The organism is Streptomyces sp. NPDC059785, from assembly GCF_042732375.1.
Taxonomy (GTDB): Bacteria; Actinomycetota; Actinomycetes; order Streptomycetales; family Streptomycetaceae; genus Streptomyces.
Map to the genome: position 1 here is coordinate 55,486 of NZ_JBHWHV010000001.1, position 55,886 is coordinate 111,371.

Genomic DNA, 55,886 nt, shown 5'->3' on the forward strand with positions numbered 1-55,886 from the left:
CCCGACCCCAACCCCAACCCCAAGCCCGACCCCAACTCCAACCTCAAGCCCCCCAAGCCCCCCGAGAACGACCTCCGCATCACCCACGCCCACGGCGACCACGTAACCATCACGGACCCGACCACGGGCGTGGACCTGTTCAGCTACGTGTACCGGCCGGAGGCGGCGTGGGAGGCGCCGAAGCCGTACCTGCACCCCGTCCGGACCCTGGCGAACGCGATCGTCACCGACTACCGGCCGAACGACCACCGCTGGCACAAGGGCCTCCAGATGACGGCGTCGCACCTCTCGGGCCAGAACCTGTGGGGCGGCAACACATACATCCACGGAAAGGGATATCTGGAACTACCGGAACGCGTGGGCTCAATGGCACACGTGGCCTTCGACGAGATCACCACGGAGGGCACCGGCACCCGCGCGGTGCTGGCCGAACGCCTCACCTGGCACCCGTACACGGGCGAACTGTGGGCCGAGGAGGAGCGCCGCATAGAGGTGCACGACGTGGACCCGGAGGCCGGCTCCTGGGCGCTGACCTGGACGAGCGCCGTCACCAACAGGCGGGACGAGCCGCTCCGCTTCGGCAGCCCGACCACGGCGGGCCGCGGACTGGCGGGCTACACCGGCCTCTTCTGGCGGGGCCCGCGGGCCTTCAGGGAAGGCCGCGTCCTCGGGCCGGACCCCGACGCCGAGGGCCCGGGCCTGATGGGACAGCAGGCACCGTGGCTGGCGTACAGCGGAGAGCACGACGGAGCCGACGGCCACGCGACCCTGGTCTTCGAGCACGCCCCCGAGAACGACCACACGGGCAGCCGCGGGAATCACCCCGCCCACTGGTTCGTACGCAACGAGCCCTTCGCGGCGGTAGCCCCGTCCCTGGCGTTCTTCGACGAACTGGAACTGCTCCCCGGGGACACGCTCACCCGCCGCTACCGGGTGGTCGTGGCCGACGGCGCGTGGGAACGCGAGGAGATCGCCAAGTACCTGGAGGAGCACCCTTGGTGAGCTCCGCCGGTTTCACCGGCCTCCCGGGCGCCGTGGCCGTCTCGCACCTGTCCGTCTACGACTGGCCGGCCGCGGACGGCGTGTGCGGCGGCACGCCCCACATGCATCTGACCTGCTCGGAGGCGTACGTGGTCACCGTGGGCCGCGGCGCGGTGCAGACACTGACGACATCCGGGTACGAGGTCACCCCGCTGGCGCCCGGGACGGTCGCGTGGTTCACGCCGGGCACGATCCACCGGCTGGTCAACGAGGACGACCTGCGCATCACGGTCCTCATGCAGAACAACGGCCTGCCGGAGGCGGGGGACGCCGTACTGACCCTGCCACCGGAACACCTCACGGACCCGGAGACGTACGCCGCCGCGACAGCGATCCCCGCCGACGCACCGAGGGAGGAGCAGGAACGGATCGCCCGGGCCCGGCGCGACCTGGCCCTGGAGGGCTACCGGGCGCTGCGCGCGGCGGACGGCCCGGAGCCCCTGGCCGCGTTCCACCGGGCCGCCGCGGAACTGGTGCGCCCGAGGCTCGCCGAGTGGCGCGAGCGCTGGCACCGCGGCGCGCAGGCCGCGGCGGCGGCCACCGCCGACCAGCTGGAGCGTCTGGAACGGGCCGACACGTCGCACCTCGCCGAGGCCGTCGTACGAGCCGAACAGCCCTCCGCGCGCGGGAAGTTCGGCATGTGCGGCCGGCTGGACGTCTACCAGGACACTCTTTTCTGATCCCCGGGGCCGCACTCGGCCCGCCGGACCCCAGGGCGTTCCCGGGATGTCCGATGTCCCCAGTGCGTAGCAGGGCGTTTCACGCCCCCGCAGGCCCCGTGACCGTCCACCCCGGGGCCTGCGGGTGGGACGTCAGGTCGTCGTGCCTGACCTCGTCGCCGCACTCGCGGCACACCACCTGCGGAACCAGTTCGTGGCCGCAGGCGTGCTCCAGGACCATGGGCCGGTACCCGCCCTTCTGGAGGTGGCGGTCGCCCCACGCCATGAGCGTGAGCAGTACGGACTCCAGCTCGAGACCGGCCTCGGTGGGCCGGTACTCGTAGCGCTTGGGCCGGTCGCTGTACTCGGTCCTCTCCAGCAGCCCCGCGTCCACGAGCCGTCTGAGACGGGTGGTCAGGACATCGCGAGGGGCCCCGATGTTGCGCACCATCTGGTCGAAGCGCCGGGCGCCCAGGGACACCTCGCGCAGGACGAGCAGGGAGTACTTCTCGCCGACGAGGGCGAGGGTGTCGGCGATGGAACAGGGTCGGGCGTCCTTCATGAAGCCAGTCTAGAGGGTGGGTTGGCTATTCCAACCCACTCGGCTACCGTGGAGTCACTTAGCGAGTTTGAAAAACGAACTGAGGGATGCTTCATGCGTGACGCCGTGATCGTCGAAGCCGTACGCACCCCGATAGGCAAGGGCAAGCCGAACGGCGCCCTGGCCCACGTCCACCCAGTGGAACTCCTCGCGCACACCCTGCGCACCCTCGTCGAGCGCTCCGGCGTCGACCCGGAGCTGATCGACGACGTCATCGGCGGCACCGTCGGCCAGATCGGCGAGCAGGCCATGAACACCACCCGCTACGCCGCGCTGTCGGCGGGCCTGCCCGAGACGGTGCCCGCGACCACGGTGGACCGTCAGTGCGGCTCCTCGCAGCAGGCCGTCCACTTCGCCGCCCAGGGTGTGCTCTCCGGCGCGTACGACCTGGTCGTGGCCTGTGGCGTGGAGTCGATGAGCCGGGTCCCGATGGGGTCCAACGTCCCGCCGGGCACCGACCCCTTCGGACCCGGGATCGCCGCACGCTACCCCGAGGGCCTGGTCCCGCAGGGCATCAGCGCCGAGCTGATCGCCGCCAAGTGGTCGCTCTCGCGCGCGCGGATGGACGAATTCGCCGTGACCTCCCACCAGAAGGCGGCCACGGCCTGGGATCAGGGCCTGTTCGACGCCGAGACCGCGCCCCTGGAGGACCTGCGCCGCGACGAGAGCGTACGGCCGGGCAGCACGACCGGAACACTGGCGGGACTCAAGCCCGCTTACTACGACCCGGCCTTCGCCGAGCGCTTCCCGCAGATCGAGTGGAACGTCACCGCGGGCAACGCGAGCCCGATCAACGACGGCGCGTCAGCGGTGCTCATCACGTCGAGCGGGACGGCGGCCCGCCTGGGCCTCAGGCCGCTCGCGCGGCTGCACAGCTTCGCCGTCACCGGCTCCGATCCGCTGCTGATGCTCACCGGCGTCGTCCCCGCCACCGAGAAGGTGCTCCGCAGGGCGGGCCTCGGCATCGGCGACATCGACCTCTTCGAGGTCAACGAGGCGTTCGCGAGCGTCGTCCTGGCCTGGCTCCAGGAGACGGGCGCCGACCCGGACCGGCTCAACGTGCACGGGGGTGCGCTCGCCATCGGCCACCCGCTCGGCGCGAGCGGCACCCGGCTGACGACCACCCTCGTGCACGCCATGCGGGCACGGGGAGCGCGCTGGGCGCTCCAGACGATGTGCGAGGCGGGCGGCCTGGCGAACGCGATGGTGCTGGAGACGGTCTGAGGGAGTTGCCGGGCATGCTCCCGGACGAAGGCTCCCGGCCGTCACCCCCGTCGTCGCCTCGCCGTCACCCCCGCCGAAGATGATGCCGCTTGCGCCAGGCGACGACCGCCGCGACCAGCCCCGGTACGGCGATGAAGCCCATCGCGATCAGGAACGCGGGGGACGTCGGCGTCGACGCGCGGGCGCCCGCGACGACGTACGCGGCGGTGTTCGGGACGGAGCCCAGGGCCGTCGCGAGGAGGAAGGGCAGCCAGCCCATCCGGGACACGGCGGCGCAGTAGTTGGCGGCCCAGAACGGCACCCCCGGGAAGAGCCTGGCCACCATCATCGACCGGAACCCGTGGCGGCTGAGCTGCCCGTCCGCCGCCTTGAGCCAGCGGCCGCGCAGCAGCGGGCGCAGCGCGTCCTGCCCGAGCACCCGGCCGAGCCCGAAGGCCACGCCCGCGCCGAGCACGGTGCCGGCGATCGCCGCTCCGGTCCCGAGCTGGGAGCCGAAGAGAGCACCGGCCGCGAGATTGAGCAGCGGCCGGGGCACGAACGCGACGGTGCACAGCCCGTACGCCACCGCGAAGACGACGGCAGCGGCGGCGCCGCCGAGCTGCGGCGGCCAGCCGCCGGCCAGCAGCCGCTGCGGTTCGAAGAGCAGCACGCAGCACGCGGCGGCGGCGAGCAGCGCGAGCAGCAGGGACAGGCGTGACCAGGGGGAGAGCAGCACTCTCGTGAAGCGGGCGGTCAGACCTCTCGGTGCGGTCCGGGCGAGCGGAGCGGGGACGTGCTCCGTCGTGCCGGAGGGGTGTTCCTTGCCGAAGAGGTCCGCGGTGGGGACGAGTCCCGTGGCGGTGGCCGGGGGAGAGGCCGTGGCGGTGCCCCCAGAGCGGGTGGTGGCATCGAGCATCCGGTGACACTAACCGACAAATGTGTGTGATCGCCGTATGGTGCGTCTCACGGGCGTCACAGCTTGCGGAACGTCAGGTGCCGGAACCGCCGTGCCGGCGTGGCGGGACACCGTCGACCTGCCCCTCCGTCCGTCCTGCCGTGCACAAGGTCCCGAACACCTTCTCCTGACGCCCACCGCACCCCATTTCCACCTCACCGCCCCCGCCCGCAACTCCCGTTTCCCTTCCGCTCCCTTCCGCGGAAAACCATTCGACGTGCGCAGACGCGTCGGCGATGATCGCCTCATGTTCCGGCACGCCTTCGTCCTCGCAGCATCCGCAGTCGCGGATGCGCCGAAGGCTGCCGTCCCGGTCTTCCTGGCAGCCGTCGACGGCGCCCGAAGCTGACCCTTCCCGGATTGTCCGGCGGACCCCGCAGGGGGAGGGTCGGCGAAACCTCGGGGTCCCCGTCCCGGCCGCACCTCACAACCGCCGGGGCCATCACTCAGTCCCACTGACACTGAAGAGGCTTCGAGGTACAGCCATGCCCAAGACGGCTTACGTGCGCACCAAACCGCACCTCAACATCGGCACGATGGGTCATGTCGACCACGGCAAGACCACCCTGACCGCCGCCATCACCAAGGTCCTCGCCGAGCGCGGCGCCGGCACCTTCGTCCCGTTCGACCGCATCGACCGGGCGCCGGAGGAGGCCGCGCGCGGCATCACCATCAACATCGCGCACGTCGAGTACGAGACCGACACCCGGCACTACGCGCACGTGGACATGCCGGGCCACGCCGACTACGTCAAGAACATGGTCACCGGCGCCGCGCAGCTCGACGGGGCGATCCTCGTCGTCTCCGCGCTCGACGGGATCATGCCGCAGACCGCCGAACACGTGCTGCTCGCCCGGCAGGTGGGCGTCGACCACATCGTCGTCGCCCTGAACAAGGCCGACGCCGGTGACGAGGAGCTGACCGACCTGGTCGAACTGGAGGTCCGTGAACTGCTCACCGCGCACGGCTACGGCGGCGAGTCCGTACCGGTCGTACGGGTCTCCGGGCTCAGGGCGCTGGAGGGCGACCCCCGCTGGACCGCGGCGATCGACGCGCTGCTGGACGCCGTGGACACGTACGTGCCGATGCCCGAGCGCTATCTCGACGCGCCGTTCCTGCTACCGGTCGAGAACGTGCTCACCATCACCGGGCGCGGCACCGTCGTCACCGGTGCCGTCGAGCGCGGCACCATCAAGACGGGTGACCGTGTCGAAGTGCTCGGCGCCTCCGTGGACACCGTGGTCACCGGCCTGGAGACCTTCGGCAAGCCCATGGACGAGGCGCAGGCCGGGGACAACGTGGCGCTGCTGCTGCGCGGGGTGCCGCGCGACGCGGTGCGCCGCGGCCACATCGTCGCGGCGCCCGGCAGCGTCGTGCCGAGCCGGCGTTTCTCGGCGCGGGTGTACGTCCTGTCGGCCCGCGAGGGCGGCCGGACCACCCCGGTCGCCACCGGTTACCGGCCGCAGTTCTACATCCGTACCGCGGACGTGGTCGGCGACATCGACCTCGGCGAGACGGCGGTGGCCAGGCCCGGCGACACGGTCACGATGACGGTCGAGCTCGGGCGCGAGGTCCCGCTGGAGCCCGGCCTCGGCTTTGCGATCCGCGAGGGCGGCCGGACGGTCGGCGCGGGCACGGTGACCGCGGTCGGCTGACCGACGAGGGGCGCCCGCCTCCGGGGGCGCCCGCCTCCGAGGGGCGGGCGCCCGCTCGCACCCGCACCGACCGGGGCGTGCCGGGGTGCCGGGGCGGCACAACAGGACCGCGGACGGGGCGTGTCGGGGTGCCGGGGCGGCACAACAGGACCGCGGACGGGGCGTACCGGGGTGCCAGGGCGGCACAATGGGACCGTGGACGAGCCGATACCCGTGACACGGGACGTGGATCACGGGACCGCCAAGCTGATGCCGGACGTGGACCGCGAGCGGGCCTGGCTGCTGACCGTCGACGGCGCGCCTCAGTCGTACGTCGACCTGGACGCGCCGACGCACCTGGAGTTCGAGTACGCGCGTCGGCTCGGGCACGTGCTGGACACGGTCGCGGCACCGGGCAGCGCCCTGGACGCGCTGCATCTCGGCGGCGGGGCGCTCACCCTGCCGCGCTACCTCGCCGCGACCAGGCCGGGTTCGCGCCAGGACGTGGTCGAGGCGGACCGCGCCCTGCTGTCCCTCGTCGTCGAGAAGCTGCCCGTGCCCGACGAGGCGGGAATCACGCTGCACGGCGCGGACGCCAGGGCCTGGCTGGAGGCGGCGCCCGCGGGCTCGGCGGACGTCCTGATAGCGGACGTCTTCGGCGGCTCGCGCGTCCCCGCGCACCTGACGTCCACGGCCTACGCGCGCGCCGCCGAGCGGGTTCTGCGCCCTGGCGGCGTCTACCTGGCGAACCTCGCGGACGCCTCGCCCTTCGACTTCCTCCGCTCCCAGCTCGCCACGTTCGCGACCGTCTTCGAGGAGCTGGCCCTCATCGCCGAACCGGCCGTGCTGCGCGGCCGGCGCTTCGGCAACACGGTGCTCGTGGCGTCGCACCGGCTGTTCGACACGGCGGTCCTGGCCCGCCGTACCGCCGCCGACGCCTTCCCCGCGCGCGTGATGGACGGTTCGGCGCTGCGGGAGTTCACCGGCGCCGCCGAACCCGTACAGGACGAGAACGCGGTCCCCTCACCCAAGCCGCCGGACGGAGCCTTCGGCATCGGCTGACCCGCCCGCGGCCGATCCGGTCGGGACCGCCCCGCCGACGACCGGATCGGGACCGACCGCCGTCCCGGGCGCCACCGCCGCCGATCCGACCGGCGTCGCCGACCGGACCGGCTCCTCGGCCGTCCCAGTCGCAGCCGCCTTGGCCGAGGCTGATCTGGTCGAGACGGCCCCGATCGCGGCTGACCAGGTAAAGACGACCCTGGTCGAGGCCGCCCCGGTCACGGCTGCCCGGGACCGACCGCCGTCCCCGGCGCCACCGCCGCCGACCGGACCGGCTCCTCGGCCGCCCCAGTCGCCGTCGCCCTGGTCGTGGCCGCCCTCGTTGAGGCTGCCCCGGTTACGGCCCGCCGGGACCGACCGCCGTCCCGGGCGCCACGGCCGCCGACCGGACCGGCGTCGCCGACCGGACCGGCTCCTCGGCCGTCCCAGTCGCAGTCGCCTTGGCCGAGGCTGATCTGGTCGAGACGGCCCCGATCGCGGCTGACCAGGTGAAGACGGCCCTGGTCGAGGCCGCCCCGGTCACGGCTGCCCGGGACCGACCGCCGTCCCCGGCGCCACCGGCGCGGACACGACCGGCGCAGCCGACCCGATTGGCGCCGCCGAGTCGACCGGTGCCGTCGAGCCGGCCGGTGCCGTCGAGCCGGCCGGTGTCTCCGGCCCCGTGCGTACCACCGAACCCGTCCGTCGTGTCAGGTTCCGTACGTCCGGTACGAGCAGGACCGCTGCCGTCACCACGACGACCAGGACCGCGCAGCCCCACAGGGCGGCCGTGCGTCCGACGGCCTGTTCCGCCGGGCCCGCGAGGGCCGTGGCGAGCGGGACCATGGCGATCGAGCCGAACCAGTCGTAGGCGGAGACCCGGGAGAGCTTCTCCTCCGGTATCTCCTGGTGCAGGGCGGTCATCCACGACACCCCGAACACCTCGATCGCGAGGCCGCTGAGGAACATCACCACGCACAGCCCGCCCACGGACAGCGGCACCGCGAGCGCGGCGGACGGGGCGGCCAGTGGGAACACGCACAGGGTGCCCGCGAGCAGCAGCCGGCGCGGCTTCCAGCGGACCATCAGCAGGGCGCCGCCGACGGTTCCGGCGCCGAACGCGCCGAGCGCGAGGCCCCAGGGCCCGGCCCCGCCGAGACTGTCGCGCGCGACCAGCGGACCGTAGACCGACTCGGCGGCGCCGACGACCGCGACCACCACGGAGAACTGCGCCACGATCGACCACAGCCAGGGCCGTCCGACGACCTCGCGCCAGCCCTCGCGCAGATCGGCGAGCAGCCCGCCGCTCGCCGTGCGCGACGGTATGTGGCTCACGTCGAGGAAGGCGCGCAGCGCCCCGGCGACCGCGAAGGCCAGCGCGTCCACGGCGAGCACCCAGCCGGGTCCGAACGCGGCCACCAGCGCGCCGCCGAGCGCCGCGCCGCCGAGCCCGGCCCCCTGCATCGCCATCCGGAAGACGGCGAAGGCACGGCTCGCCTGCTCCCCGGAGACGGACGACATCAGCATGCCCTCGGCGGCCGGACTGAAGAACGCCTGCCCCGTACCGCCGAGCGCGGCGAGCACCATCATGTGCCACAGCCGCGCCTGGTCCGCGAGGACCAGCGCCGCGAAGGCGCCCTGCGAGAGGAAGTTGAGGGCGTTGGCCGCGACCATCACGCGGTGGCGCGGCAGCCGGTCGGCGACGGCGCCGCCGATGAGCAGGAAGAGCACCAGCGGCAGGGTGCGTGCCGCCGCCACCAGGCCGACGTCGCCGCCGTCGCCGCCCGTGTCGAGCACCGCGAACGCCGCGGCGATCAGCGCGCCCTGGCTGCCCAGGTTGGTGACGACCGCGGCGGCGGTCAGCAGGGTGTAGTTCCGCCCGGCCCAGGTGGGGCGGCGCAGGCGTCTGGAGGGATCGGCGGCAGTGGTCACCGGCCGACTATCCCTCCCGGACGCCTTTCTCGACAAACCGATTAGCGGACACCGGTACGAGCCCGGCGCCCGGGCGCCGACGCGCCGGAGCCGGACGGGCCGCTGCCCGTCCGGCTCCGTACCCGCCGCTGCGGCCCGTGCGGCCTACGGCTCAGGAGTCCTCAGGATCACCGTGCAGCCGCACGGTTCCGGCGATCTTCTTGATCGTCTCGTCCGTGACCTCGTCGCTGACGCCCTTGGCCCCGTAGAAGCTGAAGGACACGAAGTCGTCGTTGGAGTTCTTGAAGGCGAACGTGGTCGCCTTGCCCTCTGTGTCGCACTTGCCGCTGCCGGCGGCGCCCTTCGTGTAGCTCGTGGAGATCTTGCCCTTGAGCCCCGAGGACGAGGTGAAGTCCTCGGCCTTGCCGATCTCGATCTTCTTCTGGTCGGCGTCGGTCTGTCCCGTGTAACCGGCCCAGGCCCACGTCGCCGAGTCACTGCGGGCGGCCTGCTCCAGGCTCTTGGCGCCGCTCTGCCCCTTGGTGCCCGCCACCGCCAGCGCGGACTCCTCCTTGGTGCCGTCCTTGTCGCTGTCCGTGGAGCACCAGGACTCCTTCAGGTACGCCGGCGAGGACATCGTGATGAGCGGGCTGCCGTCGCCCTTCTCCTTGTCCTCGAACGCGGTGTACGTACCGGGGGACTTGACGTCCCATTCGGCCGGCACGTCGAAGGCCGTGCCCCACTTGGGGTTGATGACGACCTTCCACCCCTCGATGGTGGCCTTCTCGCCCTCGCCGCCGCGCGGGTTGTCCTCGGACGCCGACGCGCTCGGCTCCTTCGAGGCGCTGGCCGAGGCCTTGGCGTCCTTGCCGCCGTCGGCCTTGTCGTCGTCGTTGCCACCGAGGACCAGGAATCCGGTGACGCCCGCGGCGACGACCACCGCGGTGGCCGCCACGATCGCGATGATCTTCGTACGGTTGCCGTCACCGCTCGGCGGCGGCTGCGGCGCGCCCATGGGGGCGGGCGTGTTCCACTGCGGCTGCCCGGCCCCCGGCTGCCCGGCCTGCGGCTGGTACGGGTTGGTCTGCGGATAGCCGCCCGTCTGCTGATATCCGGGCTGCTGATACGGATTCGGCTGCTGGTACCCCGACTGCGTGTAGGGGTTCTGACTCTGGTCCTGCGGGTTCTGCTCGCCCCCGGGCGGCTGCTGTCCTGGCCACATGGGCAGTAACCCTAGTGCCGCGAGTGACACGTTTGGGTCACTGCCCCTTGTCAGACGTGTACCGGCTCAGCCGTCCGACGCGTCCGACGGGTCCTGGTAGATCCGTACCGTGCTGAGGATCTTCCGCACGGTCGCGTCCGGTACCTCGTCGGACACGCCCTTGGCGCCGTGGAACGACCAGGAGACCAGATCGCCCGCGGAGTTCTTGAAGGCGAACGTGGTTGCCTTGCCGTCCGTGGCGCACTTTTTCGATTTCTCCACACCCTCGGACGAGGCGGTGCCCAGGCTGCCCTTGATGCCCGACTCGGTGGTGTAGGACTCCACCGTCCCCGACTCGACCTTCGCCTTGTCCGGCTGGGTGTACGCCCCGTAGACCCAGCTCTGCGGATCCGAGCCGGCGATGTCCTCGGTGCTCTTGGCCCCGTTGTTGCCCCTGCTGCCCGCGGCGGCCAGCGGTATGTAGTCCGTCGCGCCGTCACGGTCGTCGTCGGAGCCGCACCACTTCTCCTTCAGGAACGCGGGCGCCTTCATGGCGACCAGCGGGTTCTCCTCGGGATCGTCGTTCTCGACGACGTACGAGACATAGTCCTTGGAGGCGAGCGCCCACTCGGCCGGTACGTCGAAGGCGACGCCGATGTCGGGGTTGACCACGACCTTCCACCCCTTGACGGTCGGCTCGTCCGCGTCGGTGCCGCGCGGGTCGCTCGAACTCGGCTGTCCGGAGGCGGAGTTCGTCGGCCCGGGGTCGGTCCCGTCGTCCTTGCCGCCGCCGAGGAGCGCGAAGCCGGTGACGCCCGCCGCGACCACCACGGCCGCCGCGGCGGCGATCGCGATCACCCGCGTCCGGTTGCCGCCACCGGTCCCGCCGCCACCGGGACCCGCTCCACCGGGGCCGGTTCCACCGGGCTGCGGCGCCGCGGGCCCGGCCGTCACGGTCGGCACCTCCCACGGCTGCTGCGGTGACTGCCGGGGTTGCGGCAACTGCTGCGGCTGCTGCGACTGGTACGGGTTCGGCTGTTGATAGCCGGGCCGCTGATACGGATTGGGCCGCTGATGCGGATCGGGCTGCCCGCCCCCCGGCGGCTGCTCTGCTGGCGACATGCGGCGCAACGATACGGGAGCGCGCCGACGGCACCCGACAGGGCCTGGCCAAGCTTGGCTACTCATGGGTAACGTTCCGGCATGAGCGCAGACCAGATGTCGATCGGCGAGATGCTCGCCGCCACGGTGCCGATGGCCAGGACCCTCAACCTGGAGTTCTTGGAGACGACGCCGGAGAACGCCGTGGTGTCCCTGCCCGACCGGAGCGACTTCCACAACCACGTCGGCGGGCCGCACGCCGGCGCGATGTTCACGCTGGGCGAGTCGGCCAGCGGGGCGATCGTCCTCGCCGCGTTCGGGGAGCAGCTCTCGCGGGCCGTGCCGCTGGCCGTGCGCGCCGAGATCGCCTACAAGAAGCTCGCGATGGGGCCCGTCACCGCCACCGCGACGCTCGGCCGCCCCGCCGCCGAGGTCGTCGCCGAACTCGACGCGGGCCGGCGCCCGGAGTTCCCGGTCGCCGTCACCATCCGGCGCGGCGACGGCGCGGTCACCGGCGAGATGACGGTCGTCTGGACCCTGCGCCCGAACGGCTGAGCGTTCCGGCGACCTTCCCGGGTTTTCACTCCTGGCTCCGGGGCGCCTGACGGCGAGTCAAGTCCGCCCTGACGCATAGTGCCGTCAGGGCCGGACAGGTCGGTCGCGGCTGTCGCCGCCGTCGGCGCGTGTGCACGCGGCCCACGACGACGCGCCGACACCCGCGCCCGCACCCGAGGAGTGACCGCACGTGTCCCACGCCCCGTCCCACGGCTGCTCCCCGTCCCACGGCTGCTCCCCGTTCCATGGCTGCTCCCCGTCCCATGGCTGCTCCTCGTCCCACGGCTGCCCCCCGTCCCACGGCTGCCCCCCGTCCCACGGCTGTTCCCGCAGAACGGTTCTCAGGCTCGGCGGTGCCGGTGGTGCCGCCGCGGTCGCCGCGGCGGCCACCGGCGCCGGGCACCCCGCACCCGCACCCGCCCCCGTGATCGCGTCCGCGTCCGCGCCCGGCCGGCGCGTGGCGCGGCTGATCGCCCGGCTCACCCGTGACGAGAAGATCTCCCTGCTGCACGGCGCCACCGACCCCCACTCGCTCGGCCAGGCCGGTTACGTACCCGGAGTCCCGCGCCTGGGCATCCCGCCGCTCCGGCTCGCCGACGGCCCGGCCGGTGTCCGCGTCACCCGGCACGCCACCGCGCTGCCCGCGCCCGTCCTGCTCGCCGCCGCCTTCGACCCGGACCTGGCCCGCCGCTACGGCCGGGCCATCGGGCACGAGGGCCGCGCGCTCGGCCAGGACGTGCTGCTGTCGCCCATGGTCAACCTCATCCGCACCCCGTACGCGGGCCGCAACTTCGAGACGTTCGGCGAGGACCCGCTGCTCTCGGCCGACCTGGTGGCCGCCGAGATCCGCGGCATCCAGGACGAGGGACTGATCGCCACCGTGAAGCACTTCGCGCTGAACAACCAGGAACGGGACCGGATGTCCGTCGACGTACGGATCGACGAGCGGACCCTGCACGAGGTCGAGCTGCGCGGCTTCGAGGCCGCCGTCGCCGCCGGGACCGGTGCGGTCATGGGGGCGTACAACAAGGTCAACGGCGTCTTCGCCTGCGAGAACGCGACGCTGCTCACCGATGTCCTGCGCCGCCGCTGGGGCTTCGACGGCTGGGTGATGACCGACTGGTCCGCCGCCCACAGCACCGCCGCCGCGCTCGCCGCGGGGCTCGACATGGAGATGCCGGACGGGGCGCACTTCGGCCGGCCGCTGGCCGAGGCGGTGGCCGGCGGCAGCGTGAGCGAGCGGCAGCTCGACCGGGCCGTACGCCGCGTCCTGTCCGTACTCGACCGGTTCGGCCTGCTGGACGGGACCGCGCCGCCCCGGCCCGAGCGCGACGCCGCGGCGGGCGCGGCCCTGGCCCGCGAGGTGGCCGAGGCCGGCGCGACCCTGCTGCGCAACGAGCGGCGGACGCTGCCGCTGACCGGCGCCGCCGCGCGCGGCATCGCCGTCATCGGACCCACCGGCCTGCACCCGTTCGTCAGCGGCGGCGGCAGCGCGCACGTGAACCCGGACCGGGCCGAAAGTCCCCTCGACGCCATCCGGGCGCGCGCGGGCCGGGACGCCGAGGTGACCTACGCGCTCGGCGAGGACGTGTACGGCAAGCCCGTCCCGCGCGGCGCGCTCGACGGGGACATCGACACCGAGGGCCAGGCCGTCGCCCCCGGCGAGACCTGGACGTACCGGGGGACGCTGACCGTCGGCGAGGCCGACGAGTGGATTCTCCTCGTCCACTACAGCGGGGAGCGCCCGAAGGTCGTCCTCGACGGCGAGGAACTCTTCCCGGTCGCCGCCGGGTACGCGGAGTACTTCCAGGGCGGTCTGGTCACCGCGGCGCCCGACGGGCTGACGGTGCGCCGCAGGACGCTGCGGCTCGCCAGGGGCGCGCACCGCGTCGAGATCACCGCGCGGGGCGGGGCCGTCGGGCAGCGGTTCCGGCTGCGGCGGATCACCGGCGCCACCCGGGAGCGGGACGTCGCCGAGGCGGTGCGCGCCGCCCGCGCCGCGACCAGCGTGGTCCTCTTCGCGTACGAGGACGCCACCGAGGGCCGGGACCGCACCGCGCTCGGGCTCCCCGGGCACCAGGCGCGGCTGATCGAGGCGGTGACGGAGGCCAACCCGCGGACCACCGTCGTCCTCAACACCTCGTCCGCGACGGCGATGCCGTGGCTGCGCGGGACCGCCGCCGTGCTCCAGATGTACTACCCGGGCCAGGAGGGCGCCGCCGCCACCGCCGCGGTCCTCTTCGGCGACTGCGACCCCGGCGGCCGGCTCACCCAGTCCTTCCCCGTCGACGACGACCACCACCCGGTCGCCGGGGACCCGCTGCGCTACCCCGGCGAGCACGGCGTCGAGCGGTACTCGGAGGGCGTCCACGCCGGCCACCGCTGGTACGACGCCGAGGGCGTGCGCCCGCTGTTCCCGTTCGGGCACGGGCTGTCGTACACCTCCTTCGGCTACGAGGATCTGCGGGTGCGGGCGGCCGGGCGCGGGCTCGACGTGAGCTTCACCGTGCGCAACACCGGCCGGCGGGGCGGTGTCGAGGTGGCGCAGGTCTACGTCGGCCCCTCGCCGGACCTGCGGCTCGACCAGGCCGTCCGGGTGCTGGGCGGCTACCGGCGGCTGACGCTGCGGGCGGGGGAGCGGCGCCGGGTCACCGTACGGGTCGGCGAGCGCACCCTGTCCTGCTGGGACGCGCAGCGGCACGACTGGGCGCGCGGCACCGGCCGGCGCACCGTCTGGACCGGCGCCTCCTCGCGCGACCTGCGGCTGCGCGGCAGCGTGGAGGTACCCGCGTGACGGCGGTACCGGTGCGGTCGCCGGGACTCCGTCCCGTCGCGTCGAACAGGTAGGCTGCCCGGCATGCGCCCGAGGGGAGGCGCGCGGGTGATCACGCCTCACGCCTGACGCCCGCTCACGCACAGCGACAGCCCCGCTCACGCACGGCGATACGGGAGGAACCGGCGTTGCACGTCCAGGAATGGCTCGAGACGGTACCCGCGATCAGCATCTACGCGCTGGTGGCGGTGGTCATCGGGCTGGAGAGCCTGGGCATCCCGCTGCCCGGCGAGATCATCCTGGTCTCCGCCGCACTGCTCTCCTCGCAGCACGCCGGCATCAACCCGGTGGTCCTCGGCATCTGCGCCAGCGCGGGCGCGGTCATCGGCGACTCGATCGGCTACGCCATCGGACGCAAGGGCGGGCGCCCTCTGCTGGCCTGGCTCGGCGGCAAGTTCCCCAAGCACTTCAGCGAGGGACACATCGCCACCGCCGAGCGCTCCTTCGAGAAGTGGGGCATGTGGGCGGTCTTCTTCGGCCGCTTCGTCGCCCTGCTGCGCATCTTCGCCGGGCCGCTCGCGGGTGTGCTGCGGATGCCGTACTGGAAGTTCCTGATCGCCAACGTGCTCGGCGGGATCCTCTGGGCGGGCGGCACCACCGCCGTCATCTACTACGTCGGTGTGGTCGCCGAGTCCTGGCTGAAGCGGTTCTCCTGGCTGGGCCTGGTGGCGGCCGTCCTCATCGGGGTCACCTCGCTGCTGATCGTCCGCCGCAAGGCGAAGAGCGTGGAGGCCGGGCAGGTCGAGGCCGGGCAGCCGGAGAAGGCCACGGTGACCGCCGAGCGGGAGGCGCTTCCGGCTCCCGCCGCCGACTGACCGCCGGAGCCGCCGCGGCGGCTCCGGGGCCTTCACTCGCCCTCGTGCGCCGCGCGGTGGGTCTTGGCCAGTTCGGCGTACATCGTGCCGTTCAGCGAGATCATCTCGCGCTCCTCGTCGGTCAGCGGCCGCTTGACCTTCGCGGGCACCCCCGCGACCAGCGAACCCGGCGGCACCCGCATGCCCTGCGGGACCAGCGCCTGGGCGGCCACCAGCGAACCCGTACCGATCACCGCGCCGTTGAGCACCGTCGCGCCCATCCCGATCAGGCAGTCGTCCTCGACGGTCGCGCCGTGCACCACGGCGTTGTGCCCGACCGACACCCGCTCGCCGACCGTGACCGGGAAGCCCGGGTCGACGTGGAGCGTGCAGTTGTCCTGGATGTTGCTGTCGGCGCCGATGACGATGGGGCCGCAGTCCGCGCGCAGCACCGCGCCGTACCAGACGCTGGCCCCCCGGTGCAGGGTCACCTCGCCGAGCACCACGGACGTCGGCGCCGCGAACGCCTCCGGGTCCAACTCGGGATCCTTGCCGCCCACGCCGGTGATCAGCGCCCGGTGCGTCATCGCACTCTCCTCGTTCCTCGACGGTCCGTCGGTCGGTACGGGCACCGTAAGCGATCGCCGGGGCAGGGGGACGGCCGGGTGGGGTGAAGATCACAGCGGTCCCGGACCGTGGCCGGCCGGCCCGCTGAGTACCGTGAGCGGGTGCCCAGGAGCAAGAACACGTTCTCATCATGGCGGCGCCGCCTCGCGCAGCGCGCCGTCCACGCGGGCTGGGCCTGGGTGCAGCGCACGGGCGCCGTCACGGCCGACCGGCCCGGCCGCTTCCGCTTCGGTTCGATGGGAACAGGTACCAGACTCGCCTTCCCCCTCGGCACCGTCTTCGGCGAGCCCTGGATCCGGCTCGGCGCGCACTGCATCATCGCCGAGCAGGTGACCCTGACCGCCGGTCTGATGCCCGACCTCGACCTCGGCCCCGACCCGATCCTGAGCATCGGCGACGGCGTCGTCCTCGGCCGGGGCAGCCACGTCATCGCCGACACCACGGTCACCATCGGCAGCGACTGCTACTTCGGCCCGTACGTCTACGTGACGTCCACGAACCACTCCTACGACGATCCCCACCAGCCCATCGGCAAGCAGTGGCCCCGGATGGACCCGGTGTCCATCGGCCCCGGCTGCTGGATAGGCACCGGCGCGGTGATCCTGCCGGGCGCGCGCATCGGCCGGAACGTGGTGGTCGCGGCGGGCGCCGTGGTCCGCGGCACGGTCCCCGACCACGCGGTGGTCGCGGGCGCCCCGGCCAAGGTCGTACGGCGCTGGGACGCCCGGCTCGGCTGGCAGCCCCCGCTGCGCACCCCGCCGCCGGTGCCGATCCCCGACGGCGTCACGCCGGAGCAGTTGCTCGCGCTGTCCGGCCTGGACGCCGAGGGCGCGGCCCGCCTCGCGGCGCTGCACGACCTGGACGCGCCGGACGCGGCGGGGGCCTGAGGGGCCGTCGGCGGTCCCGGGGCTGGTCAGCCGGTCGCCAGCAGGACGGTGCCCACCAGGGCGAGACCCGCGCCCGCCGCCTGGACGCCGCGCAGCCGCTCGCTGAGGAATCCGCGCGCGGCCGGGGCCGTGACGACGGGGTAGAGCGAGGCGAGGACCGCGGCGACGGCGAACCACAGCCGCGGCCCCGCCTCGCCGAGGTCCCCGGTCGCCAGGACGATCACGCCGAGGACGGCCGCCGCGATCGTCTGCGAGACGACGACCACGGTGAGCGCCGGGATGCGCCGGGTCAGCAGCCCGCCGCCGAAGTCGGCCAGGCCCCACAGGAGGCTGGTGGCCAGGGCGAAGAGTGCTGTCATGGGCGGCCTCGCAGTACAGTGCGGTGAACGATCCGGTGCACCACACCGTAGTTCAGTACACTGAACACTGTCATGCAAAATAACGCACTAGCCGAGAACGGCGAACGCTGAGGCGATGGCCGCCAAGACGATGGACGGAACGTGTCGGACCTCGATCTGCTGACCCAGTCCCTGGCCCGCAACGTCAAGCGCTGGCGCGCCGAGCGGGGCTTCACCCTGGAGACGCTCGCCGCCCGCGCCGGGGTCAGCCGCGGCATGCTCATCCAGATCGAGCAGGCCAGGACCAACCCCAGCATCGGCACGGTCGTCAAGATCGGCGACGCGCTCGGCGCCAGCATCACCACGCTGCTCGACTACGAGCAGGGCCCCGAGGTCCGGATCGTCCCAGCCGACCAGGCCGTCCGGCTCTGGCACACCGACGCGGGCAGCTACAACCGGCTGCTGGCCGGCGCCGAGGCGCCCGGCCCGCTGGAGATGTGGGACTGGCGGCTGATGCCCGGCGAGGGCAGCTCCTCGGACCCGCACCCCGCCGGCACCGTGGAGCTCATCCACGTCACGGCCGGCGAGCTGACGCTCACGGTCGACGGTGCCCGGCACCGCGTCCCCACGGGCGCGAGCGTCACCTTCGAGGCGGGCGTCCCGCACACGTACGGGAACGACGGCGGCGAACCGCTCGATATGGTCATGGCGGTGTCGGTGCCGCCGGTGCGCTGAGGAGCCGGGCTCCGCTACTCGTACCGAAGGGGCGATCCGGCCGTCGTCATGCGCCGAATCGCCCCTCGTCGCACGGCTGTTAGCGTGCCGTCATGCGCGCACCCATCGGAGACTTCGACACGGTCACCCCCGCCCCCGACTGCCTGGACGAGCTCGTGGCCCCGGTCGCCGAGGCTGTACGAGGCTGGAGCGGCGGTGTGCCGGCCGACCGGATCCTCCATGTGGACACGGAGCCCGAGTGGGCGGACACCGCCGTCTTCCTGGAGCACTACGGCAGGGAACTGCTCGACCGGTCCGCGAACTGCGTGGTCGTCGCGGGCAAGCGCGGCGGTGAGACCACGCTGGCCGCCTGTGTCGTCCTCTCCGCCACCCGCGTCGACGTGAACGGCGCGGTGCGGCGCCGGCTCGGCGCCCGCAAGGCCTCGTTCGCCCCGATGGACACGGCGACGGGCGAGACGGGCATGGAGTACGGCGGCATCACGCCCATCGGCCTGCCCGGACACTGGCCGGTGCTGGTGGACTCCGCGGTCGTCGACCTGCCGTACGTACTGCTCGGCAGCGGGCGCCGGCGGGGCAAGCTACTGGTGCCCGGCAAGGCGCTCGCCGAGTTGCCGAACGCGGAGGTCCTGGAGGGGCTGGGCCTGGCCTGAACGGCCAGGCGCCACGGGGTGGATCAGGCGGCGGCCGGGTCCGGCTGTGTGGTGAGCCGCTGGAGCACCTTGGCGAGGTCGGCGACGACCTCCGCGTCGTCGGCGGGGTGCGTCTCGGCGAAGCGGGTCACGGAGCCCGGGATGGACAGCTTGACCTCTTCGAGGACGGTGCCGCCGGCGATGCCGACCGCCTTGCGGGCGTCGTCCTGCGCCCACACGCCGCCGTACTGGCCGAAGGCGGTGCCGACCACGGCCACCGGCTTGCCGGTGAAGGCGCCGGCGCCGTACGGGCGGGACAGCCAGTCGATCGCGTTCTTCAGGACGGCCGGCATGGTGCCGTTGTACTCCGGCGAGAACAGCAGGAAGCCGTCGGCCTGCCCGGCGGCGGCGCGCAGCCTGGCGGCGGTCTCCGGCACGCTGCCCTCGACGTCGAGGTCCTCGTTGTAGAACGGCACGTCGGCCAGTCCCTCGAACAGCTCGATCTCGGCGCCCTCGGGGGCGTGCTTGACGGCCGCCTCGGCGAGCTGGCGGTTGTGCGAACCGGCGCGGAGGCTGCCGACGAGGGCGAGGATGCGTACAGACATGACGACTCCAGTAAAGAAGCGGGGGGTGCGTGCGGAGTGTGCGGCACGAGCGGTTCGCGGTGGCGCAAGGGGGTCCGCGGTGGCACGGGGTTAAGCGGACCGTGGTCCGCTCCAGTTGTACCACTCGACCGGACCGCGGTCCACTTTCAACCGGACTGTGGTCCGTTTCTTTACGCGCGCGCTACGCTACGGACATGACCTCCCCTTCGCCGCCCTCGCCCGCGGCGCCCGGCGCCCAGGACGGACGGCTGGATCTGACACTCACACCGGTCGGGGAACCGCCCCAGCTCCGGGCCGACGCCGCCCGCAACCGCTCCCGGCTGCTCGAGGTGGCGGCCTGCCTCGCGGCCGAGCGGGGCGCCGCGAAGCTGACCATGGAGGCCGTGGCCGCCGCCGCCCAGGTCGGCAAGGGCACCGTCTTCCGCCGGTTCGGCGACCGGACCGGCCTGCTCATCGCGCTGCTCGACCACCACGAGCAGCAGCTCCAGGCCGCGTTCCTGACCGGCCCGCCGCCCCTGGGCCCGGACGCTCCCGCCGCCGACCGGCTACGGGCCTTCGGCGTGGCCGTCATGCGCCACGAACACGCCCACCGCGACCTGTACCTGGCCGCGAACGCCGAGTCCGGCCGCCGCCACACGTCCCCCGTCTACCGGCTGCGGCTCACCCACGTCGCCCTGCTGCTGAGCGGCGTGCGGGCGGCCGGCGACCCCGAACTCGTCGCACACCACCTGCTCGCCTGCCTCGACCCGGTACTCGTCGACCACCTGCTCACCGCCCGCGCCCTGCCCATGGAACGCCTGGAAGCCAACTGGTACGACCTGGTGGCCCGGTACACGACAGGAGCCTGAACGGGACCAGAGCCTGAACCGCCGGGGACCGGACGCCCGGCGCACGCCGTCCCCGGGTCCCGTTCAGCCCAGCGACGGAATCTCGATGGCCGGGCAGCGGTCCATCACCATGTCGAGACCGGCGGCCCGGGTCCGTTCGTAAGCGGCCTCGTCGACGACGCCCAGCTGGAACCACACCGCCTTCGCGCCGATCGCCACGGCCTCGTCGGCGACGCCGCCGGCGAGCTCGCTGTTGACGAAGACGTCCACCACGTCCACCTCGAACGGGATGTCGGCGAGAGAGGCGTACCCCTGCTCCCCGTGCACCGTCTCCGCCTTGGGATGCACGGGCACGACACGCTTGCCGAACCGCTGGAGCACGGACGCGACCCCGTAGGCCGCGCGCCGCTGATTGGACGACAGCCCCACGACGGCCCAGGTGTCGCCGCGCTCGTTGAGGATCTGCCGGATGGTCTCTTCGTCGCCGTACATGCTGCGCCTCCGTCGGTTCGGTAACTCGGTTGGCCAGAACGTGCGAGGGGGCGGGCGTGATTCCCGCCGGGCGGGCCCTGTACGGCAGCAGCGTGAACCGGTACTCGGGCAAGGTGTGACGGGCGAGACGGGAACCGCAGACCCCAGATGCCCGACTAGGCCGGCGGTCGGCCGTCGTGGCCGCCGTGCGGAAGCGGGTAGCGATAGGCGGTGGCGACCAGCTCTTCCCGCCCTGGCGTCCAGTCGGTCCATGTCCGCCAACGGCCGCCACGACAACGCAGATCGTCGTCGAGCTCTGTCTGATCTATCACTATGAGGCAGGTCGGGACGCCTTCGGCGTGGCGTACCTCTCCCTCGGTCAGGTCGATCGCCTCGCGCGTGATGGTGCTGCCCTTCACTTCTAAGTGGAGCTCCGTTCCATTCTTGCGGGCAGTGATGTCCCACGGGGAGTGATCGCCCACGTCCTCGACGCCATAGCCCAGCGAGCGGTAATGGCTGAGTACGAGGTCCATGGCGTACCGCTCGACGGCCCGTCGCCGCTTGGCGTCACGCTGCCTGCCGTAGCCGGCGGGCCTCGTCGGGCTGTGCGGTGACGAGGGCGGCAGGCCGGGTGCCTCCGGCTCCGGTTCGTGGGGCTCCGAGACCGCGGTCTGGCGCAGCTCCGCCCATTCGGGAAGCTCCTCCACCAGGGCGCGCGGGAGTTTGGTCAGGTACCCCTGCGCTGCACGCAGGGGCCGGTGGTCCGAGAAGACGAAGGGGAAGTAGGGCGGCGTACCGGACGCCGCAACCGCTGGTACCCGCTGAGGGGTGCCTCCCATGCGGGTTCCGGTCCCGAAGCGGCGCGCTGGCGGCCGTAGGTGCCCCGGCTCTGCCAGGTGATCGTCGATTCGAAAGCCCGGTCTTGTACGTGGGAGTACGCCAGTACCGTTCGTTCGGATCGTCTTTCCACCAAGTGTTCAAGGTCATGGTCATCCCCCGTCTCGCAGGTCCTCGAGCTGTATGGATCATGGCAGGTTCGAACGCGTGTATGAGGTTGTCCCGGGTGACGATTCGTTCTCGCAGAAGCCGTGATGGCCTGTGGCGCGTCGGCTCCGGGGAAGGGGGACGACCCGAGCATGTCCTGAATGGCGCCCACCACCCTGCGCGCGGACCGGTGCCCGCATACGCTCCCACCGTGCTGCGTATCACCGACGACCGAACCGGCCGGACCATCGACGCCGCCGTTCCGCGAGGGCTGACGCGTGTTGTGGCGGATGTGTTGGGGGAGGGTGCGGACGTCCCGTCGGACCTGCGGGTACTGCTGGTGGCCGACGTGCTCGCGCGGGCCCTGGAGATGGGCGGGACGCCCGTCGTGACCGTCGCCGATCCGCCCGGGCCGTTGCGGAGCCGGGCCCTCGCCCTCGGCATCCGGCCGGGCGAGCCGTCCGCGGTGCCGGGCGGGCGCTCTGTGCATGTACGGGGGCGGTCCGCCTCCGCCGGGCAGCCCCGCGACGCGGCGGAGGGCGGCGGCCCGCAGGGCAGGGCGGAGGGATCGGGGGAGGGGCCGGGGCGAGACGTCCGCGTCGACGTCGCTCCGGTCCGCGCGGGCGGCGCCGGGCGCGTGCCGGGGGATGTCGATCGCGCCGACGGCGACACGGGTGACGGCGGCGATGTGAGCGGCGGCAGAGATGTGAGCGACGTCGGCGGCGATGTGAGCGGCGGTGGTGGCAGTGTTGGCGGCGGCGCCGTGTGGCGGCTGGCGCTTCTCGTCCGGCCGCGGTCGCAGGCCGTCGAGCTCGACGACGCCGCGCTCGCCTCCGCGCGGGAACTGCTCGGCCGGTGGCGCAAGGCCGTGGCGGTCTGGGCGACCAGTCCCTCCAAACCGGTCCCCGAGGAGGTGCGGCGGCAGCTCAGGAGCGCCTGGGAGGACGACCTCGACGTGCCCGCCGTGCTCGGCGTGCTGCACCGCGTGGAGAGCGACCCCGGCCTGCCGGACGGCGCGCGCTTCGAGACGTACGCCTACGCGGACCGGCTGCTCGGGCTCGAACTCACCCGTGACATCGGGACCGTGTGATGGTCGCGCACAAGGGCACCGGGCCGCTGCGCAGGCTCGTCGTGCTGCGGCACGCCAAGTCCGCCCGGCCCCCGGGCACCGACGACCACGAGCGGCCGCTCGCGGACCGCGGGCGCCGCGACGCGCCGGCCGCGGGACGCGCCCTCGCCGACGCCGACTGCCTGCCCGACCTCGCGCTCTGCTCCAGCGCCGTCCGCGCACGGCAGACCTGGGAGCTGGCGGCCGAACAGTGGGGCACCCCGCCACCCGTACGCCTCGACCCCCGGCTGTACGGGGCCGACGCCCCGGCGCTGCTCGACGCCGTCAGGGAGGTGCCGTCCGCCGTCCGCACGCTGCTGCTGATCGGGCACAACCCGGGGCTCGCAGAGCTGGTGCTCGCGCTGGCGGGCGACGGACTGGACAACGCGCTGGACGAGGTGCGGACGAAGTTTCCCACCTCGGCCGTCGCCGTCCTGGCCTGGCACGGCGGCAGCTGGCAGGAACTCGGCCCCGGCGCCGCGCTGTTGACGGACCTGATCGTGCCCAGGGGGAAGAAGGAGCACTGAGGGGAGAGGCCGGGGAGGGCAGGCGCGGGGCGTTTGGCGCGGGACACCGCATACGCTGGCCGGATGCAGGACGAGTACCGCACAGTGGCCCGCGCCGGCGTGCACGAGACCGAGATCAACCGCTCGCGCTTTCTGTGCGCGCTCGCGCCCGCGGCCACCGAGCAGGAGGCCCAGGACTTCGTCGCCGCCGTGCGCAAGGAGCACGCGGACGCCACCCACAACTGCTACGCCTACGTGATCGGCGCCGACGCCGCCGTGCAGAAGGCGAGCGACGACGGCGAACCGGGCGGCACGGCCGGCGTCCCCATGCTCCAGATGCTGCTGCGCCGCGACATGCGCTACGTCGTCGCCGTCGTCACCCGCTACTACGGCGGGGTCAAACTGGGCGCGGGCGGGCTCATCCGGGCCTACGGGGGAGCGGTGGGCGAGGCGCTGGACTCGGTCGGCACGCTCGTCCGTAAACGTTTCCGGCTGGCCACCGTGACCGTCGACCACCAGCGCGCGGGCAAGGTGCAGAACGATCTGCGGAGCACCGGACGCGAGGTGCGGTCGGTGGAGTACGGGGAGGCCGTCGCCATCGAGATCGCGCTGCCCGACGCCGACGTGGCCGCCTTCGAACGGTGGCTGGCCGACGCGACCGCGGGGACGGCGAGGTTCGAAACGGGCGGAGAGGTGTACGGGGATGCGTAATTGCCCAAATGTGCAGATAGGTGTCGGAGTCCGCGTAACGACCTAAGTGGACCCATGTGGTGATAACGGGCCGATACGGGAGTAGCCGCCCGTGCTGTCGGACCCTGCCGTTAGTCTCGGGGATCATGAGGCTGCTGCACACTTCCGACTGGCATCTCGGCCGGGCGTTCCACCGGGTGAACATGCTCGGTGCCCAGGCCGAGTTCATCGGCCGTCTCGTCACGACCGTGCGCGAGCGCGGCGTCGACGCGGTGGTCGTGTCGGGTGACGTGTACGACAGGGCGGTGCCGCCGCTGGCCGCCGTCGAGCTCTTCGACGACGCCCTGCACCGGCTCGCGGACCTCGGTGTGCCGACCGTGATGATCTCCGGGAACCACGACTCGGCGCGCCGCCTCGGCGTCGGCGCCGGACTCATCGGCCGCGCGGGCATTCATTTGCGGACCGAGGCCGCCGCGTGCGGGACGCCCGTGGTCCTTGCCGACGCCCACGGGGACGTCGCCTTCTACGGTCTGCCGTATCTCGAACCGGCCCTGGTCAAGGACGAGTTCGGGGTGGAGCGGGCCGGGCACGAGGCGGTGCTCGCCGCCGCCATGGACCGGGTCCGCGCCGATCTCGCCACGCGCGCGCGGGGCACCCGCTCCGTCGTCCTCGCCCACGCCTTCGTCACCGGCGGCGAGGCCAGCGACAGCGAGCGGGACATCACCGTCGGCGGGGTCGCCGCCGTGCCCGCGGGCGTCTTCGACGGCGTGGACTACGCGGCCCTGGGGCATCTGCACGGCAGCCAGACCATCACCGACCGCGTGCGCTACTCGGGCTCCCCGCTGGCGTACTCGTTCTCGGAGACCGACCACCGCAAGAGCATGTGGCTGGTGGAGCTGGGCCCCGGCGGGGAGCTGGACGCCGAGCGGATCGACTGCCCGGTGCCGCGCCCGCTCGCCCGGATCCGGGGCCGCCTGGAGGACCTGCTGTCCGACGCGGCGCTCGACCGGCACGAGGACGCCTGGGTCGAGGCCACGCTCACCGACCCGGTGCGCCCGGCCGACCCCATGGCGCGGCTGGCCGAGCGCTTCCCGCACACGCTCAGTCTGGTCTTCGACCCGGAGCGGGGCCCCGAGCAGCCGGACGTCTCCTACGCGCGGCGGCTCGCGGGCCGCGGCGACCAGGAGATCGCGGAGGACTTCGTGGCCCATGTGCGCGGCGCGGGCCCCGACGGGGCGGAGCGGGAGGTCCTGCGGGACGCCTTCGACGCGGTCCGCGCCGACGCGACGGTACGGGAGGTCGCACGGTGACCCTGCCCGAGCGCTCCGCCGCACGTCCGGTGCTCCGCCTCTCGTCCCCAGCCCCGTCGTCCACAGGCCCGTCGTCCACAGGCCCGTCGTCCACAGGCCCGTCGTCCACAGGTCGGTCGTCCACAGGTCGGTCGTCCACAGGTCGGTCGTCCGCGGGTTCGTCGGCCACGGGCCCGTCGTGGCCGGTCGCGCACCTCCCCGCGCCCCCGCGGGGCGCCGCCGCACCGCACCGTCCGGACCTCAGGAGGGCCCGATGAGGCTGCACCGGCTCGACATCACCGCCTTCGGACCCTTCGGCGGCGCCCAGCGGATCGACTTCGACGACCTGTCCGCCGCCGGCCTCTTCCTGCTGCACGGGCCGACCGGCGCGGGCAAGACCTCCGTCCTGGACGCGGTCTGCTACGCGCTGTACGGCAGCGTGCCCGGCGCCCGGCAGAGCGGCCAGGGCCTCACCCTGCGCAGCGACCACGCCGCCCCCGGCACGCGTACGGAGATCCGGCTCGACCTCACCGTCGCCGGGCGCCGTCTGGAGATCACCCGGCAGCCGCCCTGGGAGCGCCCCAAGAAGCGCGGCACGGGCACGACCACCGACAAGGCGCAGAGCTGGTTGCGCGAGTACGACCCGGCGGCGGGCGCCTGGAAGGACCTCAGCCGCTCGCACCAGGAGATCGGCGAGGAGATCACCCAGCTCCTAGGGATGAGCCGGGAGCAGTTCTGCCAGGTCGTCCTGTTGCCCCAGGGCGACTTCGCGCGCTTCCTGCGGGCCGACGCCGAGGCCAGGGGCAGACTGCTGGGCCGCCTCTTCGACACACAGCGCTTCGCCGAGGTGGAAAAACGCCTCGCCGAGCGGCGGCGGGCCGCCGAGGCACAGGTCCGCCAGGCGGACACGGAGCTGCTCGCCGACGCCCACCGCATGCACCAGGCGGCGGGCGACGCGGAGCCGCTGCCGGATCTCGCACCGGGCGAGGCAGGGCTCGCGGAGTCCGTGCTGAGCTGGGCCGCCGTCGCCCGCAGCACGGCCCGCGAACGGCTCGCCGTCGCCCGCTCGGCGTGCAAGGCCGCCGAATCCGCCGGGGCGGAGGCCGAGCGCCGGCTCGACGAGGAACGCGAACTGGCCCGGTTGCAGCGCCGGTTCGCCGAGGCGCGGGAGCGGGCGGCCCGGATGGCCGAGCGGACCGACGCCTACGAACAGGCCAGGGCGCGCATGGAGCGCTCGCGCAAGGCCGAGGCGGTGGCCCCCGCGCTGGAACTGCGCGAGGCCGCCGGGACCGAGCACCGGCGCGCGGCCGAGGCCGGCGCACGCGCGCGTGCCCTGCTCCCCGGCACGTTCACCGAGGCGGGCGCGTCCGGACTGGCCGCCGCGGCGCGCCGGGCGGCCGAGGAGCTGGGCGGCCTGGAGTCGGCGCGCCGCGCCGAACAGCGGCTGGCCGGGCTGGCCGGCGAACGGGCCGGTCTCGACCGGCAGGAGCGCGCCGACGACGACGTGCTCCTGGAGGCCGAGAGCTGGCTGTCCGGCTGGGCGGACACCCGTACGGGACTGCGGGCGGCGATCGAGACGGCGCAGGAGGCCGCCACCCGGGCCGAGCAGCTCGCCGTGCGGCGCGAGCCCGCCCGGGGACGGCTGGCCGCCGCCCGGCAGCGCGACCAGTTCGCCCGCGACACCGACGCGGCCCAGGCCGCACTGGTGCGCTCGCGCGAGCAGGCCGCGGACGCCCGAGCGCACTGGCTCGACCTGAAGGAACAGCGCCTGAGCGGCATCGCCGCCGAACTGGCCGCGCAGCTCGCCGACGGAGAGCCGTGCGCCGTCTGCGGCGCCACCGAACACCCCGCGCCCGCCGAGAGGATCGCCGGACACGTCGACCGGCGGGCCGAGGAGGCGGCGCTCGCCGAGTTCCAGCGCGCCGACGAGCGGCGCGCCGAGGACGAGCGGCGCCTCGGCGTCGTCCGTGAGGCGCTGGCCGCCGCCACCGCCGAGGCGGGCGACACCCCGACCGAGCGCCTGGCCGAGGAGACCGGCGAGCTGGAGCGGCTGCACGCCGAGGCACGCGCCGCCGCCTCCGGACTGCACCCCGCGCGCGAGGCGCTCACCCGGGCCGAGAGCGAGTACGAGCGGCGGACCGCCGACCGGCAGGCCGCGCAGCTGAGAGCCGCGTCCCGGGCCGCCCGCCGCGACACCCTGGACCGCGAACGCGACGCCCTGGAAGCGGAGTTGACGGCGGCCAGGGGCGACGCCGACAGCGTGGCCGCGCGCTGCGCGCAGGTGGAGCGGCTGGCCGCCCGGCTGACCGACGCGGCGGACACCGCACGCGCCGCCGAGGAGGCGGCCCAGCGGCTCAAGGCGGCCGACGCGCGGCTCGCCGACGCCGCGTTCCGCGCCGGGTTCGACACCCCGAAGGCCGCCGCCGCGGCGCTGCTCGACGACGACGCCCACCGCGACCTCCAGCGGCGGCTCGACGCCTGGCAGTCGGACGAGGCGGCCGTACGGGCGGTGCTCGCCGAGGCCGGCACGGCCGCCGCCGCCCAGCGGCCGCCCGCCGACCCGCACGCCGCCGAGCAGGCCGCCGAGGCCGCGGCCCGGCGCCTCCAGGACGCGGTCTCCGCCCGGGACGCCGCCGCCCGGCGCTGCGCGGAGCTGGACCGGCTTTCCGCGCACGCCGCCGAGGGCACCCGCCGTCTCGGCCCGCTGCGCGCGGAGTACGACCGGGTGGCCAGGCTGGCGGGGCTCGCGGCGGGCACCTCCGCGGACAACGAGCGCCGGATGCGCCTGGAGTCGTACGTGCTCGCCGCCCGCCTCGAACAGGTCGCCGCCGCGGCGACCGTGCGGCTGCGGCGGATGTCCTCGGGGCGGTACACGCTGGTGCACTCCGACGACCGCTCGGGCCGCGGCCGCTCCGGGCTCGGGCTGCACGTGGTGGACGCCTGGACAGGGCGCGAGCGGGACACGGCCACGCTGTCCGGCGGCGAGACGTTCTTCGCCTCGCTGGCGCTCGCCCTCGGTCTCGCGGACGTCGTGACGGACGAGGCGGGCGGGGTGCGGCTCGACACGCTCTTCATCGACGAGGGCTTCGGCAGCCTGGACGACCAGACCCTCGACGAGGTCCTCGACGTCCTCGACTCGCTGCGCGAACGTGACCGCAGCGTGGGCATCGTCAGCCATGTCGCGGACCTGCGGCGGCGGATCCACGCCCAGCTGGAAGTGGTCAAGGGCAGAACGGGGTCGGTGGTACGGCAACGCGGGGCGGGCTGAGGGCGCGCTGAGGAGGGGTGCCGTGCCGTCCGTCCTCAGCGGCCCAGCGGGCGCCGGGGCAGCGGTGAGGAGTAGACGACGCTGGTCGTCACCGAGCCGAGGGCGCCGATCCGGCCCGACACCTCTTCGAGGTGGCGCATGGAGCGCGCCGCGACCTTGATGACGAAGCAGTCGTCGCCCGTCACGTGGTGCGCCTCCAGGATCTCGGGCGTCGCCGCGACCAGGCCGTGGAACGGCTTGTAGTGGCCGTTGGGGTAGCGCAGCCGGACGAAGGCGAGGATCGGCAGGCCGAGCCGTTCGGGGTCGACGACGGCCGCGTACCCCTGGATGACGCCCGCCTCCTCCAGGCGCTGCACCCGTTCGGTGACCGCGCTGGCGGACATGGAGACGGCGCGGGCCAGCTCGGCGAAACTGGCCCGGCCCTCCCGTTGCAGGACGTCGAGAATGCGCCAGTCGGTGGCGTCCGGGGAATACGCGGTCATGCCCTCTGATTAGCAGGGGAATCCCCGGCGGATCAACTCCCGAGCCGTGGATCGCCCCTTCAGCGGCGGGCGCGCCGACCGTAGATTTCCGGTCATGACCCCAATGACCACAGCCGACACCCTGACCAGCGTGAATCCCGTCCTGAGGGTGGCCCCCGCGGCTCCGGCGGCGGCCGTCGCGCACTTCGAGGCGAGCCTCGCCTTCCACGCCGACGTGTCCGACGTCGCCGCCGCGCTCGCCTCCGGCGGCGACCCGGGATTCGTCCTGCTCGACTCCCGCTCCACCGAATCGTGGGACCAGGGGCACGTGCCCGGCGCCGTCCACCTGCCCACCGCCCTCGTCCCGGAGCAGGCGGAACGGCTCCTCGACAAGGCCGTCCCGGTCGTCACGTACTGCTGGGGTCCGGGCTGCGACGGGGCCGCCCGGGCGGCGCTCGCCCTGGCCCGGCTGGGCTTCCGGGTCAAGGAGATGCTCGGCGGCTTCGAGTACTGGGTGCGCGAGGGCTTCGGCTACGAGACCTGGGAGGGCCGTGCGGAACGCGCCGCCGATCCGCTGACCGCGCCGGTGAACTCGGCGGACTGCGGCTGCTGACACCGCCTCAACTCCCGTGCGCCCAGCGGTTCGTACGGGGCGGAACAGTTGAATTCGGGCGGACCGGGGGTGGGCGGGCGGCGGCCGCATGCCTGCCTGTAGCTTCTGCGCATGGCGCGATACGCGGATCCCGGAGTGGTGGAATGGGTCGAGTCGGGCGGCGGACCGCTCATAGTCGTCCCCGAGGTGGTGCTGCCGTTCTGGGCGGGCGCCGACGGCGACGACATGTCGTCGGACTACGACAGGGCGTGCGACGTCGACGGCTTCATCGGCCTCGTCCCGGTCGGGGACACCAGGGCCCTGGTCCTCGGGGACGAACCCGCCTCGACCACGTATCTGCCCGAGCACGGCACCTTCGTACGGTGGTGTGCCGCCGACTCCGAGGGCGAACTGCTCGCCGGTGTCCCGGCCGCGCTGGAGAGCGCCGCGTGGGGCGCCGAGGTGCGGTGGGACGTCCCTGGCCCGGTGGTGCTGTTCGACGCGGCGTGGCCGGGGCGGACCTCCCAGCGCACCGACCACCTCACGGTCGAGCTGGAGCCGGGACGGTACGCGGTACGGGCGGCCTACGTGGAGCCGGGACCCGAGACGTGGGTCGGCCTCGTACAGCTCCGCAGGCTCTAGGTGTACTGGCGACTCCCCGAGGGGCCACCGGACGTCCGGTGACCCCTCGGGCGTCCCCGCCCGGCCGTCACAGCCGGGACAGCTCCTCCACCAGGGCGTCCAGGCCCAGCGAACCCTGGGACAGGGCCGCCATGTGCCAGGCCTTCGCGTCGAACGCGTCGCCGTGCCGCTTCCGCGCGTTCTCGCGGCCCAGCAGCCACGCCCGCTCGCCGAGCTTGTAGCCGATCGCCTGCCCCGGCATCGACAGGTAACGGGTCAGCTCGCTCTCCACGAAGTCGGCCGGGCGGCTGCTGTGCGCGCCGAAGAACTCCTGGGCCAGCTCCGGCGTCCAGCGCTCGCCCGGGTGGAACGGCGAGTCCGCCGGGATCTCCAGCTCCAGGTGCATGCCGATGTCGACGATCACCCGGGCCGCGCGCATCATCTGCGCGTCCAGGTAGCCGAGCCGGCGCTCCGCGTCCGTGAGGAAGCCCAGCTCGTCCATCAGCCGCTCCGCGTACAGCGCCCAGCCCTCGGCGTTGGCGCTGACCATGCCGACGGTGGCCTGGTAGCGCGAGAGGCTGTCGGCGACGTGCGCCCACTGGGCGAGCTGGAGATGGTGCCCGGGCACGCCCTCGTGGTACCAGGTCGACACCAGGTCGTAGACCGGGAAACGGGTCTGGCCCATGGTCGGCAGCCAGGTCCGGCCGGGGCGGGAGAAGTCCTCGGACGGCGCCGTGTAGTACGGCGCCGCCGCGCTGCCGGGCGGCGCGATGCGGGACTCCACCTTCCGCACCCGCTCGGCCAGTTCGAAGTGGGTGCCGTCGAGCGCCGCGATCGCCTCGTCCATCAGGGACTGGAGCCACTCGCGGACCGCGTCGACGCCCTCGATGTGCGCGCCGTGCTCGTCCAGGTGGGCCAGTGCCGCCCACGGCGTCGCGGCGCCCGGCAGGATCTTCTCGGCCTCCTGCCGCATCTCGCCGAGCAGCCGGTGGTACTCGGACCAGCCGTACGCGTACGCCTCGTCCAGGTCGAGGTCCGTGCCGTTGTAGTACCGCGACCAGCGCGCGTACCGCTCCCGGCCCACCGTGTCCGGCGCGTCCTCGACGGCGGGCGCGTACACGTCGCGCATCCAGTCCCGCAGGGCGAGCAGGGCCGCCGTCGCGCCGCGCGCGGCCTCGTCCAGCTCGGCGCGCAGCGCGTCCGGGCCCGCCGCCACGAAGTCCTCGAACCAGCCATGGCCCCGGCCGTCCGGATCGGCCCACTCGGCGAGCTGGCCGATGAACGTCGCCGTGGGCCGCGGGCCCGCGTACAGCTTGCGCTCCAGGCCCGTGGCGAGGGAGATGCGGTAACCGTCCAGCGCGGCCGGCACCGCGCGCAGCCGCTCGGCGATCGCGGCCCAGTCCTCGGTTTCGGCCGTCGGCATGAGCATGAAGGCTTCACGGATCGAGTGCACGGGTGAGTGCAGATTGCTCACCAGCCGCAGGCCCTCGTCGGCGTCGTGCACGGCCAGCTCCGCGGTGAGCCGCTCGCGCAGCAGGCGGGCGCAGCGGCGCTCGATGTCGCTGTCCGCGCCCGGCAGCCGCTCCGCCGCGTCGAGCCGGGCGAGCGTCCGCCGGGCCAGCTCCGCCACGGCCGCCTGCCCGGCGGGCGTCGTGTCCGGCAGCTTGGTCGAACTCGCCTTGTCGCCGAGGTAGGTGCCGGTGACCGGGTCGAGGGCGATGAGCTCTCCGACATAGGCGTCGGCGAGCTCGCGGGGCAGCGGGCTTCTGGTGTCTGACATGCGGACATCCTCTACGAGGAGGCGGTTCCCGTCAGCCCCATTCCGCTGAGGGCGTGCCTTCTTGTACGGGGTGGGCGGCCGTGTTGGCCGGATCCCGCCGTGGCGGGAGCAGCGGGCCGCACTCCCACTGCTGGAAAATCAGCCGCGTCTCGACCCGTGCCACCTCGGGCCGCGCCGTGAACTCGTCCAGGACCAGCCGCTGGAGGTCCGCCATGTCCGCGACGGCCACGTGCACCAGGTAGTCGTCGGGTCCGGTGAGGTGGAAGACGGTGCGCGACTCGGGCAGCGCGCGGATCCGCTCCACGAACGGTCCGACCAGATCCCGCCGGTGCGGGCGCACCTGCACCGACAGCAGCGCCTCGAGACCGCGCCCCAGCTTCGCCGGGTCAAGGCGCAGCTGATGGCCGAGGATCACCCCCGCGCGGCGCAGCCTGTTCACCCGGTCGAGACACGTGGACGGCGCGACCCCGGCCTGCGCGGCGAGCTCGCGGTATGTCGTCCGTGCGTCGTTCTGCAACAGCCGCAGCAGATGAAGATCCACCGGATCCAGTACGACGGCTTCGCTCACCGGCCGAACGTAACACGGGAGTTGATCCGCGGACCCCGGCGGGTGTTCAGGCTGGGCCCATGGATCACGGAACCGCGAACGCCGCCCGTACCCTCGCCGCCCGCACCCGGCGCGCGCCCGACACCGAGGCCGTGCACGCCGGGCGGGACGACCTCGCCCGCCTCGGACTGCACGCCCCGCCGATCGACCTGTCCACCACCTACCCCTCCTACGACAGCCGCGGGGAGGCCGCCCGTATCGACGCGTTCGCCGCCGACGGCGCCGCACCGGAGGGACCACCGGTGTACGGCAGACTCGGCAACCCCACGGTGGCCCGCTTCGAGACCGCCCTCGCCCGGCTCGAAGGCACCGAGAGCGCGGTCGCCTTCGCCAGCGGCATGGCCGCGCTGAGCGCCGTCCTGCTGGTCCGCAACGGCGCCGGGCTGCGCCACGTCGTCGCCGTACGGCCGCTGTACGGGTGCAGCGACCACCTGCTCACCGCGGGGCTGCTGGGGTCCGAGGTGACCTGGGTCGACCCGGCGGGCGTCACGGACGCGCTGCGCCCCGGCACCGGCCTGGTCCTGGTCGAGTCACCGGCCAATCCGACGCTCGCCGAGATCGATCTGCGGGCGGTCGCCCACGCGGCCGGTTCGGTGCCGCTGCTCGCCGACAACACCTTCGCCACCCCGGTCCTCCAGCGCCCGGCCGAACAGGGCGCCCGGCTCGTGCTGCACAGCGCCACCAAGTACCTGGGCGGGCACGGCGACGTGATGGCCGGGGTGGTCGCCTGCGACGAGGAGTTCGCGCGGCGGCTGCGCCAGGTGCGGTTCGCCACCGGCGGCGTGCTCCATCCGCTCGCCGGCTATCTGCTGCTGCGCGGCCTGTCGACCCTGCCCGTACGGGTCCGGGCGGCCTCCGCTACCGCCGCCGAACTCGCCCGGCGGCTCGCCGCCGACCCGCGGGTGGCCAAGGTCCACTACCCGCGCATCGGCGGCGCGATGATCGCCCTGGAGGTGCACGGCGATCCGCACGAGGTCATCGCCGCCGTCCGGCTGATCACCCCGGCCGTCAGCCTCGGCAGCGTCGACACCCTGATCCAGCACCCGGCGTCCATCAGCCACCGCATCGTCGACCCGGCGGACCGCCGCGGCGCGGGCGTCGGCGACCGGCTGCTCCGCCTCTCGGTGGGCCTGGAGGACGTGGAGGACCTGTGGCACGACCTGGACGGGGCGCTGGGCAGCGGGGGCGGCGGCAGCGGAGCGGGTCGGGCCGGCGCGGCGCCGGCCCGGCGGGCCGGGCGGGGGTGAGCGGCTCGCCCGGTGGGTGGGTCGCGGGTGATCGGCTCGCCCGGCGGGCCGGGCGGGGGTGAGCCGATTGCCCCGGTGGGTCAGTCGTGGGTGAGCCGCTCGCCCGGCCGGTCCTCCGGACGCTCGTGCGGTGCGGCGGAGGCGGTCGCCGCCGCGTCCAGGCGGGCGGTGACGACGAGGGTGCCCTCCTCGACCTGGTAGTCGAGGGGGAGACCGAGACCGCGCATCGCGGCGACCATGCCGGTGTTGGACGCCTGGGTCACCGCGTACACGCTCTCGCAGCCCGCCTCGGCCGCCATCGCCACCAGCCGGGCGAGCAGTTCGCCGCCGATGCCGCGCCGCTGCCAGTCGTCCTCGACCAGCAGCGCGACCTCCGTCTCGTCACCGTCCCACAGGAGATGGCCGAGTCCGACGACGCGGCCGGAGGCGGTCTGCACGGCGAGCGTGCGCCCGTAGCGGGGGCTGAGGAGGTGGTTGAGGTAGCGGTCGGCGTCGCGCACGGGGCCGTGGTACCGCCTGCGCAGGGTCTGCGGCGAGCACCGCTCGTGCATCGCCTTCGCCGCCTCGACGTCGGAGGTGTCGGCGCGGCGGACGGTGATGGCGTTGCCCTCCGGCAGCGTCAGTACGTCCTGGCCGCGCGGCACCCGCGGGCCGAGCCGGGCGTCCAGCTCGACCAGGGCCCGCGCCCGCGCGAACTCCGTCGGCGTGAACGGCAGGTACGGCCGCTCCACCGTGATCGTGCCGCCCTCCGGGGCGCGCAGCCGCATCACCGTGTCCTCCAGCGCCCCCTCGACGGGCGCGGCACCGTCCGCCGGGCCGGCGGACGCGGCTCCGTCCGGGCCCGGCGCGGCCGGGGACTTGGGCGCGGGCAGCGAGCGGATGGTGCAGCGGCCGAGCAACTGCCGCAGCGCGAGCGGCAGTTCGGCCGCGTCGAGGGCCGTACGGGTGGCCAGGCCCAGGACCCGGGTGGGCGCGTCCACCAGGTCGTGGGTGTCGGCCCGCTCGATCCACGTCGAGGCGCCGCCCGCCAGCGACACCGCGCGGGTCAGCGCGGCGGCCTCCACCTCCGCGGGGGCGCGCAGCAGGAACTCGTCGACGGTGCCCTCGGCCAGCGGATGCGTCTGGAGGCTGAGGATGTCGGCCCGCCGGTCCGCCAGCGCGGCGCACAGCGCGGCGAGCGATCCGGGGGCGTCCTGCACGGTGGTCCGCATGCGCCACAGGGCGGTGGCCCCGGAGGCGTCCCCGGTATCAACTGTGTCGCCCGTGTCGCCCGTGTCGTCCGGCGGCGGGGCGTGACCGTGGCGGCGTGCCCACCATGTGCGGAATCCGGCCGTGCGCCGCGCGGCGCGTTCGGCGAGGTCGCGGTGCCAGTGGTGCGTGGGGTGCTCGTGCTTCGCGGGTGTCACGTCAGACAGGTCTGAAGTCATGCAGCCACTGTGGAGGAAGGGTGTTGCGTGATCACAAACGCCTTGTGACTGATCGGTTAAGTGCATGCCTGCCCTATTTGTTCAACTTGCTACAACGAACAGCGCACCGGGGGATGACTCCGGTGCGCTGCCCACCAGTTCGAGGGTACGGGAGTTCCCGTGCCCCTGTCGGCGCTACTGTCCCACGCGTCCCGGCTGGAGCACCTGCGTGAAGAGCACCGTGCCGTCCTGCTCACGCAGCCGCACCGTCAGCTCGCCGCTGTCGCCGTCGATGTCCACCTCGCCGAAGAACTGGTAGCCGCCGGCGGGCGAGACGTTCGAGGCGGTCGGCGCCTTCACGAAGACCCGCTCGGGGCCGAACGTGCCGTCCAGGTCGCTAGCGGGGAACGCGCCCGCGTTCAGCGGCCCGGAGACGAACTCCCAGAACGGCTCGAAATCGGTGAACGCCGCCCGGGACGGCTGGTAGTGCTGCGCCGAGGTGTGGTGCACGTCGGCCGTCAGCCACACGGTGCCGGTGATCCTGCGGTGCTTGATGTGGCGCAGCAGCTCGGCGATCTGGAGCTCGCGGCCGAGCGGCGCGCCCGGGTCGCCCTGGGCCACCGCCTCGAAGTTGGCCTTGCCCTCGGTGGCGTCGGGCACGACCAGGCCGAGCGGCATGTCGGCGGCGATCACCTTCCACACGGCCCGCGAGCGGGACAGCTCGCGCTTGAGCCATTCGAGCTGCTCCGCGCCCATGATGCCCTGCGGGTCGGTGGTCTGGGTGTCCGCCGAGTTGGCGTTGCGGTACGTGCGCATGTCGAGGACGAAGACGTCGAGCAGCGGCCCCTGGTGCATGACCCGGTGCACCCGGCCCTCCCGGGCGCCCGGCTTCAGCGTGGAGATGGGGAAGTACTCGCTGAACGCGCGGCGGGCGCGGGCGGCCAGCACGTCGACGTCCTTCTCCGTGTAGTCGGTGTTCGAGGCCGGGATCATCTCGCCCGGGTACCAGTTGTTGCGCACCTCGTGGTCGTCCCACTGGATGATCGACGGCACCTGGGCGTTGAACCGCCGCAGGTTGTCGTCCAGCAGGTTGTAGCGGAACGCGCCGCGGAACTCCTTGAGGGTCTCCGCCACCTTGGACTTCTCCTCGGTGGTGATGTTCCGCCAGATGCTGCCGTCCGGCAGGGTCGCGGTGGCCGAGATCGGTCCGTCGGCGTAGATGTTGTCGCCGCTGCACAGGTAGAAGTCGGGGTCCAGCCCGGCCATGGCGTCGTAGATCCGGTAGCCGCCGCGGTCGGGGTTGATGCCCCAGCCCTGCCCGGCCTGGTCGCCCGACCAGACGAAGCGGACCCCGCCGCGCCGCTTGGCGGGCGTGGTGCGGAAGGTGCCGGTCACCGGTTCGCCGGTACGCCGCGGGTCGTCGGGGTCGGCGAGCAGCACCCGGTAGTGGATCTGCTCGCCCGAGGGCAGCCCGCGCAGCCGCGTCGTACCGGTGAAGTCCGTGTCCGCGCCGAGCAGCGGGCCCTGCCACCTGGTCGGACGCCGGAAGGACTCGGTCGCCGAGGTCTCCACGATCATCCGGGCCGGCCGGTCCGAACGTACCCACACCAGACCCGAGTCGGCGGTCACGTCTCCGGTCTGGACGCCCCAGCCGGCCTTGGGGCGCCCGGACAGGGCGAACGCCGGCGCCGCGCCGAGCGTGCCGAGCGAGGCGGGCAGGGCCAGGGCCGCGGACGTGACCAGCGAGCCGCGCAGCACGCTGCGGCGGCCGGGGAGCGGACGGTGTGACATGGATGCGCCTCCAGGGACGGATTCCGGCCAGTGTGCGAGGTCCTTGCTACTCGTACGCCGCAGCGCACACGGAAACCACAAGTGAACAACTGACCGCGGGCACGGGGGAACGGGTGTGCGAGAACCGGGCGCACACGGCGCCCCGTCCGGGTTCCGGCTCGTGCGCTCGCGCTCACGCCGTGGCGGCCGCCGTCGTCGTCAGGGCTCGTGCTCACGCCGTGGCGGCCGCCGTCGTCAAGGCTTGCGCTCACGCCCTGGTGGCCGCCGCCATCAGCTCCACGCCCTCGTGGATGCGGGCCGGTGACAGATGGGCGTAGCCGAGTACCAGCCGGACCCTGTCGTCCGCCGTCGTGCCGTAGGCGCTCAGCGGGCGTACGGCGATGCCGGCGCCGGCGACGCGCTCCAGGAAGCGGTCCGGCGGGCCGCAGTGGCCGGGCAGCTCCGCGATGGCGTGCAGACCGGCGGCGATCCCGGACACCTCGGTCCCGGGGAAGTGCTCGTCCAGGGCGGACAGCAGCGCGTCCCGCCGCTCCCGGTAGGCACGCTGGCAGCGGCGCAGGTGACGGTCGTACTCGCCGCGCTCCAGGAACCGCGCCAGGGCCGCCTGGTCGATCGCCGGATGCCCCAGGTCCATCGTCCGCTTGCGCTCGACGACCTCCTCGGCGAACGACTCCGGTACGAGGAGCCAGCCGAGCCGCAGCCCCGGGGCCAGCGACTTGCTGACCGACCCGGTGTACGCGACCCGCTCGGGGTCGAGGCCCTGGAGCGCGCCCACGGGGGCCCGGTCGTAGCGGAAGTCCCCGTCGTAGTCGTCCTCGACCACGAGTCCGTCCACCGAGCGCGCCCAGTCGAGCAGTTCGGCACGGCGCCGCGCGGAGTACGCGATGCCCGACGGGAACTGGTGGGCGGGCGTGGTCACGACCACTCGTACGCCCGACGCGCGCAGCGGCCCGGTGGCCAGACCCTCCTCGTCCAGCGGCAGCGGCACCGTGCCGAGACCCGCCGCCGCGTGCAGGGCGCCGTGCTCGGGACTGCCGGGGTCCTCCACGCCGACGGTGCGCACCCCGCGCGCGTGCAGCACGGAACCGAGCAGCGTCGTCGCCTGGGCCACCCCGGAGACCACCATCAGACGCTCCGGATCGGCGGCCACGCCCCGGCGCCGGGCGAGCAGCTCCGCGAGGGCGGTCCGCAGCCGGGGCAGCCCGCGCGGGTCCGGGTAGCCCAGGGCCTGGTGCGGCAGCTCGGCCAGCACTCCGCGGTACGCCGCCGCCCACGCCGACCGCGGGAACAGCGAGAGGTCCGGGGTGCCCGGTACGAAGTCGGCGCGGGCGCCCGCGGGGCGCGGCGCGAGGTCCCGCGCGCGCGGGTTCGCCGCCCGGACCGCGCCGCTCACCCAGGTGCCCGCACCCCGGCCGCTGCGCAGGTACCCCTCCGCCGTGAGCTGCTCGTACGCCTCGGTGACCAGGCCGCGCGAGACGCCGAGGTCGGCCGCGAGTTCCCGGCTGGCCGGCAGCCGGGTGCCCGGCGCGAGCCGCCCGGAGCGGACCGCCGCGCGCAGCGCCGCCTGGAACGCACGCCCACGCGCGCGTGCCGGCGCCGCGGCGGCCGGCAGCAGCACCTCCCAGGCGGCGGCCCAGGGCGGCGGCGGACCGCCCCGCCCGGACGTCTCCCGACCGGTACCGGTGGAGCTTCGACCGGCTCGCGTTCGGTCGGCTGGGGCTCGGTCGGCTCGATTGGTCCCCGATGGCGTCATGGAAATGGACCTTAAACCGGGCCGCGAGCGTTCATAGCCTCACCGTCATGAACGTCAACACGGCCCGCGGGGCCGCGCTCGCCGCAGTCGCCGGCCTCCTGGTCGGCGGCTCCTTCACCGCCAACAGCGTCCTCGGCGCGTACCCGTACGCGGGCGGTCAGTTCCTGCGCTACGGGCTCGCCTGCCTGCTCCTCGTACCCCTGGTCGGCCGGGGCGGTGCGGCCCCCCTGCGGCGGCTGACCGCCCGGCAGTGGACGCGGCTCGCGCTGCTCGCGGCGGTCGGCATGGTGGGCTTCAACCTCGCCGTGATCGCCGCCGAGCACACGGCGGAACCGGCGGTCCCGGGCGTCTTCGTGGGCTGCGCCCCGGTCGTGGTCGCCGTCGCCGTACCGCTGCTGGAGGGGCGCCGCCCGCAGCCCCTGGTTCTCTACGGGGCGCTGCTGGTCGCGGCCGGGGCGTTCACGGTCCAGGGCTGGGGGCGGACGGACGGCGCGGGCCTGCTGTTCTCCGGCTGCGCCCTCGCCGGGGAGGTCGGCTTCGCGGTGATCGCCGTGCCGGTGTTGCGCCCGCTCGGGCCGCGGCTGCTGTCCGCCACCGTCTGCGGGATCGCCGCGGCGGAGTCGGCGGTCGCGGGCGTGCTGGCGGACGGCGGCGGCTGGCTGCGCACGCCGGACACCACCGAGACCCTCTCACTGCTGTGGCAGGCGGCGATCGTCACGGTCGTCGGCTTCGTGTGCTGGTACATGGGCACGGAGCGGATCGGCGCGGAGCGCGCGACGCTCTTCTCCGGGCTCATCCCCGTCGCCGCCGCCGGCACCGCGCCGCTCGTCGGCACGGGCGACTACGGCCCCGCCCAGGGCCTCGGCAGCGCCCTCGTGGGGGCCGGGGTCGCCCTGGGTTCGGGGGCGCTGACGGTACGGCGCCGGGGCTCAGCGGCTGCCGTCGAGGAGGACGCGGGCGACCAGCGCCGGGTCGTCGTTCATGGGCACGTGCCCGCAGCCGGGCAGCCGCACCAGCCGGGCCCGCGGGATGACGCGCTTGGCGCGGACGCCCTGACGGGGTATCAGCAGCCGGTCCCGGGAGCCCCAGGCGACGGTGACGGGCAGCCCGGGCAGGTCGTCGGTGAACTGGACGGTCGCCCCGGCTCGTAGCGTCTGCGCGAACCCCTCGGCGCGGGCCAGCGCGAGCGTCTCGGCGACGACGGCCTCCGGTGAACGGCGCCCGGGGCGCGCATAGATGCTGCTCGTCAGGACGGTGCGCCCGGCGGCCGACCGGGACAGCCCCTGCACGAGCGGCAGCGGCAGCCGTCGCGCGGTCTGCCGCATCGCCGTCAGCACCCCGAACGCGTACCGCCGCTCGGCGTCGGTCCAGAACCCCGCGGGCGACAGCGCCGTGACGGACCGTACGGCCCGGCCGCGGCCCAGTTCGAGGGCCAGCAGCCCGCCCAGGGAGTTGCCCGCGACGTGCGGGCGGTCCAGGTCCAGGGCCTCGCACAGCGCGCCCAGGACGCCGCTCACCGTCGGCAGGTCGTGCGCGAGCCCGTCGGGCAGTGCCGGGGACGCGCCGAAACCGGGGAGGTCCACGGCGATCACGTCCCGCTCGGTCGCCAGGATGTCGACGACCGGGTCCCACGCCTGCCGGTGGTGGCCGATGCCGTGCAGCAGGAGCAGCGGTTCGCCGGTGCCCACGCGCGCGTAGGAGAGCGTCACGGTACGGGGGCCGTGTGCCGAGGGGACGTCGAAGGAGACCGTGGCGGACATGGTGCTGCTCCTCACCGGGATGTGCTGACGGCTGCCGGGGATATGCCGAGGGAATCCGGGATGTGCTGACGGATGCTTTCGCACTCTCGATAGACAGCTTGTCAGCAACTGCTACCGACGGGTAGCCCCTGGACGCGGGCGAGTGCTGTCGACGGGTAGTCCCCGGACGCGGGCGGCTGTTCCGCCCCCGCCGCCGGACCGCGGCCCCTGCCCGCCGCGCCGCCCCGCACGCATGTGCCGCCTGGACACGGCAGGCCCCGTCGGCTGGGATGGTCCCGTGACGACGGACTCGGACTCGGACACGGACACGGGAACGCCCGGGGAAGCGGACGCCGAAGCCACGGGCGCCGCGGTCTTCGAGGAGCACCGGCCCCTGCTCATGGGCGTCTCCTACCGCATGCTCGGCCGGGTCGCCGACGCGGAGGACGTGGTGCAGGAGGCGTGGCTGCGGTGGTCGGGCGCCGACCGGACCGGGGTGCGCGAACCGCGCGGCTACCTCGTACGCGTCACCACCCGCCTCGCCATCGACCGGCTCCGCCACCTCCGCTCGCGCCGCGAGGCGTACGTCGGCCCCTGGCTGCCCGAGCCGTACGTCACCGACTACGCCGGCACCGTCCCGGACGCCGCCGAGCGGGCGGTCCTCGCCGATTCCGTCTCCCTCGCCGTACTCGTCGTCCTGGAGTCCCTCTCGCCCCTGGAGCGCGCGGTGTTCGTGCTCAGGGAGGCGTTCGGTTACCCGTACGCCGACATCGCCGCCGTCCTCGACCGCGGCGAGGCGGCCGTCCGCCAGCTCGCGGGCCGGGCCCGCAAGCACGTCGACGAACGCAGGCCGCGCTACGAGGTCGACCCGGCCGAACGCCGCGCGCTCACCGAGCGGTTCCTCGCCGCGGCGGCCGGGGGCGACCTGGCGGGGCTGATGTCCCTGCTGGCCCCGGACGCCCGCCTGATCGGCGACAGCGGCGGCCTGGCCAAGGCGCCGGTACGGGTCATCGAGTCCGCCGACAAGGTGGCGCGGTTCCTGCACGGAGCCGCCCGCAAGGGCATCGAGGCCCCGGCCTTCCGGCTGGCGGAGATCAACGGCGGCGACGCGCTCGTGGTCCGCTCCGGCGACCACGTCGACAGCGTCTTCCAGCTGGACGTCGCGGACGGCCGCATCCAGTGCGTCTACACCATCCGCAACCCCGAGAAGCTGAGGTCCGTGCCGCCGCGCTGACCGCCCGCCCGACCGCGCGCCGTACCCATCGCTCCGCCCCGGAGCCCCGCCGTCCGCAACGGCGCGGGTCGCGCCCGTGTGCCCGTCCCGGCGCGAACGCCGTGTGAACGCCGCGCGGCGAAGAGTCTGTGCACTGCGTAAGGGATCGAGGATTGGTCTTGACCAAGGGTGTAGGCCGCCCTATGGTCGCAGAGATAGTGCAGGAACCTTTAATAAACAAGGGCGCTAAAACGCCGCCGGGCCACGGCGATCGCGGAGGACAGGGTGGGGACCACGCAGCTGGAAACGGTGCCGGAGCCTAAGTACTGGCACCTCAAGACCGTGCTCAGTGAGGCACTCGACTCCGAGTTCTCGGTGGGCGAGATCCTGCCCAACGAGCGCGACCTCGCGGCGCGCTTCGGCGTCGCCCGTGCCACCCTCCGCCAGGCCCTGGAGCAACTGGAGCTCGAGGGCCGGTTGCAGCGCCGCCGCGGGGTGGGCACCACCGTCGCCCCGCCGCGCGTGGGCGTGGCCGTCGGCACCGCACAGCACACCTGGCCGGGCGCCACCGACGACGCCTGGCAGCCCACGGACTGCACGCGCGCGGTGCCGCCCGGGCCGGTCGCCCGGATGCTGGGCGCGGACCGCGGCGAGACGGTGCACACGGTGCGCCGCTCCCGGGTCACCCACGGACAGCCGGTCGCCGCCGAACTGCTCTACATCCCGGCCTCCTCGGTGCCGGACCTCTCCTCCATAGACGCGCCCTCGGGAGCGGCACGCGCGCGTGCCGTGCTGCGGGAGTTGCAGCGCCTGGAGCTGGAGGGCCAGGACCGCGCCGTCGAGCTCGGTTCGGCACGGGCGGACGACGCCAAGGAACTGGACCGCCTCCCCGGCGCCCCCGTCCTCGTCGTCACCACGCGCTTCTTCGCCGAGGGCCGCACGGCGGCGGTCTCCCTGGCCACCTACCGCGCCGACACCTGCCGGCTGACGTTCGGCGACTCCGGCGGCGTGGAGATACACCACGACCCGGAGCGCCGCGCCTCCTGAGCGGCCCCGTCCGAGACCAGAACGTGTGCGGCCCACCCCGACCGGGGTGGGCCGCACACGTGCTCAGCGCCGGGCGGTGACGGTGCCCTCCACCGCGAAGAGCTGCTCCTCCACGTGGTCCAGGGCCAGCCGCAGCGCACCCGTGGCGATCGCCGCCTCGCCCAGCCGGGACAGCGCCACCTTCGGCGGCCGCAGACAGTAGCGGGCCAGCTCCTTGCGCAGCGGCTCCAGGACACCGTCGAGACCGGCCGCCCAGCCGCCGATCACCACCAGTTCGGGATCGAGGGCGAGCACGAGCGCGGCCACGTCGTGGACCAGCCGCTGGATGAAGCGGTCGACGGCCGCGCAGGCCCGCCGGTCGCCCTCGCGCGCGAGCGCGAAGACATCGGCGACCGCCTGCTCGTCCAGGGGGTGCAGCGGCTCGTCCGTGGTCGACAGCAGCGTCTCCGGAGTGGCCTCACGGCCCAGCAGGTGCAGGGCGCCGATCTCGCCCGCCGCCCCGCCGTACCCCCGGTGCAGCCGCCCGCCGATCAGGGAACCGGCGCCCGGACTCAGCCCGGCCAGCACGAACACGATGTCGTCGGACTCCGTCGCGGCGCCCTTCCAGTGCTCGGCGACCGCCGCCGCGTTGGCGTCGTTCTCCACCAGCACCGGGCACTTGAAGGAACGGCTCAGCCGCTCGCCCAGCCTGAGCCCCGTCCAGTCGGGCAGCGCCGTGCCCAGGCGCACCGTGCCGTCCGCGTCCAGGATCCCGGGGCTGCCCACACCGACCGCCCACAGGGAGTCGCGGGCGACGCCCGCCCGGCGCAGCAGCTCGGCGACGGTGCCGCGCAGCCGGTCCAGGCGCTCGTCCGCCGACGCCGTCTCGCCGACGTCCTTCGACATGGCGCCCATGATCCGGCCGTCCAGGTCGGCGAGGAGCGCGGAGACCCGGTGCGGGCCGATCTCCAGGCCCAGCAGATGGCCCGCCTCGACCCGGAACCTGAAGCGCCGGGCCGGCCGTCCCTGCCGCCGGGCGGCGGACTCGTCGGCCGCCTGCTCGACCACCAGACCGCCCTCGATCAGACCCTCGACGACGCCCTCGACGGTCGGCCGGGACAGCCCCGTCACCCGGGTGATCTCGGTGAGTGTCGCGCGGTCCGTGGCACGCAGCGCGTGCAGCACCACCGCGGAATTGATCCTTCGCAGCAGAGAGGGGTCCCCGCCGGTCAACCGCCCCAACGTCCGTCCTCCCAGCTCGTGCGCGTGTTGGCCGGATCGTACTCGGCGCGGCGGGCCCCGGCGAGTGCCCGGCGGTCTCCCCACGGTATCGGCGGTACCGGGTCAGCCGGGAGACACGAACCCGGACTCGTACGCCGTGATGACCGCCTGGGTGCGGTCCCGCGCCCCCAGCTTCGCCAGTACGGCGCTGACGTGGGACTTGACCGTCTCCGTCCCGACGGTCAGCCGGGCGGCGATCTCCGCGTTGGACAGCCCACGGGCCATCAGCCGCAGCACCTCCGCCTCCCGCTCGGTCAGGGACGCCCGCTCGACGACCGCCCGCGCCGCCGGATTGCCCGCCCCCTGCCCGTACGAGGCCGCCAACTGCCGTACGGACGCCGGGAACAGCAGCGACTCGCCCTCGGCCACCAGCCGCACCGCGTGCACGATCTCGGCGGGCCGCGCCCGCTTCAGCAGGAACCCGTCGGCACCCGCGCGCAGCGCCTCGTAGACATACTCGTCGTTCTCGAACGTCGTGACGACGACAATCTTCGGCGGCTCGGCGACGGTCCGCAGCACCGCGCGCGTGGCCTCGATGCCGTCCATCAGCGGCATCCGTACGTCCATCGCGACCACGTCGGGCCGCAGCCGCCGCACCAGCGGGATCACCGCCGCGCCGTCGGCCGCCTCCCCGACGACCTCGATGTCCGGCTCCGCCTCCAGCACGGCACGCAGCCCCGCGCGCACGAGCGGTTCGTCGTCGACGAGAAGAACGGTGACCGGCATCCGGTCAGCGTAGATGAGCGGGGCGGCCACGTCCGGGCCACGTCCGGTGCGCTTCGGACGCCACGGGACGGGGACGGACCCTCAGGGTCTTCGGCCGGCCGGCAGGCTCACCGAGACCAGCCAGTCGCCGTCGGCGGGGCCGGTGTGCGCGTGGCCGCCGAGGAGGGCCGCGCGCTCGCGTATGCCGCGCAGGCCGCTGCCCCGACCGGGGCCCGGGACCTCGGCGGTCAGCGGATTGCGGACCTCCAGGCCGAGCCGGCCGTCCGCGACGGCGATACGGACCAGCACCGGCACACTGCCGGCGTGCCGCACCACGTTGGTCAGCGACTCCTGGAGGATGCGGTAGCCCTCGCGGGAGACGGGGCCCGCGACCGCCTCCACCGGGCCCGTGACCTCGGCGTCCACCTTCGCTCCCGACAGCCGCGCCGACTCCAGGAGCCGGTCCGCCTCGGCCAGCGTCGGACGGCTGCTCGCCGGGCGCTCCGCCTCGCGCAGCACGCCCAGCACCCGCTCCAGATCCTCCAGCGCCGCCCGGCCGGTCTCCTCGATGGCACAGAGGGCCCGGTCGGTGAACGCCGGATCGCCCGCCGCGCGGGCCGCGCCCGCCTGCACCACCGCGACGGTCAGCGCGTGACCGATCGAGTCGTGCAGCTCACGGGCTATCCGGTTGCGCTCCAGGAGTTGTTCGGTGCGCTCTTCCAGGGCGGCCAGACGCTCGGTGGGGGAGGGGCCGAGGAGCCGGCGGGCCGTCGCCGTGACCAGCTCGCCGAGTCCGACCACCGTGCCGTAGAAGGCGAGCACCGGCAGCGGGACGAGCAGCGCCCAGGCCCAGTGCGGCTGGCTTACCGTCAGGATGGGGCTGTCGACCGGGCGCCACGCGGCCGTGGCCAGATCCACCGCGGTCACGGGCAGCCAGACGGTCAGCGCGCACGCCGCACCGCCCAGCAGCAGGCGCGCCTCCAGCCAGAGCACGGTGCGCCCGCGGTCCCGCCAGGTGGCCGAGGGCGCGACCGAGAAGTCCGGGTCCCCTGCGTCCCGTCCGCTCGCCGCGAGCATGTACCGCGCCTGCACGCCCTCGCCCCGCCGCACGGCCGGGACCAGCCCCACCGGAGCCAGGAGCAGCGCGGGCACCCAGGGCTTGGCGGGGGCGATGAACATCCACACGCTGAAGAACGCCACCGGCACCCACAGGTGCAACCAGCGTGTGTACGTCGCCCTCCGCAGCAGAGGGCGCAGAAAGCGGGCCATGACCTCATCGTGGCAGCCCGCACCGCCCGTGGGCCTCCCCCGAGCGGGGGAAACGGTCTCCACCCGCGGGGGAGGACCCTCTCCACCCGACCGGCCACGCTTGGGCCATGACCAGCATCGACGTCCACGACCTGACCAAGGAGTACGGCTCCCGGCGCGCTGTCGACCGGCTCACCTTCAGCGTTCTGCCCGGCCGCGTCACGGGTTTCCTCGGCCCCAACGGCGCGGGCAAGTCCACCACCATGCGGCTCGTCCTGGGCCTCGACCGGCCCACGTCCGGCACCGCCACCGTCGGCGGCCGTGCCTACGCCACGCTCGACGAGCCGCTGCGCCGGGTCGGCGCCCTGCTCGACGCGCGGGCCGCGCACGGTTCGCGGACCGCGCGCGACCACCTGCGGGCGCTCGCCCTCAGCAACCGCATCCCGGAGCGGCGCGTGGACGAGGTGCTGGCGGAGACGGGCCTCGCCGCCGTCGCGCGGCGCCGTGTGAAGACGTACTCCCTCGGCATGCGCCAGCGCCTCGGCATCGCCGCCGCGCTCCTCGGCGACCCGCCCGTGGTGCTGCTCGACGAACCCGCCAACGGGCTCGACCCCGAAGGCATCGTCTGGATCCGGGAGTTGCTGCACCGGCTGGCGCGCGAGGGCCGCACCGTCCTCGTCGCCAGCCATCTGATGAGCGAGACCGCCGCCTTCGCCGATCACCTGGTCGTCCTCGGCCGGGGACGGCTGCTCGCGGACACCCCGATGCGGGAGTTCGTGCACGCGCGCGTGGCGCCCGGTGTCCGGGTGCGCAGCACCGACGGGGCGGCGCTCGGCGCGCTGCTCGCCCGGCACGGACACGAGGCCGTCGACGGCGGGGACGGCCGGTGGACCGTCCGCCACGCGCGCGTGGCGGACATCGGGCACCTCGTCTCCGGCGCGGGCCTGCCGATCCTCGAACTCACCGCCGAGGAGGCCACCCTGGAGCAGGCATATCTCGGTCTGACCGCGTCCGCCGCCGAGTTCACGGCCGACGCGGCACCGGCAGTCGCGGTGCCCGCGGTCTCCCCGAACCGTTACCCGGAGGTCTGACCATGCCGTTCGTACCCGTGCTCCACGCGGAGTGGATCAAGATCCGGTCGCTGCGCCCGCTCGTCACCGCGCTGGGCGCCGTCCTGCTCGTCACGGCGGCCTTCTCCGCGCTCGCCGGACTCGACGACTCCGGGGGCGGCTCGGACGACCCGCTGTTCTCGGCCTTCTTCGGGGTCAGTTTCGGGCAGATCGCGGCCATCGCGTTCGGCGTGCAGGCCGTCTCGGCCGAGTTCCAGGGCGGCGCGCTGCGCGTGTCCCTGGCCGCGGTGCCGCACCGGCTGCGGTGGTTCCTGGCCAAGGCGGTGGCGATCGCCGTACCCGTCCTGGCCGTCGGCCTGCTGACCGGCGTGGCCGCCCTGGGCGTGGGCAGGGCGACACTCGGCGCCCGGTGGTCCGAGGTGACCTGGGGCGAAGGGCTGCGGGGCGTCGTGGGCTGCGGTGTCTACCTCGCCCTCATGGCCCTGTTCGCGGCCGGTCTGACGGCCCTGCTGCGCAGTGGTGTCGCCACGCTGAGCATCCTCGTGCCGTTCCTGCTCATCGTCTCCTTCGTGGTCGGCGGGGTCTCGGGCTCCGCCGCCGACTTCCTGCCGGACAAGGCGGGCCAGGTCGTCCTGCACGCCACCTCGGACGGCGCCCTCGGCCCGTGGACCGGGCTCGCCGTGACCGCGCTCTGGACGGCGGCGGCCCTGACGGCGGGCGCGTGGAGCGTACGGCACCGGGACGCCTGAGCGGCGGGGTGTGGAGCGTACGCGGTGCCGGGACGCCTGACCGGCGGGCGTACGCCGGTCGGTCGTCGGCCATCCCCGCGCTGACGGGCCGCCAATTGTCAGTGGCGGCCGGTTTACTGGACGTCATGACCATCGCGCGGCATCTCGCCACGATCGACCGGCTGTGCTCCCGTCCCTTCCCCGCGGAGCACGGCCGGTCGGACGCCGGCTCGGAGGGACCCGGTTACCACCTGGCCGAGCTGGCGACGAGCGGCGACTTCTGGGACGGCGACCTCACGGCCGTGGAGGAGACGGAGGAGCAGTACGAGGCGGAGCGTGACGCCCTTTCGGAGCGGCTGGCCGACCGCTGGGGCACACCGCAGCGGTTCAGCCTGTGGAGCATCTTCGAGCGGTCGCAGTCCGGTGAGCAGATACCCGAGCCGTGGGGCACGCTCGGCTCGCACGTGCCCGACGTGCACCTGTGGCAGGTGAAGGCGGACGGGGGCGACCGGTGGGTGGCCCTGGGGGTGTCGCAGTGGGACCGGGAGCTGCCGTTCCAACTCGTCGCCGTCGTCACGACGGTGGACCCGCCCTGAGGGGTGTGACGCGGCCGGGCGGGGGACGGAGGGGAGAGGGACGGAGGGGAGGGCGAGGCCGGGCCGCCGGTGCTCCGGTGGCGTCAGCCTCTCCGGGCCCCGTCCCGCGGACGCCGCGCCTCCGGCACTCCGTCCCGCGGACGCCGCGCCTCCGGCACTCCGTCCTGCGGGTCCCGCGCCTCCGGCACTCCGTCCTGCGGACCCCGTGCCTCTGGCACTGTGTGCGCGGACTCGGCCGCCACGCGCAGGCGGGCGAATTCCTCCGCCATCGTCGCCGCCGTCCAATGGGCGTTCAGGCCGCTGGGGTTGGGCAGTACCCACACGCTGCTGCCGCCGATCGTCCGCTCCTGGGGGCCGATCCGGGCCTTGCGGTCGCCGAACGCGGCGCGGTAGGCGGTCACGCCCACCACCGCCAGCCAGCGCGGGCGCAGCCGCGTCACCCTGGCGGTGAGCGCGCGCCCGCCCTCGACGTACTCCTCGGCCGACAGCTCGTCCGCCCGCGCGGTCGCCCGGGCCACCACGTTCGTGATGCCGAGCCCGTACGTGAGCAGTTCGTCCTGCTCGGCCGGTTTCAGCAGCCGGGGCGTGAAGCCGGACAGGTGCAGCACCGGCCAGAACCGGTTGCCGGGGCGGGCGAAGTGGTGGCCGGTGGCCGCGGTCATCAGACCGGGGTTGATACCGCAGAACAGGACGCGGAGGCCGGCCGCGGCGATGTCCGGCACGAGCCGGTCGCGGGCGGCCTCCAGGTCCGCGGGCGTCAGCCGGGTCAGAGGATCGCTCCCGGGGTGTAGCCGGCCGCCTCCGGGTGCTGCTTGACGATCTCCTCGATGCGGCCGGTCACGGCGGCCACCTGGCCGGCGGCGGCGCCCGTGAACGACAGCTTGTCGGCCATCAGCGCCTCCAGGCCGGCGCGGTCGAGCGGGATGCGCTCGTCGGCGGCGAGCTTGTCGAGCAGGTCGTTGCGCTCGGCGCCCTGCTCGCGCATGGCGAGGGCCGTGGCGACCGCGTTCTCCTTGATGGCCTCGTGCGCGACCTCGCGGCCGACGCCCGCCCGCACCGCGCCCATCAGGACCTTGGTGGTGGCCAGGAAGGGCAGGTAACGGTCCAGTTCACGGGCGACGACGGCCGGGAACGCGCCGAACTCGTCGAGCACGGTGAGGAAGGTCTCCAGCAGGCCGTCCAGGGCGAAGAACGCGTCCGGCAGGGCGACCCGGCGCACCACGGAGCAGGACACGTCGCCCTCGTTCCACTGGTCGCCCGCCAGCTCGCCCGTCATCGAGGCGTAGCCGCGCAGGATCACCATGAGGCCGTTGACGCGCTCGCAGGAGCGGGTGTTCATCTTGTGCGGCATCGCGGAGGAGCCGACCTGGCCGGGCTTGAAGCCCTCGGTGACCAGCTCGTGCCCGGCCATCAGCCGGATGGTCTTGGCCAGCGAGGACGGGGCGGCGGCGAGCTGCACCAGCGCGGTCACGACCTCGTAGTCCAGCGAGCGCGGGTACACCTGGCCGACGGAGGTGAACGCCTGCGAGAAGCCGAGGTGCCCGGCGATCCGCTGCTCCAGGTCGGCCAGCTTCGCCGCGTCACCGCCGAGCAGGTCGAGCATGTCCTGCGCCGTGCCGACCGGGCCCTTGATCCCGCGCAGCGGGTAGCGGCCGAGCAGCTCCTCGACGCGTCCGTGGGCGACCAGCAGCTCGTCGGCGGCGGTCGCGAAGCGCTTGCCGAGGGTGGTGGCCTGCGCGGCGACGTTGTGCGAGCGGCCCGCCATGACCAGCTCGCCGTACTCGCCGGCCAGCTTGCCGAGCCGGGCCAGGACGGCCACCGTACGGTCGCGCACCAGCTCCAGGGAGAGCCGGATCTGCAACTGCTCGACGTTCTCGGTGAGGTCGCGGGAGGTCATGCCCTTGTGCACGTGCTCGTGCCCGGCGAGGTCGTTGAACTCCTCGATCCGCGCCTTCACGTCGTGCCGCGTGACCTTCTCGCGCTCCGCGATCGAGGCCAGGTCGACCTGGTCGAGGACGCGCTCGTAGTCGGCGAGCGCGGTGTCCGGGACGTCGATCCCGAGGTCCTTCTGGGCGCGCAGCACGGCGAGCCAGAGCTGACGCTCCAGCCTCACCTTCTGCTCGGGGGACCAGAGCGTGGCGAGCTCGGCGGAGGCGTAGCGTCCGGCGAGGACGTTCGGGATACGGGGCTTGGCAGGCGCGGCAGTCACGTGGACGGAGTCTACTGGCGATTTGTGCAGGCCAGCGCCGCGGGGTTCTTCGTCGGAAGCTACGAGAGAGCCGCGAGGGACCAACGAGAGAGCCGCGAGGGACCGAGGAGGGGGCCGCGAACGACCTCCGGGGAAGCTATGCGGGGGCGTCGGCCAGCTCCGCGAGGATGTCGCCGTGGCACAGCTCGGGGGCGCACCAGCAGGCCAGCATCCGGTCCCGCAGCGCCGGTACCAGGGCCAGCAGGTCGGGCCGCGCCAGCAGGTACTCCCGGTACTTGACCATGATCTCGGCCCGGGTGCCGTCGCGCTTCCTGGTGGCGGTGTCGTAGGCGAACGGGTTGTACAGCGGGTGCTGCGGCAGGTCCCAGTGGCCCATGGTCCAGCGGCGCCCGACGTAGACCAGGTCGGCGGGGGCGTGCTCGAGACGTGGGCCGTACTCGCGGATGTGCCCCTTGAGATTGATCACGGAGGTGCTCACGGGACCGATCCTAGTTTTCCGGCCGCTCCCAGGGCAGCAGCTCCGGGCGCTTGGCCGGGCGGCCGTCGCCCGAGGAGCGGCCCGTCAGCCGGCGGCCGATCCACGGCAGCAGGTACTGCCGGGCGAACCGGGCGTCGGCGACGCGGCGCGCGGCCCAGCCGGGCGGCGGGGTGGGCGGCATCGGGGTGTGCCAGTCGGCGTCCTCCGCCTCGTGACCGAGGGTCTGCCAGACTGCCTCCGCGACGCGGCGGTGCCCCTCGGCGGTCAGGTGCAGCCGGTCCACGTCCCACAGTCGGGGATCGCTCAGGGACGGCGCCCCGTACAGGTCGACGACGATCGCGCCGTGCCGGGCCGCGAGCTCGTCGACGCAGGCGAACAGCTCCTCCATGCGCGGCCGGAACCGTTCGAGCACCGGACCGTTGCGGCCCGGGCTGCGCATGAGCACGAGCTGCTTGCAGGCCGGGGCGAGCCGTTCGACGGCCTCCTCCAGCAGACCGCGCACCCGCGCCATGTCGCACTTCGGCCGCAGGGTGTCGTTGAGCCCGCCGACCAGCGTGATCACGTCGGACTCCATGGCGGCGGCCAGCGGCACCTGCTCGTCGACTATCTGCTGGATCAGCTTGCCGCGCACCGCCAGGTTCGCGTACCGGAAGCCGGGTGTCCGGGCGGCCATCCGCGCCGCGAGGAGATCGGCCCAGCCGCGGTACGAACCGTCGGGCATGAGGTCCGACATGCCCTCGGTGAAGGAGTCGCCGACCGCGACAAGACTGGTGTAGGTGGCATTCGTCTGCATGGCGACAACGATGGTAACCCGGTTCCATACCCGGTGGTCGGCCCGGCCGACCACCGGGTATGGACGGTCCGGCGTCAGGCCGGCTGGCCGAAGAGCTGGCGCAGTACGTCCTCCATGGTCACCAGGCCGGAGAGGCGGCCGTCCTCGCCGACCACGGCCGCCAGATGCGTACGGCTCCTGCGCATCGCCGTCAGGACGTCGTCCAGCGGCGCGTCCTCGCGGATCCGCGCGATGGGCCGCATGTCCCTGATCGCGAACGCCCTGTCGTGCGGCACCGCGTCGAGGGCGTCCTTGACGTGCAGGTAGCCGACGATCCTGCGGGCCTCGTCCACCACGGGGAAGCGGGAGAAGCCGGACTCCGCCGACAGCCGCTCCAGCTGCTCGGCCGTGATGCCCACGCGCGCGTAGACGACCTGTTGCAGCGGGAGGACGACGTCGCGCACGGGCCGCCGGCCCAGTTCCAGGGCGTCGTTCAGCCGCTCGCGGGCGCGGTCGTCGATGAGTCCGGCCTCGCCGGCGTCCCTGACGAGCCGGGCCAGCTCGTCGTCCGAGAAGGTGGCCGCGACCTCGTCCTTCGCCTCCACCTTGAGCAGCTTCAGGAGCCCGTTGGCGAAGGCGTTCACCGCGAAGATCACCGGACGCAGCGCCCGCGACAGGGCGACCAGCGGCGGGCCGAGCAGCAGCGCGGTCCGCACCGGCTCCGCCAGCGCGACGTTCTTCGGCACCATCTCACCGAGCAGCATGTGCAGATACGTGGCGAGGGCGAGCGCGATCACGAACGAGACGGCGTGACCGGCACCCTCGGGCACGCCCACCGCGTGGAACACCGGCTCCAGCAGGTGGGCGATCGCCGGTTCGGCGACGACGCCGAGGATCAGCGTGCACAGGGTGATGCCGAGCTGGGCGGCCGCGAGCAGCGCGGAGACGTGCCGCAGGCCCCACAGCACGCTGCGCGCCCGGCGGTCGCCGTCCTCGGCGTGCGGCTCGATCTGGCTGCGGCGGACCGAGATCAGGGCGAACTCGGCGCCCACGAAGAAGGCGTTCACGACGAGCGTGGCGAGCCCGATCAGCAACTGGACGACGGTCATCGGCCGACCTCCTTCTCGTCGCCGCGGCTCCGACGGCGAGCGCGACGCCCGCCACGCCCGCCGTCACGCCTGCCGTCACGCCTGCCGCCACGCCCGCCGTCACGTCCGCCGTCACGTCCGCTCCCGCGTCCATCGTCGCGTCCGCTCTCGTACGCGCCGCCGTGTCCGCCGTCGCGCTCGCCGTCGTGATCGCCTTCGTCCCGCGGCGCGTGCAGCAGGACCCGGGCCGCCCGCCGTCCGGAGGCGTCCGTCACCTCGAGGAGCCAGCCGGCCACCTCGACCCGGTCGCCCTTGGCCGGTATCCGGCCGAGCTCGCTCGCGACCAGGCCGGCCAGCGTTTCGTACGGCCCGTCCGGCACCCGCAGTCCGACCCGCGCGAGCTGGTCGGTACGGGCCGCGCCGTCGGCCGAGTACAGCTCGCGCTCCCCGGTGTCCCTGCCCGCCGGTACCAGGTCGGGCGTCTCGTGCGGATCGTGCTCGTCCCGCACCTCGCCGACGACCTCCTCGACGATGTCCTCCAGCGTGGCCACGCCGGCCGTGCCGCCGTACTCGTCGATGACCACGGCCATCGTGCGCCTGCCGGAGAGCCGGTCCAGGAGCCGGTCGACGGTGAGCGTCTCGGGCACGAACAGCGGCTCGCGCAGAATGTGCGAGACGGAGGTCTGCGCCCGGCGCTCCGCGGGGACGGTCAGCACGTCCCTGATGTGTACGACACCGGCGACGGAGTCGAGCGTGTCCCGGAACACCGGGAACCGGGAGAGACCGGTCGCCCGCGTCGCGTTCGCCACGTCCGCGCAGGTCGCCTGGAGGTCGAGGGCGATGACCTGGACGCGCGGCGTCATCACGTTCTCCGCGGTCAGGTCGGCGAGGTTCAGGGTGCGTACAAACAGTTCCGCGGTGTCCGCCTCCAGGGCGCCCTCCCTGGCTGAGTGCCGGGCCAGGGCCATCAGCTCCTGGGGGCTGCGCGTGGAGGCCAGCTCCTCGGCGGGCTCGATGCCGAGGCGGCGCACGACACGGTTGGCCGTGTTGTTGAGATGGGTGATGAAGGGACGGAACGCGGCGCTGAACCAGCGCTGCGCGTTCGCCACCCGCTTGGCCACCGCCAGCGGCGAGGAGATCGCCCAGTTCTTGGGCACCAGCTCGCCGACGACCATCAGGAAGACGGTTGACAGGGCCGTACCGATGACCAGCGCGACCGAATGCGTCGCGGAGGCGGGGACGCCGACGGCCGCCAGCGGTCCGGCGATCAGTACGGCGATGGACGGCTCGGCGAGCATGCCGACCACCAGGTTCGTCACCGTGATGCCGAGCTGCGCGCCGGAGAGCTGGAAGGTCAGATTGCGTACGGCCCTGAGCGCGCCGGCCGCGCCCCGCTCGCCGCGCTCCACGGCCTCTTCCAGCTCGCCGCGCTCGACGGTGGTCAGGGAGAACTCTGCCGCGACGAAGGCGCCGCAGGCCAGGGAGAGCAGGATCGCCACCCCGAGGAGAAGCACTTCGGTCATCGGGTCACCTCCGTCCCATGGTCGGTCAGTGGCGGAAAGATCGCGCGGTGCCGGGCGCCGGGAGAACGACGCTGCCGATGACTGGGAGGCTCGCCCATGGGCGGACGCTCACACCTTTCCATGGAGGTGACGACTGGGATGCGTGATCGTCCATGGTAAAGGATCGGCAAAGTCGCTCGCTCGCTCATTCGTCCCCGGCCGCTCACTCGTCCCCGGCCGCTCGATCATCCGGCCACCCGGTCACCGGGCTGCTCGATCGCCCAGTCGCTCGGCCGCCCGGTCACTCGATCACCCGGTCATTCGATCAATCGGTCAATCGGTCAATGGCTTCACCCAACGGCGCCACTGCTCCTCGGGCGTGTACCCCGCAGCCCGCCAGGCATGATGAGCCGTCTCGTTGCGCTGCAACACCATGGCGTCGCCTCGGCGCCCGCCGAGCGCGGCGAAGCGCTCCTCGGCGGCGGCCAGCAGCGCCGAGCCGATCCCCCGGCGGCGCCGCCCGGGGTGGACCGCCAGCCGGTACAGATGGCAGCGCCAGCCGTCGAAGCCCGCGATGACCGTGCCGACGAGTTCCGCGCCTCCCACGGCCGGTGTCTCAGCGTCTCCTCCGGCCGGTGTCTCCGCGTCTCCTCCGGCCGGTATCTCCGCCAGGATCAGCGACTGCGGGTCACGGGCCACCAGGCGCTCCACGCCGGCTCGGTCGTCGCTGATGCTCGTGCCCTCGGCGGCCGTCTTCCAGAAGGCCAGCACGGTGTCCAGATCCTCGGGCGTCGCGGCCCTGATGCGCAGCTCACGGTGTTCGCTCATGGCCGTGATCCCACCACGGTCGATCAAGGCGGCAGCGGCAATTCCACATCCCGGACGGCCACGGCGGGGTGGTACCGCACCGGTGAGGGGTGCTGCCGGACGGCGGGCAAGGGCATACTGCGAGGGTGGGTGACGAGCGAGTGGGCGGTGCCTCAGGCACGGCCGTCGCACAGAGCCGGGACGCAAAGTGCGACCGTCCCGGTGAGGACCGGACGACTCCGGCCGGATCACGGGGCGAAGCCGTGGTCGCCGGGGAGCGGGCCCCCGATCAGCGGGACGCGGCCGTGGACGCGGACGAGCGCGACCGGATGGCCGAAGAACGGGAAGCCGTCGCGGACGCCCGCGACCGGGCCGCCGACCGGCGGGAAGCCTTCGCGGACGCCCGTGACCGGGCCGCCGACCGGCGGGACGCGGCCGCGGACGAGCGGGAGCGGCTGGCCGATGCGCGGGAGGTCACGGCAAACGCCCGGGAGCGGGCCGCCGACCGCCGGGAGCACCGGCTCGCCGACTGGCAGGAGCGCATCGACGAGCGGGCCCGTGCGGTGGGCGAATCGGTACCCAGCCGTCGGCAGCGGGCCTACGAAAGGGTCGACAGGGCCCGTGACCTCCTCGCGTCCAGTCAGGAGCGGCTCGACCGCAGCGAGGCGGCACT

The 55,886-nt window shown here is 73.8% G+C and carries 51 protein-coding genes and 3 pseudogenes (2 of these 54 only partly in view); 27 read left to right on the forward strand and 27 right to left on the reverse strand.

Going from position 1 to position 55,886, the window contains the following annotated elements; genetic code table 11:
• On the forward strand, positions 1–1,002 hold the 3' portion of the coding sequence (locus ACFV6E_RS00285; RefSeq protein WP_385458518.1) for a PmoA family protein. It extends 93 nt beyond the left edge of the window; 1,002 of the gene's 1,095 nt are visible here — the last part of the coding sequence; its start codon lies beyond the left edge, outside the window; its stop codon occupies positions 1,000–1,002.
• Positions 996–1,721, forward strand: coding sequence for a cupin domain-containing protein (locus ACFV6E_RS00290; protein ID WP_385458520.1), 726 nt, complete (start codon positions 996–998; stop codon positions 1,719–1,721). Before ACFV6E_RS00285 ends, ACFV6E_RS00290 begins: the two co-directional genes overlap by 7 nt.
• A 79-nt stretch (positions 1,722–1,800) precedes the next feature.
• On the opposite strand, the gene ACFV6E_RS00295 is transcribed toward ACFV6E_RS00290, so the two are convergent.
• The gene (locus ACFV6E_RS00295) at positions 1,801–2,262 is read right to left on the reverse strand and encodes a winged helix-turn-helix transcriptional regulator (protein ID WP_385166083.1); all 462 of its coding nucleotides are present in this window, start codon (positions 2,260–2,262) and stop codon (positions 1,801–1,803) included.
• 93 nt (positions 2,263–2,355) lie between these two features.
• On the opposite strand from ACFV6E_RS00295, the gene ACFV6E_RS00300 reads away from it, so the two are divergent.
• Complete coding sequence (locus tag ACFV6E_RS00300; RefSeq protein WP_385166081.1) at positions 2,356–3,525, forward strand: thiolase family protein; 1,170 nt, start codon at positions 2,356–2,358, stop codon at positions 3,523–3,525.
• 64 nt (positions 3,526–3,589) lie between these two features.
• Here the strand turns inward: ACFV6E_RS00300 and ACFV6E_RS00305 are convergent, their stop codons facing one another.
• Entirely contained in the window at positions 3,590–4,420 is an 831-nt protein-coding gene (locus tag ACFV6E_RS00305; RefSeq protein ID WP_385166080.1) for a TVP38/TMEM64 family protein, read from the reverse strand.
• 524 nt (positions 4,421–4,944) lie between these two features.
• Here ACFV6E_RS00305 and tuf point away from each other — a divergent pair.
• Both tuf and ACFV6E_RS00315 read left to right on the forward strand, forming a co-directional pair.
• Positions 4,945–6,114, forward strand: coding sequence for an elongation factor Tu (gene tuf, locus ACFV6E_RS00310; RefSeq protein ID WP_385166078.1), 1,170 nt, complete (start codon positions 4,945–4,947; stop codon positions 6,112–6,114).
• A 195-nt stretch (positions 6,115–6,309) separates the two neighbouring features.
• Entirely contained in the window at positions 6,310–7,155 is an 846-nt protein-coding gene (locus tag ACFV6E_RS00315) for a spermidine synthase (RefSeq protein ID WP_385458522.1), read from the forward strand.
• A gap of 519 nt (positions 7,156–7,674) precedes the next feature.
• On the opposite strand, the gene ACFV6E_RS00320 is transcribed toward ACFV6E_RS00315, so the two are convergent.
• From ACFV6E_RS00320 to ACFV6E_RS00330, 3 genes are all read right to left on the reverse strand, one after another.
• Complete coding sequence (locus tag ACFV6E_RS00320) at positions 7,675–9,066, reverse strand: MFS transporter (RefSeq protein WP_385458524.1); 1,392 nt, start codon at positions 9,064–9,066, stop codon at positions 7,675–7,677.
• A 151-nt stretch (positions 9,067–9,217) separates the two neighbouring features.
• Positions 9,218–10,267, reverse strand: coding sequence for a hypothetical protein (locus ACFV6E_RS00325; RefSeq protein WP_385168629.1), 1,050 nt, complete (start codon positions 10,265–10,267; stop codon positions 9,218–9,220).
• 66 nt (positions 10,268–10,333) lie between these two features.
• Positions 10,334–11,368: a hypothetical protein gene (locus ACFV6E_RS00330; RefSeq protein ID WP_385458526.1), complete on the reverse strand. Its 1,035-nt coding sequence runs from the start codon at positions 11,366–11,368 to the stop codon at positions 10,334–10,336.
• A gap of 96 nt (positions 11,369–11,464) precedes the next feature.
• Here ACFV6E_RS00330 and ACFV6E_RS00335 point away from each other — a divergent pair, with 96 nt between their 5' ends.
• From ACFV6E_RS00335 to ACFV6E_RS00345, 3 genes are all read left to right on the forward strand, one after another.
• On the forward strand, positions 11,465–11,902 hold the full coding sequence (locus ACFV6E_RS00335; RefSeq protein ID WP_385168710.1) for a DUF4442 domain-containing protein: 438 nt from the start codon (positions 11,465–11,467) through the stop codon (positions 11,900–11,902).
• 424 nt (positions 11,903–12,326) lie between these two features.
• Positions 12,327–14,696, forward strand: a complete 2,370-nt coding sequence (locus ACFV6E_RS00340; RefSeq protein WP_385458528.1) for a beta-glucosidase — start codon at positions 12,327–12,329, stop codon at positions 14,694–14,696.
• Between the two features lie 167 nt (positions 14,697–14,863).
• The gene (locus ACFV6E_RS00345) at positions 14,864–15,550 is read left to right on the forward strand and encodes a DedA family protein (protein ID WP_385168638.1); all 687 of its coding nucleotides are present in this window, start codon (positions 14,864–14,866) and stop codon (positions 15,548–15,550) included.
• 32 nt (positions 15,551–15,582) lie between these two features.
• On the opposite strand, the gene ACFV6E_RS00350 is transcribed toward ACFV6E_RS00345, so the two are convergent.
• Entirely contained in the window at positions 15,583–16,116 is a 534-nt protein-coding gene (locus tag ACFV6E_RS00350; protein WP_385168641.1) for a gamma carbonic anhydrase family protein, read from the reverse strand.
• Positions 16,117–16,257: 141 nt separating this feature from the next.
• Between ACFV6E_RS00350 and ACFV6E_RS00355 the strand changes: the two genes are divergently transcribed.
• Complete coding sequence (locus ACFV6E_RS00355) at positions 16,258–17,043, forward strand: acyltransferase (protein WP_385168644.1); 786 nt, start codon at positions 16,258–16,260, stop codon at positions 17,041–17,043.
• A 41-nt stretch (positions 17,044–17,084) separates the two neighbouring features.
• Here ACFV6E_RS00355 and ACFV6E_RS00360 read toward each other — a convergent pair.
• Positions 17,085–17,402, reverse strand: a pseudogene (locus tag ACFV6E_RS00360) (hypothetical protein); the annotation flags it as partial.
• Positions 17,403–17,543: 141 nt separating this feature from the next.
• On the opposite strand from ACFV6E_RS00360, the gene ACFV6E_RS00365 reads away from it, so the two are divergent.
• Positions 17,544–18,116, forward strand: a complete 573-nt coding sequence (locus ACFV6E_RS00365; protein WP_385458530.1) for a helix-turn-helix domain-containing protein — start codon at positions 17,544–17,546, stop codon at positions 18,114–18,116.
• Between the two features lie 92 nt (positions 18,117–18,208).
• Positions 18,209–18,766: a YbaK/EbsC family protein gene (locus ACFV6E_RS00370; RefSeq protein WP_385458532.1), complete on the forward strand. Its 558-nt coding sequence runs from the start codon at positions 18,209–18,211 to the stop codon at positions 18,764–18,766.
• 23 nt (positions 18,767–18,789) lie between these two features.
• On the opposite strand, the gene ACFV6E_RS00375 is transcribed toward ACFV6E_RS00370, so the two are convergent.
• Positions 18,790–19,350, reverse strand: coding sequence for an NAD(P)H-dependent oxidoreductase (locus ACFV6E_RS00375; protein ID WP_385168651.1), 561 nt, complete (start codon positions 19,348–19,350; stop codon positions 18,790–18,792).
• A 194-nt stretch (positions 19,351–19,544) separates the two neighbouring features.
• Between ACFV6E_RS00375 and ACFV6E_RS00380 the strand changes: the two genes are divergently transcribed.
• Positions 19,545–20,198, forward strand: coding sequence for a TetR/AcrR family transcriptional regulator (locus tag ACFV6E_RS00380; protein WP_385168654.1), 654 nt, complete (start codon positions 19,545–19,547; stop codon positions 20,196–20,198).
• Between the two features lie 63 nt (positions 20,199–20,261).
• Here the strand turns inward: ACFV6E_RS00380 and ACFV6E_RS00385 are convergent, their stop codons facing one another.
• Positions 20,262–20,669 (reverse strand): CoA-binding protein, encoded by a 408-nt coding sequence (locus ACFV6E_RS00385; protein ID WP_385168657.1) that lies wholly within the window; start codon positions 20,667–20,669, stop codon positions 20,262–20,264.
• Between the two features lie 155 nt (positions 20,670–20,824).
• On the reverse strand, positions 20,825–21,487 hold the full coding sequence (locus tag ACFV6E_RS00390; RefSeq protein WP_385168660.1) for a DUF3883 domain-containing protein: 663 nt from the start codon (positions 21,485–21,487) through the stop codon (positions 20,825–20,827).
• 356 nt (positions 21,488–21,843) lie between these two features.
• On the opposite strand from ACFV6E_RS00390, the gene ACFV6E_RS00395 reads away from it, so the two are divergent.
• The 5 genes from ACFV6E_RS00395 (at position 21,844) to ACFV6E_RS00415 (ending at position 28,493) form a co-directional block, all read left to right on the forward strand.
• Positions 21,844–22,722 carry a hypothetical protein gene (locus ACFV6E_RS00395; RefSeq protein WP_385458534.1) on the forward strand — a complete coding sequence of 293 codons (879 nt, stop codon included), beginning with the start codon at positions 21,844–21,846 and terminating at the stop codon, positions 22,720–22,722.
• The gene (locus ACFV6E_RS00400; RefSeq protein ID WP_385168665.1) at positions 22,722–23,267 is read left to right on the forward strand and encodes a SixA phosphatase family protein; all 546 of its coding nucleotides are present in this window, start codon (positions 22,722–22,724) and stop codon (positions 23,265–23,267) included. The genes ACFV6E_RS00395 and ACFV6E_RS00400 overlap by 1 nt, the downstream gene beginning before the upstream one ends.
• 63 nt (positions 23,268–23,330) lie before the next feature.
• Complete coding sequence (locus ACFV6E_RS00405) at positions 23,331–23,957, forward strand: YigZ family protein (protein WP_385168668.1); 627 nt, start codon at positions 23,331–23,333, stop codon at positions 23,955–23,957.
• A 125-nt stretch (positions 23,958–24,082) separates the two neighbouring features.
• Positions 24,083–25,246, forward strand: a complete 1,164-nt coding sequence (locus ACFV6E_RS00410; protein ID WP_385168671.1) for an exonuclease SbcCD subunit D — start codon at positions 24,083–24,085, stop codon at positions 25,244–25,246.
• A gap of 253 nt (positions 25,247–25,499) precedes the next feature.
• Entirely contained in the window at positions 25,500–28,493 is a 2,994-nt protein-coding gene (locus tag ACFV6E_RS00415) for an AAA family ATPase (RefSeq protein WP_385458536.1), read from the forward strand.
• 35 nt (positions 28,494–28,528) lie between these two features.
• Here ACFV6E_RS00415 and ACFV6E_RS00420 read toward each other — a convergent pair whose 3' ends face one another.
• Entirely contained in the window at positions 28,529–28,975 is a 447-nt protein-coding gene (locus ACFV6E_RS00420; protein ID WP_385458538.1) for an Lrp/AsnC family transcriptional regulator, read from the reverse strand.
• A gap of 103 nt (positions 28,976–29,078) precedes the next feature.
• On the opposite strand from ACFV6E_RS00420, the gene ACFV6E_RS00425 reads away from it, so the two are divergent.
• Positions 29,079–29,567 carry a rhodanese-like domain-containing protein gene (locus tag ACFV6E_RS00425; protein ID WP_385458739.1) on the forward strand — a complete coding sequence of 163 codons (489 nt, stop codon included), beginning with the start codon at positions 29,079–29,081 and terminating at the stop codon, positions 29,565–29,567.
• A 111-nt stretch (positions 29,568–29,678) separates the two neighbouring features.
• Positions 29,679–30,188, forward strand: a complete 510-nt coding sequence (locus tag ACFV6E_RS00430; protein ID WP_385168683.1) for an immunity 21 family protein — start codon at positions 29,679–29,681, stop codon at positions 30,186–30,188.
• Positions 30,189–30,255: 67 nt separating this feature from the next.
• On the opposite strand, the gene ACFV6E_RS00435 is transcribed toward ACFV6E_RS00430, so the two are convergent.
• Entirely contained in the window at positions 30,256–31,947 is a 1,692-nt protein-coding gene (locus tag ACFV6E_RS00435; RefSeq protein WP_385458539.1) for a DUF885 domain-containing protein, read from the reverse strand.
• Positions 31,948–31,978: 31 nt separating this feature from the next.
• A complete protein-coding gene (locus ACFV6E_RS00440; protein WP_385168689.1) occupies positions 31,979–32,515 on the reverse strand; it encodes an Lrp/AsnC family transcriptional regulator in 537 nt (178 codons plus the stop codon).
• A 59-nt stretch (positions 32,516–32,574) separates the two neighbouring features.
• Here ACFV6E_RS00440 and ACFV6E_RS00445 point away from each other — a divergent pair, with 59 nt between their 5' ends.
• Positions 32,575–33,801 carry a trans-sulfuration enzyme family protein gene (locus tag ACFV6E_RS00445; protein WP_385458541.1) on the forward strand — a complete coding sequence of 409 codons (1,227 nt, stop codon included), beginning with the start codon at positions 32,575–32,577 and terminating at the stop codon, positions 33,799–33,801.
• Between the two features lie 80 nt (positions 33,802–33,881).
• Here ACFV6E_RS00445 and ACFV6E_RS00450 read toward each other — a convergent pair whose 3' ends face one another.
• The 3 genes from ACFV6E_RS00450 to ACFV6E_RS00460 all read right to left on the reverse strand — a co-directional run bounded on the left by ACFV6E_RS00450 (position 33,882) and on the right by ACFV6E_RS00460 (position 38,751).
• Positions 33,882–35,228: a GNAT family N-acetyltransferase gene (locus ACFV6E_RS00450; RefSeq protein ID WP_385168694.1), complete on the reverse strand. Its 1,347-nt coding sequence runs from the start codon at positions 35,226–35,228 to the stop codon at positions 33,882–33,884.
• Between the two features lie 174 nt (positions 35,229–35,402).
• Positions 35,403–36,998 carry an alkaline phosphatase D family protein gene (locus ACFV6E_RS00455; RefSeq protein WP_385458543.1) on the reverse strand — a complete coding sequence of 532 codons (1,596 nt, stop codon included), beginning with the start codon at positions 36,996–36,998 and terminating at the stop codon, positions 35,403–35,405.
• A 247-nt stretch (positions 36,999–37,245) separates the two neighbouring features.
• Entirely contained in the window at positions 37,246–38,751 is a 1,506-nt protein-coding gene (locus tag ACFV6E_RS00460; protein WP_385458545.1) for a PLP-dependent aminotransferase family protein, read from the reverse strand.
• A gap of 47 nt (positions 38,752–38,798) precedes the next feature.
• Between ACFV6E_RS00460 and ACFV6E_RS00465 the strand changes: the two are divergent.
• Positions 38,799–39,587: pseudogene (locus tag ACFV6E_RS00465) on the forward strand (DMT family transporter); the annotation flags it as partial.
• Positions 39,588–39,680: 93 nt separating this feature from the next.
• Here ACFV6E_RS00465 and ACFV6E_RS00470 read toward each other — a convergent pair.
• A complete protein-coding gene (locus ACFV6E_RS00470; RefSeq protein WP_385168701.1) occupies positions 39,681–40,511 on the reverse strand; it encodes an alpha/beta fold hydrolase in 831 nt (276 codons plus the stop codon).
• 277 nt (positions 40,512–40,788) lie between these two features.
• Here ACFV6E_RS00470 and sigJ point away from each other — a divergent pair, with 277 nt between their 5' ends.
• Both sigJ and ACFV6E_RS00480 read left to right on the forward strand, forming a co-directional pair.
• Positions 40,789–41,724 (forward strand): RNA polymerase sigma factor SigJ, encoded by a 936-nt coding sequence (gene sigJ, locus ACFV6E_RS00475; RefSeq protein WP_385458547.1) that lies wholly within the window; start codon positions 40,789–40,791, stop codon positions 41,722–41,724.
• 264 nt (positions 41,725–41,988) lie between these two features.
• Entirely contained in the window at positions 41,989–42,750 is a 762-nt protein-coding gene (locus ACFV6E_RS00480) for a GntR family transcriptional regulator (RefSeq protein ID WP_385168707.1), read from the forward strand.
• Between the two features lie 63 nt (positions 42,751–42,813).
• Here the strand turns inward: ACFV6E_RS00480 and ACFV6E_RS00485 are convergent, their stop codons facing one another.
• From ACFV6E_RS00485 to ACFV6E_RS00495, 3 genes are all read right to left on the reverse strand, one after another.
• Positions 42,814–43,971 carry an ROK family protein gene (locus ACFV6E_RS00485; protein ID WP_385175965.1) on the reverse strand — a complete coding sequence of 386 codons (1,158 nt, stop codon included), beginning with the start codon at positions 43,969–43,971 and terminating at the stop codon, positions 42,814–42,816.
• A gap of 102 nt (positions 43,972–44,073) precedes the next feature.
• Entirely contained in the window at positions 44,074–44,736 is a 663-nt protein-coding gene (locus ACFV6E_RS00490) for a response regulator (RefSeq protein WP_385175962.1), read from the reverse strand.
• Positions 44,737–44,817: 81 nt separating this feature from the next.
• Positions 44,818–45,984, reverse strand: coding sequence for a sensor histidine kinase (locus ACFV6E_RS00495; protein ID WP_385458549.1), 1,167 nt, complete (start codon positions 45,982–45,984; stop codon positions 44,818–44,820).
• A gap of 107 nt (positions 45,985–46,091) precedes the next feature.
• Here ACFV6E_RS00495 and ACFV6E_RS00500 point away from each other — a divergent pair, with 107 nt between their 5' ends.
• The 3 genes from ACFV6E_RS00500 to ACFV6E_RS00510 all read left to right on the forward strand — a co-directional run bounded on the left by ACFV6E_RS00500 (position 46,092) and on the right by ACFV6E_RS00510 (position 48,357).
• Complete coding sequence (locus ACFV6E_RS00500; protein ID WP_385175957.1) at positions 46,092–47,054, forward strand: ATP-binding cassette domain-containing protein; 963 nt, start codon at positions 46,092–46,094, stop codon at positions 47,052–47,054.
• 2 nt (positions 47,055–47,056) lie between these two features.
• Positions 47,057–47,782, forward strand: coding sequence for an ABC transporter permease (locus ACFV6E_RS00505; protein WP_385175955.1), 726 nt, complete (start codon positions 47,057–47,059; stop codon positions 47,780–47,782).
• Between the two features lie 125 nt (positions 47,783–47,907).
• The gene (locus ACFV6E_RS00510; RefSeq protein ID WP_385175951.1) at positions 47,908–48,357 is read left to right on the forward strand and encodes a hypothetical protein; all 450 of its coding nucleotides are present in this window, start codon (positions 47,908–47,910) and stop codon (positions 48,355–48,357) included.
• Positions 48,358–48,587: 230 nt separating this feature from the next.
• Here the strand turns inward: ACFV6E_RS00510 and mug are convergent.
• The 7 genes and pseudogenes from mug to ACFV6E_RS00545 all read right to left on the reverse strand — a co-directional run.
• Positions 48,588–49,118: pseudogene (mug, locus tag ACFV6E_RS00515) on the reverse strand (G/U mismatch-specific DNA glycosylase); the annotation flags it as partial.
• 5 nt (positions 49,119–49,123) lie between these two features.
• A complete protein-coding gene (purB, locus tag ACFV6E_RS00520) occupies positions 49,124–50,566 on the reverse strand; it encodes an adenylosuccinate lyase (protein ID WP_385175948.1) in 1,443 nt (480 codons plus the stop codon).
• A 136-nt stretch (positions 50,567–50,702) separates the two neighbouring features.
• Positions 50,703–51,044: a DUF4326 domain-containing protein gene (locus tag ACFV6E_RS00525; RefSeq protein WP_385175945.1), complete on the reverse strand. Its 342-nt coding sequence runs from the start codon at positions 51,042–51,044 to the stop codon at positions 50,703–50,705.
• Positions 51,045–51,054: 10 nt separating this feature from the next.
• Positions 51,055–51,837 carry an SGNH/GDSL hydrolase family protein gene (locus ACFV6E_RS00530; RefSeq protein ID WP_385175943.1) on the reverse strand — a complete coding sequence of 261 codons (783 nt, stop codon included), beginning with the start codon at positions 51,835–51,837 and terminating at the stop codon, positions 51,055–51,057.
• A gap of 74 nt (positions 51,838–51,911) precedes the next feature.
• Positions 51,912–52,925 carry a hemolysin family protein gene (locus tag ACFV6E_RS00535; RefSeq protein ID WP_385175940.1) on the reverse strand — a complete coding sequence of 338 codons (1,014 nt, stop codon included), beginning with the start codon at positions 52,923–52,925 and terminating at the stop codon, positions 51,912–51,914.
• Positions 52,922–54,427: a hemolysin family protein gene (locus tag ACFV6E_RS00540; protein WP_385458551.1), complete on the reverse strand. Its 1,506-nt coding sequence runs from the start codon at positions 54,425–54,427 to the stop codon at positions 52,922–52,924. Before ACFV6E_RS00540 ends, ACFV6E_RS00535 begins: the two co-directional genes overlap by 4 nt.
• A gap of 312 nt (positions 54,428–54,739) precedes the next feature.
• Positions 54,740–55,234: a GNAT family N-acetyltransferase gene (locus tag ACFV6E_RS00545; protein WP_385175935.1), complete on the reverse strand. Its 495-nt coding sequence runs from the start codon at positions 55,232–55,234 to the stop codon at positions 54,740–54,742.
• A 125-nt stretch (positions 55,235–55,359) separates the two neighbouring features.
• Between ACFV6E_RS00545 and ACFV6E_RS00550 the strand changes: the two genes are divergently transcribed.
• Positions 55,360–55,886 carry the 5' portion of a hypothetical protein gene (locus ACFV6E_RS00550; protein WP_385458553.1) on the forward strand. Its footprint extends 349 nt past the window's final position, so only the first 527 of its 876 coding nucleotides appear in the window; the start codon lies at positions 55,360–55,362; the stop codon falls past the right edge of the window.

Bases quoted from the DNA above. Each gene is read 5' to 3' on its own strand.
- ACFV6E_RS00295 (WP_385166083.1), bottom strand. From the start codon at position 2,262: ATGAAGGACGCCCGACCCTGTTCCATCGCCGACACCCTCGCCCTCGTC.
- ACFV6E_RS00300 (WP_385166081.1), top strand. From the start codon at position 2,356: ATGCGTGACGCCGTGATCGTCGAAGCCGTACGCACCCCGATAGGCAAG.
- ACFV6E_RS00305 (WP_385166080.1), bottom strand. From the start codon at position 4,420: ATGCTCGATGCCACCACCCGCTCTGGGGGCACCGCCACGGCCTCTCCC.
- tuf (WP_385166078.1), top strand. From the start codon at position 4,945: ATGCCCAAGACGGCTTACGTGCGCACCAAACCGCACCTCAACATCGGC.
- ACFV6E_RS00325 (WP_385168629.1), bottom strand. From the start codon at position 10,267: ATGTGGCCAGGACAGCAGCCGCCCGGGGGCGAGCAGAACCCGCAGGAC.
- ACFV6E_RS00330 (WP_385458526.1), bottom strand. From the start codon at position 11,368: ATGTCGCCAGCAGAGCAGCCGCCGGGGGGCGGGCAGCCCGATCCGCAT.
- ACFV6E_RS00335 (WP_385168710.1), top strand. From the start codon at position 11,465: ATGTCGATCGGCGAGATGCTCGCCGCCACGGTGCCGATGGCCAGGACC.
- ACFV6E_RS00350 (WP_385168641.1), bottom strand. From the start codon at position 16,116: ATGACGCACCGGGCGCTGATCACCGGCGTGGGCGGCAAGGATCCCGAG.
- ACFV6E_RS00370 (WP_385458532.1), top strand. From the start codon at position 18,209: ATGCGCGCACCCATCGGAGACTTCGACACGGTCACCCCCGCCCCCGAC.
- ACFV6E_RS00375 (WP_385168651.1), bottom strand. From the start codon at position 19,350: ATGTCTGTACGCATCCTCGCCCTCGTCGGCAGCCTCCGCGCCGGTTCG.
- ACFV6E_RS00380 (WP_385168654.1), top strand. From the start codon at position 19,545: ATGACCTCCCCTTCGCCGCCCTCGCCCGCGGCGCCCGGCGCCCAGGAC.
- ACFV6E_RS00385 (WP_385168657.1), bottom strand. From the start codon at position 20,669: ATGTACGGCGACGAAGAGACCATCCGGCAGATCCTCAACGAGCGCGGC.
- ACFV6E_RS00390 (WP_385168660.1), bottom strand. From the start codon at position 21,487: ATGGGAGGCACCCCTCAGCGGGTACCAGCGGTTGCGGCGTCCGGTACG.
- ACFV6E_RS00400 (WP_385168665.1), top strand. From the start codon at position 22,722: ATGGTCGCGCACAAGGGCACCGGGCCGCTGCGCAGGCTCGTCGTGCTG.
- ACFV6E_RS00405 (WP_385168668.1), top strand. From the start codon at position 23,331: ATGCAGGACGAGTACCGCACAGTGGCCCGCGCCGGCGTGCACGAGACC.
- ACFV6E_RS00410 (WP_385168671.1), top strand. From the start codon at position 24,083: ATGAGGCTGCTGCACACTTCCGACTGGCATCTCGGCCGGGCGTTCCAC.
- ACFV6E_RS00415 (WP_385458536.1), top strand. From the start codon at position 25,500: ATGAGGCTGCACCGGCTCGACATCACCGCCTTCGGACCCTTCGGCGGC.
- ACFV6E_RS00420 (WP_385458538.1), bottom strand. From the start codon at position 28,975: ATGACCGCGTATTCCCCGGACGCCACCGACTGGCGCATTCTCGACGTC.
- ACFV6E_RS00425 (WP_385458739.1), top strand. From the start codon at position 29,079: ATGACCACAGCCGACACCCTGACCAGCGTGAATCCCGTCCTGAGGGTG.
- ACFV6E_RS00430 (WP_385168683.1), top strand. From the start codon at position 29,679: ATGGCGCGATACGCGGATCCCGGAGTGGTGGAATGGGTCGAGTCGGGC.
- ACFV6E_RS00435 (WP_385458539.1), bottom strand. From the start codon at position 31,947: ATGTCAGACACCAGAAGCCCGCTGCCCCGCGAGCTCGCCGACGCCTAT.
- ACFV6E_RS00445 (WP_385458541.1), top strand. From the start codon at position 32,575: ATGGATCACGGAACCGCGAACGCCGCCCGTACCCTCGCCGCCCGCACC.
- ACFV6E_RS00450 (WP_385168694.1), bottom strand. From the start codon at position 35,228: ATGACTTCAGACCTGTCTGACGTGACACCCGCGAAGCACGAGCACCCC.
- ACFV6E_RS00455 (WP_385458543.1), bottom strand. From the start codon at position 36,998: ATGTCACACCGTCCGCTCCCCGGCCGCCGCAGCGTGCTGCGCGGCTCG.
- ACFV6E_RS00460 (WP_385458545.1), bottom strand. From the start codon at position 38,751: ATGACGCCATCGGGGACCAATCGAGCCGACCGAGCCCCAGCCGACCGA.
- ACFV6E_RS00470 (WP_385168701.1), bottom strand. From the start codon at position 40,511: ATGTCCGCCACGGTCTCCTTCGACGTCCCCTCGGCACACGGCCCCCGT.
- ACFV6E_RS00490 (WP_385175962.1), bottom strand. From the start codon at position 44,736: ATGCCGGTCACCGTTCTTCTCGTCGACGACGAACCGCTCGTGCGCGCG.
- ACFV6E_RS00495 (WP_385458549.1), bottom strand. From the start codon at position 45,984: ATGGCCCGCTTTCTGCGCCCTCTGCTGCGGAGGGCGACGTACACACGC.
- ACFV6E_RS00500 (WP_385175957.1), top strand. From the start codon at position 46,092: ATGACCAGCATCGACGTCCACGACCTGACCAAGGAGTACGGCTCCCGG.
- ACFV6E_RS00505 (WP_385175955.1), top strand. From the start codon at position 47,057: ATGCCGTTCGTACCCGTGCTCCACGCGGAGTGGATCAAGATCCGGTCG.
- ACFV6E_RS00510 (WP_385175951.1), top strand. From the start codon at position 47,908: ATGACCATCGCGCGGCATCTCGCCACGATCGACCGGCTGTGCTCCCGT.
- ACFV6E_RS00530 (WP_385175943.1), bottom strand. From the start codon at position 51,837: ATGCAGACGAATGCCACCTACACCAGTCTTGTCGCGGTCGGCGACTCC.
- ACFV6E_RS00535 (WP_385175940.1), bottom strand. From the start codon at position 52,925: ATGACCGTCGTCCAGTTGCTGATCGGGCTCGCCACGCTCGTCGTGAAC.
- ACFV6E_RS00540 (WP_385458551.1), bottom strand. From the start codon at position 54,427: ATGACCGAAGTGCTTCTCCTCGGGGTGGCGATCCTGCTCTCCCTGGCC.
- ACFV6E_RS00545 (WP_385175935.1), bottom strand. From the start codon at position 55,234: ATGAGCGAACACCGTGAGCTGCGCATCAGGGCCGCGACGCCCGAGGAT.